Here is a 56,609-nt window from a genome sequence, read left to right as displayed (position 1 = left end):
CGCACACCAACGACCACGACACCGGGTTGCCTGCCTGCCACCACGGTGCATGCCAGGCGCTCACGAGCAGGACGTTCGCCACCAGGGCCCTGGCGCTCAGGGTCGCGATGCTCGGCACGAGGGTCGCCGCCACGACCAGGGCGAGCGCCACGGTGACCAGGTGCAGCGGCACCACGCGTGCGATCCGGCGACGCCAGAACCGCAGCGGACCGGTCCCCGGCGCGTCGGTCCACGCGAGGACGAACCCGGACAGCATGAAGAACAGGGACACGCCCGTGGCGCCGGCTCCGGCCAGTCCGCTCAGCAGGGTCGCCGCCTTCCCGGTGAAGAAGCCGACGGTCGTCAGGTGGAAGGCGAAGACCGTCCCCGCGGCGATCCACCGCAGCCCGGTCAGGGACGGCAGGTGAGAGTCCCGGGGAGCTGGGGAGACGTTCGTCGTCATGGTGGTCCGATCCGCGGCGGGTGCCGCATCGGAGTCCATGAGACCGAGCGCGGTGTTCGGGCAGCGTCCGGCGAATCGCAGACGCTGGCCGTACCCGCGGTGTGGTGGACTGAGCGAACTGACCAGGAGGTGGCTCATGCGGGTGCTCATCGTCGAGGACGAGGTGTTCCTCGCCGAGGCCGTCCAGACCGCGCTGCGGCTCGAGGCCATCGCCGCTGACGTCGCCGGCGACGGCGAACGCGCGCTCGAGCTGGTCTCGATCAACGACTACGACGTGGTGGTGCTCGACCGCGACCTGCCGGTGCTGCACGGTGACGATGTGTGCCGGGCCCTCGTGGCGGACCCCACCTCGCCGCGCATCCTCATGTTGACGGCCGCCGCCGAGCTGTCGGACCGGGTGGCGGGCCTGCAGCTCGGGGCGGACGACTACCTCGGCAAGCCGTTCGAGCTCGAGGAGCTCATCGCCCGGATCCGCGCGCTGAACCGTCGGAGCCGTCCCGCACTGCCGCCCGTGCTGGAGTCCGGCGACGTGCGGCTCGACCCCTTCCGCCGTGAGGCCTACCGTGCGGGTCGCTACCTGCACCTCAGTCGCAAGGAGTTCGCCGTGCTCGAGCTGTTGCTGCGGGCCGAGGGCGGCGTCGTCAGCGCCGAGCAGCTGCTCGAGAAGGGGTGGGACGAGTCCGCCGACCCGTTCACCAACGCCGTCCGCATCACGATCTCGACGCTCCGCAAGAAGCTCGGCGACCCCGCCGTCCTGCACACCGTGCCGGGCGTCGGATACGTCGTCGATCCGGACCGGGCGGGCGTGTGAACCGCCCCCGGCGCCTGTCCATCCGCCTGCGTCTGACACTGACCTACACGCTGCTGATCCTGCTCACCGGCGCCTCCCTGCTGGCCGTGGTGTTCGCGGTGCTCGCCATCGTCCCCGGGTACGCCTTCACCGCCGGGCCCTTCCCGTACGGCAGAACCGGCGGCGACCTGTACACGGTGCACGACCGCGCCGACGTGCTGCGGTTGTTCGTGATCGTTGCCGTCCCGGCACTGCTGGTGGTCGGCGGCATCGGCGGTGTCGTGAGCTGGGTCGTCGCAGGACGGCTGCTCCGACCGCTGCAGGACGTCGTCCGCACCGCGGAGCTGTTGGACGAGACGAACCTCGACGCCCGGATCACCGTGTCGGGCGCGCACGACGAGATCCACGACCTGGGCGCGACGATCAACGCGATGCTCGACCGGCTCGAGGCGTCGATGACGGCGCGCGGCCGGTTCGCCGCGAGCGCCGCGCACGAGCTGCGGACACCGCTGGCGACGATCAAGACGATGGCGCAGGTGGCACTGCGGACCGCGACCGAGCCGGACACGATCCGGACGTTGACCCGGGTCGCGACGACGGCCGACCAGATGACCGCGATCACGAACGCGCTGCTCGATCTGGCCCGTGGCGCTCCGGACACCGAGACCCATCCCGTCTCACTGCGCACCGAGGTCGCGGCAGTGGTGCAGGCAGAGGCGCCGGCGCTCACCGCCGCGGGCGTCGCGGTGCGGGTGGCGCTCGACGAGGGCGTCGTGCTCGGATCGCGTGCCCTGGTCCGGCAACTCGTCGCGAACCTGGTCCGGAACGCGATCGTGCACAACCACCGGGACGGCTGGGTCGTGGTCACGGTGGACGACTCTGACGGCGTGCAGCTGACCGTGGAGAACACCGGCCCGGTCATCCCCGCCGCCGAGGTCCCCCGACTGGTCGAGCCGTTCCACCGGATGCAGCGGACGCGCAGCGCCGGCAGCGGGCACGGGCTCGGGCTCGCGCTCGTGCAGAGCATCGCGACGGCGCACGGGGCGGAGCTCACGGTGGCCGCGCGGGACGGGGGCGGGCTGGTCGTTGCGGTCCGCTTCGCCGCCCACGACCAGGGCGGCGACGCTTCCACGTAGGGCGGACGACGTCGTCCGCCACAGCGATGTGGACGCCGTGGCTGCCGAGCGCCGACCGTCCGTCATCGCGCGCAGCCGCCCACCCGGACCGGGATCGCGATCGCGCGGCTGGCCGATCTGGTGCACGATCCCCGAGGATCTTCGACCGGATCGGCCATCGCTGGCGCAGCACGTGGTCGTGGCCCACGCGGGAGCACGAGCTGGAGACGCCGCGTTCCCCGCTGCCGACAACACGGCGGGGCCGCGGTGGTCCAGCGCGCGCCCGGCGACGCTGCCCGCGGGAACCGAACGCTCCCGCGTAGGGTGCGGAGCATGGTCGACGACGCCACCGCCCTGCCCCATGACGCGGTCCTGCTGGCCGGGGGACGGGCCTCCCGGCTCGGCGGCGTCGACAAGACGGCGCTCGTGACGGGCGGCACCACCCTGTTCGACCACGCGCTCGCCGCGGCCGACGGTGCGACCCACGTCGTGGTGGTCGGCCTGCGCCACGGACGGGCCGCACCCGACCACGTCATCCGTGCCCGTGAGGACCCGCCCTTCGCCGGCCCGGTCGCAGCGCTCGATGCCGGCCTCGGAGCGCTCCCGGGCTCCGCGCCGTTCACCCTCGTCCTGGCCTGCGACCTCGTCCGCCCGCAGCAGGCGGCGGCCGCGCTGCTCGCGGCGCCCGAGCGGCACGCCCCACACGACGGTCTCATCGCCGTCGACCAGGCCGGCCGCCGCCAACCCCTGCTCGCGCTGTACCGCACGGCAGCGCTCCGCGACGCCCTCGACCGGCTCCGTGCGACGTCGGGCACGCTCGAGGACCTGTCCATGCGACGACTGCTGGCAGCGCTCGACCTGGTCGAGGTCGTGCTGCCCTCGGTGCTGTGCGCGGACATCGACAGCGCCGAGGACGCCGACCGGCTGCTTGACTGAACCCATGACCACCAACGACGTCCTGACCGCGTGGACGGCCGAGCTCGCCGAGGCACTCGCGCTGCCCGACGGCTTCGAACTCGACCTCGACGTCGTGCTCGACCTGGCCCGCGACGCCGCACACGGGGTCGCCCGACCCGCTGCACCGCTCACCACGTTCCTGGTCGGCTACGCCGCCGGCCTGCGTGGAGGCGCCCCGGCGGACGTCACCGACGCAGCCCGGACCGCGACCGACAGGGCGCTCGCCCACGGCACGGACGGCGACACCGCGCAGTGACGTCGCACCTGTCGTGGTCGGCGGCACGCGACGAGGCACATCGCCAGGGCAGCCTGCTGACCGGCGCGCCCGTCACGCTCGACCTGGTCGCCAGCCTGGGCCGGACCCTCGCCGCCGACGTGCGGGCACCCGGTGCCGTGCCGGCACACGACGGCGCGGCGATGGACGGCTGGGCCGTCGCGGGCGCCCCACCCTGGAGGCTCGGTGCGGCGATCGTCGCCGGTGCGGCTCCGTCGACCCGGACCCTCGAGCCCGGGCACGCCCGCCCCGTCACCACCGGGGCGCCCGTCCCACCCGGCACGACGAGCGTCGTGCGGTCCGAGGACGCCCACGTCGACGACACCGGCCGGCTCGTGCAGGACACCGTGTCGACCCGACGGCACATCCGACCCGCGGGCGAAGAGGTGACGCTCGGCGACCTGCTGGTGCGAGCAGGCAGCGTGCTGACCCCGCCGCGGGCAGCGCTCGCCGCGGCCTCCGGTGTCGACCGGGTGTCCCTGGCCCCGGCGCCGACCGTGCGGGTCGCGGTGCTCGGCGACGAGATCGTCGGCGCCGGTGTCCCGCAGCCCGGGCAGGTGCGGGACGTGTTCACGCACACGCTGCCCGGGATCCTGCGCTCGTTCGGCGCCGACCCGGTCGGGGCCGTGCGGGTGCCCGACGACCGCGCCGCGACGACGGCTGCGCTCGCCGGCACCGGCGCCCGACTGGTCGTGACGACCGGCGGGACGGCGGGCTCGTCGACCGACCACGTGCGCGGGGCCCTCGATGCGATCGGCGCGCAGCTGCTGCTCGACCGGGTCGAGGTGCGCCCCGGTCGCCCGATGCTGTTGGCGCGCCGCGACGACACCCTGTACCTGTGTCTGCCCGGCAACCCGATGGCCGCCATGGTCGGGGCCGTGCTGCTCGGCGAGCCCCTGGTGGCGGGGCTGCTGGGGCGTCCGCCGGCGCCGACGTCGACGGTGCGCCTGGCGGTCGACGTGCCGAACGACCGGCCGGGCGCGCTGGTGCTGGCGTACGTGCTCGACGACCACCCCGACGGCGACGACCGTGACCACCGCGCCGTCCCGGCGAACCGCCAGACGTCGGCGATGCTGCGGGGACTCGCCGATGCGGACGGGCTCATGGTGGTGCCGACCGGCGGCGCGAGCGCGGGCGACGTGGTCCCGACGCTGCGGCTGCCCTGGTCGTGATGCGCGTCGGCTGAGGGTCGCCCTTGGTCAGCGCCCCCGCGGGTGGTAGACCCGACCCATGAACCGGATCACCGCGCGCAAGCGTGTCACCCGCGTCACCGTCGGGACCTCGAGGGCCGTGCGCGACGACGTCCTGGCGGTCGAGGAGCCACTCGAGATCCGCGTTGGGGGCTCGGCGCTCGCGATCACCATGCGGACACCCGGGCACGACTTCGACCTGGCCGCCGGGTTCCTGGTCAGCGAGGGGGTCATCGCGCAGGGCGACGACTTCGCCGCGGCCCGGTACTGCGCGGGTGCGACGGACGAGGGGCTCAACACCTACAACGTGCTCGACGTCACCCTGGCCGCCGGTGTGCCCGCGCCCGACCCCAGCCTGGAGCGCGCGTTCTACACGACCAGCTCGTGCGGGCTGTGCGGCAAGGCCAGCATCGACGCCGTCCGCACGAAGTCCCAGCACGCCGTCCTGCACGACGACCTGGTGGTGGACCCGGCCCTGCTGGCGACGTTCCCCGACGTGCTGCGCGCCGAGCAGGCCGTGTTCGAGAAGACCGGCGGGCTGCACGCCGCGGCACTGTTCGACGGACGGACGGGTCGCATGCTCGTGCTGCGCGAGGACGTCGGCCGCCACAACGCCGTCGACAAGGTCATCGGGTGGGCGGTCAAGGAGGACCTGCTGCCGCTGACCGGCATGGTGCTCATGGTCTCCGGTCGTGCCAGCTTCGAACTGACACAGAAGGCGTCGATGGCTGGCATCCCCGTCATGGCGGCGGTGTCGGCGCCGTCCTCGCTGGCCGTCGACCTGGCGACCGAGGTGGGTGTGACGATCGTCGGGTTCCTGCGGGGCCAGAGCATGGTCGTCTACAGCCGACCCGACCGCATCACCGAGGCGACCGCCGCGGACGAGACCCACCACGCGACCGAGCCACATCACGCGACCGAGACAGTGAGCGCATCATGACCGAGAAGCCCCCCGTCGCCGACGTGACCGACGCCGACATCACCGTCGGCGAACCGAAGGAGTGGGCGGCCGGCGTCCCCGGTGTGCTGCACTCGATGGGCCCGGCGATCGAGCAGCTCGGCGTCGCCCGCACGCTCAAGCTCATGACCTCGCTGAACCAGAAGGGTGGGTTCGACTGCATGAGCTGCGCCTGGCCCGACCCGGACAAGCGCAAGGTCGCCGAGTTCTGCGAGAACGGCGGCAAGGCGGTCGTGTGGGAGGCCACGCCGGTGCTGGTGCCGCGCACGTTCTGGTCGGAGCACTCGATCACCGACCTGCTCGACAAGACCGAGTACTGGTTGGGCATGCAGGGCCGTCTGACCGAGCCCGTGTGGAAGCCCGCCGGGTCGGACCACTACGAGCCCGTCAGCTGGCAGAAGGCGTTCGAGCTGATCGCGGCGAAGCTCACCGGCCTGGACAGCCCCGACCAGGCGTCGTTCTACACGTCCGGTCGCACCTCGAACGAGGCGGCCTTCGTCTACCAGCTGTTCGTCCGGGCCTTCGGCACCAACAACCTGCCGGACTGCTCGAACATGTGCCACGAGTCGACGAGCCTGGCGATGGCCGAGGTCGTCGGCATCGGCAAGTCGACGATCGCGTACGACGACTTCGAGGAGACCGAGCTCATCATCGTGATGGGCCAGAACCCGGGGACGAACCACCCCCGCATGCTCACCGCGCTCGAGGACGCCAAGCAGAACGGCGCCTCGATCGTCGCGGTGAACCCGCTGCCCGAGGCCGGCCTGCGCCGCTACAAGAACCCGCAGAAGGTCCGCGGGGTCGTCGGCCACGGCACCGAGATCGCCGACCAGTTCCTGCAGATCCGCCTGGGCGGCGACATGGCCCTGCTGCAGGCGATGTCCAAGCGCGTCATCCAGGCCGAGCTCGCCGCACCGGGCACGGTCGTCGACCACGCCTTCATCGCCGAGCACACCAGCGGCTACGACGCGTTCGTCGAGCACGCGCTGCAGGTCGACGACGACGAGGTGGTCCGTGCGACCGGCCTGACCGTCGAAGAGATCGACGAGGTCGCCGACCGCTACATCCGGTCGAACCGGACGATCATCACGTGGGCGATGGGCATCACCCAGCACACCAAGGCCGTCGACACGATCAAGGAGATCATCAACCTGCTGCTGCTGCGCGGGAACATCGGGCGTCCCGGTGCCGGCGCCTCGCCCATCCGCGGCCACAGCAACGTGCAGGGTGACCGCACGATGGGCATCTGGGAGCAGATGCCGGACTCGTTCCTCGACGCCCTCGGCAAGGAGTTCCACTTCGAGCCCCCGCGCGAGCACGGTGTCGACGCGCTCAAGGGCATCCAGGCGATGCAGCGCGGCGAGGTCAAGTTCTGGATGGGCATGGGCGGCAACCTCGTCGCCGCGATCTCGGACACGCAGCTGGCCGAGGCGGCGTTCCGCGGCACCGAGATGACCGTGCAGGTGTCGACGAAGCTCAACCGCTCGCACGCGGTCGTCGGCGACGAGGCGCTGATCCTGCCGACGATGGGCCGTACCGAGATCGACGTGCAGGCGTCCGGGCCGCAGTTCGTCTCGGTCGAGGACACCGTCTGCTCCGTGCACGGCAGCCACGGCCAGGTGCCCCCGGTCGCTCCGGGGCTGCTGTCCGAGGTGGCGATCGTCTGCGAGCTCGCCCGCGCCACGCTCGGCGACCGTGTGGCGATCGACTGGTCCGCGATGCAGGCCGACTACGGGGTCGTCCGCGACCACATCAGCCGTGTCGTGCCCGGGTTCGACGACTACTCCCGCCGCGCCGGCAGCAAGGAGGGCTTCGTCCTGCCGAACGGCCCGCGCGACTCGCGCACGTTCGCGACCGAGACCGGCAAGGCGATGATCACGGTCAACGAGCTCGAGCACGTCGAGCGCCCCGAGGGCACGCTGCTGCTGCAGACGCTGCGCTCGCACGACCAGTACAACACCACGATCTACAGCCTGAACGACCGCTACCGCGGCATCAAGAAGGGCCGGCAGGTCGTGTTCGTCAACCCGCTCGACCTGGCCGAGCTGGGCCTGACCGACGGCCAGCACGTCGACATCACGACCGTCTGGCACGACGACCTGGAGCGCGTGCTGCGCGGCTGGCGCGTGGTGGAGTACCCGAGCGCGCGCGGCTGTGCGGCCGCCTACTTCCCCGAGGCGAACGTGCTCGTCCCGCTCGACAGCGCTGCCAAGGGCAGCAACACCCCGGTGTCCAAGGCGGTGCCGGTCCGGCTGACGCCCACGGCGGCCTGACGGGAGGCCCGTGGCGACGTCGCCACGGGCCTCCCGTCCGTCGTCGGGTCACCTCCCGGTCACTGGTGCAGGAAGTCGGTCCGCTCCGGAACCACGGTCGGCGCGAGCCGGACCCGGACCACCGGTCCGGAGTCGACGCTCTCGATGCCGTCGAGCTGCACCACGAGCCCATCGGGGCGCTGCTCCCACGCGACGTCACCATCGTGCCCCAGGACGGCCACGGACCGGATCGCGCTGCCGAGCAGGCCGGAGGCCGACCCGAGCGCCCGGATCACCGCGGTGCCGTCCGTCGGGTCGTCGAGCAGCGTGGCGTAGACGGCCTGGCCGGTGACGTCGTGGCGCACGGTGAAGCGGACGTCCTGAGCGGTGTACGCGATCGCCTCGGCATCGACGAACGACCCCGCCGGACGTGTCGTCGGGCCCTCGCCGGAGATCGTCCACGGTCGGGTGCCGTAGATCGCCTCGCCGTTGCGCGCGAGCCAGGTGCCGATGCCCTGCAGCACGCGCACCTCGTCCTCGGGCAGGGTGCCGTCGGACTTCGGACCGGTGTTGAGCAGCAGCACGCCGTTCTTCGCGACGACGTCGACCAGCTCGGCGACCAGGTCGCGCGTGGTCTTGTAGTCGTGCCCCTCGACCCAGCTCCAGGCGGTCTTCGAGATCGCGGTGTCGTTCTGCCAGACCATCTCCGGCGTGCTGCCCATCGCGCCGCGCTCGATGTCGTACACGGCGCTGCCCGGGGCGAAGGTCTCCCACTTGTAGTTGATGACGACCTCGCGACCCCACTCGGCCGCACGGTTGTAGTAGTACGCGGCCAGACGTCGGACGTACGGCTGGAACGCGGGCTGCTCGATCCACCAGTCGAACCACAGCACCTGCGGGCGGTACCGGTCGATGAGCTCGACGGTGCGCAGCAGCCAGTCCTCCAGGAAGCGCTCGTTCGGCGCCGTCTCCTCGCGCTGCGCCGGGCCGTAGAAGTCGGCGTACGCCGGGTCCAGCACGTCGGAGGGGAACTTCGTGCCGCCGTTCATGAAGAACCAGTGCTCGGCACGGTGCGACGATGCCCCACGGACCATCCAGGCGTCGTCCGCGGCGCCGAGGAGCTCGCCCAGCACGTCACGCCGCGGGCCGAGCTGCGCCGCGTTCCACCGCGACCGGGCGGTGTCGTACATCGCGAAGCCGTCGTGGTGCTCGGCGACCGGGACGACGAACTGCGCACCGGCCTGGCGGAAGACCCGTACCCACTCGGCCGCGTCGAAGTGCTCCATCGTGAACGACGGGATGAAGTCCTTGTAGCCGAAGGTGTCCTGCGGCCCGTAGGTCGCGACGTGGTGCTCGTACTCGGGGGTGCCGGCGCGGTACATGTCGCGGGAGTACCACTCGTTCCGGAACGCCGGTACCGAGAAGACGCCCCAGTGGATGAAGATCCCGAACTTGGCGTCCTGGTACCAGAGCGGCGTGCGGTACTGCTGCAGGGACTCCCACGTGGCGTCGAAGGGTCCTGCGTCGATCACGGCGTCGACCTCCGCGAGGGCGGCGGTGTTGTCCGACACGTCGACGGGTGCGGGCAGCGAGGTCGGGTCGAGCGGGGTCAGCGGTTCGTGCACGAGGTGCTCCGATCGGTTGCGCGGCGCCGATGCCGCGAGCACAGACATCCTATGTCTGCGCGGTGCTCGCTGTCACCCGGTCGCGCGCGGCAGCCCCGCCGCGGCCAGCGCCGGTGTCCCGACGCCGCGGCCAGCGGCGAGTCTCGGCCGGGCGGACAGGATGCGGCGTGCGACGGGCGCGATCTGTCCGCGGGGCCGAGACTCGGCGGGGCTCGACTGCGCGTGGCCGCGTCAGGTCTCCAGCGCGCGTCGCAGGTCGCCCAGGTGGGGCACGGCGGCGGCCAGGGCGTGCTGGGCCTCGACGGGCAGACTGCCGATCGCCGCGACGAGCACGCGCTCGGCGGCGGCGTCGTAGACCGTCAGGCGCTCGCGGGCCAGTTCGGTCAGTCCGACCTCGGTGCTCCGCCCGTCGCCTGCGGCCAGGCGTCGTTCGACCAGGCCGTCGCGCTGCATCGCGGCGACGAGGTTGCTCACCGTGGAGCGAGCCAGGCCCAGGGTCCGACCGAGTTGTGTCGGGCTGGACCAGCCGTCCTCGTCCAGGCGACGCAGCACCTCGATCTGCGCGTCGGGGATCTCGGGCAGTGCTCCGCTCCTCCGCGCCGTGGTCAGGAGCGCCCGACGGAGCGGCCCGATCTCCGCGCTGAGCAGCCGCGCCGCCAGGGGCAGGTCGGGGTCGGGCGTGCGCGGGGTCATCCGGTCAGCGTACTCACGGGCAGTTGTCGTCGAACTACGCTTGCAACAAACGCAATTCGACGGCAAACTCAGATGCATGGACATCACCACGAGCGTTGCGCACCCCGTCCCGACCCAGGACCTCTCCGGCATCGTCGGACACCGGTTCATCTACACCTACGCCAACGGCTGGCAGTACGAGATGTACGTCAAGAACGCCACCACGATCGACTACCGCATCCACACCGGCATGGTCGGCGGCCGCTGGGTCAAGGACCAGCAGGTCGACCTGGTCGTCCTGACCGAGGGTGTCTACAAGGTGTCGTGGAACGAGCCCACCGGCACCAGCGTCGTCGTGAACGTCGTCCCCGGCGAGCGCGTGCTGCACGGCACGATCTTCTTCCCGCACTGGGTGGAGCAGGACGGCAGCAAGACGGTGCTGTTCCAGAACGACCACCTGGACCGGATGCGGGAGTACCGCGACCAGGGTCCGACGTACCCGATCTACGTCGTGCCGGAGTTCGCGCACATCACGCTGTTCGAGCACGTCGGTCAGGACGACGAGACCGTGATCGACACCGCGCCCGCCGACCTGCCCGCGGGCTTCGCCGACCGGAGCAACTGACCATGGCCGACCTGCTCGAGCCGGGGACCGGCGCTGACACCGGCAGCGTCCCGACCACCGCGATCACCCTCGACCACCGCGGCCGACTGTTGCGTGGCTGGGAGTACGGCGGGGTCCGACCCGGCGCCCCGGCTGTCCTGCTCGTGCACGGGTTCGGCGACACCGACACCGGTGCGCGCCAGCTGTTCGTGCAGACTGCGCGTGTCCTGGCCGAGCGTGGCGTCGGGGTGCGCTCGTACTCCCGGCTCGGGCACGGTGTCAGTGACGGGGACTTCGCCCGGATCACCATCGGGGACGAGGTCGCCCAGGTCACCGCCATGGTCCAGCAGCTCGCCGCCGACGCCGGGGCGCCGGTGCACGTCGTCGCGCACAGCCTGGGTGCGGTCGAGTCGGCGATGGCCGCGGCCGGCGTGCCCGACCTGGTCCGGTCCCTGACACTGTGGTCGCCCGCCGGTGTCGTGATCGACGACATCACCGTGCACGACGCGATCATGGGCCAGCCCATCGCCCCGGTCCGCCAGCGCGGCTGGTTCGACTTCGGCGGCACCGCACTCGGGCCGGCGTTCATCGACGAGGTCCAGGCGGGGCTCGACCCGTACGGTGTCGCTGTGGGCTACCGCGGGCCGGCGATGGTCGTGCACGGCACGGCCGACACGATCGTCCCCGTCGAGTACGGCCAGCGCTACGGCGAACTGCTGCCCGGTGCGACGTTCGTCTCCGTCCAGGGCGCCGACCACGGCTGGTCGTCAGTCCCGCTCCGTCAGGACCTGCTCCGTCGACTCCTGGCGTTCACCGGACTCTGACCGCGATCGACCCCGGCCGCGACGAGTCGCCGCTAGCGTGAGGGCATGACCAGACGACGGCCCACGCGGTGAGCAGCGCGGTCCCGACGATCCTCGACGTCGCCGCAGCCGCCGGCGTCTCGAAGTCCGTCGTGTCACGCGCGCTCGCCGGGGCGTACGGCGTGGCGCCCGCGACCGTCGACCGCGTGAAACAGGCCGCCATCGACCTGGGCTACGTGGCGAACGCGAACGCCCGGGGCATGTCGGCGCACCGGACGCACACGCTCGGCGCGTTCGTCCGCGACGCCTCGACGCCGTTCTACGGGCACCTGCTGACCGCGTTCCAGCTGCGCGCAGCCGAGCGTGGCTACCGGGTCGTCACGGCAACGGGTGCCGGTTCGTTCCCGATCGCCGAGGAACGCCGCGCCCTCGAGACCCTGGTGTCACTGCGCGTCGAGGGCTTGATCGTCTGCAGTGGGGCTCTGCCCGTCGAGGACGTGCTGCCGTTCGCGCGCCGCATCCCGACCGTGGTCGCGGGGCGCCCGGAGCGCGACGAGTCGGTCAGCAGCGTGTACTGCGACGAACGCGGCGGCGGGCGGGCGCTGGCCGACCGGGTCGCGGACCTCGGGCACGAGCGCGTCGCGGTGCTGACGGTGTCGCCGTCCGGCTCGTTGACCCAGTCCGCACGGACCGATGCGATGGTGCGGCGGCTCCGCGCCCGCGGTGTCGACGTGCTGCGCATCCGCTCCGAGGACCACGGCGCCGACCCTCGTTCCCTGGACTCGTTCATTGACCAGCTGCTGCAGGCCGGGGGCGTCACGGCGGTCATGGCGCCGAGCGACCTGTGGGCCGTCGGGGTGCTCGAGGCGATGCGCCGACGGGGGCTCCAGGCGCCGGCCGACCTGTCGGTCACCGGGTACGACGGGATCCTGCCGTACGCCACGGAACTGCTCGGCATCACGTCGTGGCGGCAGCCCCTGGGCGTGATCGGCGCGCTCTCGGTGGACGACGTCGTCGACCAGATCGACGGCCGGACCTCGAGCGCGACCCACACCGCGATCGACGGCGCCCTGGTCGCCGGCCGCACGCTCGCGCGGCGCTGACCAGCGCTCGGCGCGCCGGACAGGAGGCCCGTGGCGGGCTGGCACCGGGCCTCCCGTCCGGCGCGGAGCGCGCCACGTCACCCGCCGTTCACCGGGGCGTCGCCGTCCAGACGGATGCGACCCGCGCGCATCCCGAGCACGATAGGGAACGTTCCCTATCTCACGCGACGGCCCACAGACCGGCCACCGGACGGAGACCATGTCCCACACGCACCCTGCCAAGCGCCCCCTCGACGCGGGCGACCCCTACCGCTACGGCGTCTACCTGCGCCCCGACGCCCGCACGTGCCGGGCGGTCACGGTGGTCACCGACCAGCTCCGCGCCCAGTACGGCCTGGTGTCCGCCGGCGCGTTCCCGCCCCACGCCACCCTGGTCGGCAGCCAGCCCTTCGGCGGCGACATCGCCGACGTCGAGGCCGCCCTGACCACCCTGTTGCGGGACCGGCCGGCGTTCGACGTGCACAACGCCGGCGTCCGCGAGCAGGGCATCGGCTACGTGTACGACGTCGCCGAGCGCCCGGACGGCTCGGTGAACCAGGACTTCGTGCGCCTGGCCGCGGACGTCGATGCCGCGGTGGCCCCGTTCCGCGTGCCGATGCACTCGCCGCTGTCGAACGACTACGACCCGGAGCACTGGCGCGGGCACCTGTCGCTCGCCTCGCACGACCTGTACGGCCGGCCGGACCTGCACGACGAGGTCGGCGCGTTCATCCGCGACCTCGGCGTCGACGTGCCGTCCGGCTTCCGCGGCGACACGGTGGTGCTGTACCGCACGGCCAGCCCGGACTGGAGCGGTCGCTGGTGGCACACCATGACGTGGGAGCACGTCCGCACCTGGACGCTGGCGTGACCGTCACGTTGGCGGACGTCGCCAGCGCGACCGGGATGTCCCGTTCGCTGGTGTCCCTCGCCCTGCGCGGCGACGACGGCGTGTCCGCGCGCCGACGGGCAGATGCGGTGCGTGCAGCTGACGCCCTGGGTCTGCCGGTCGGCGACCTCGCGCGCCGCCGCGCCGACGACGGGCCGCTGGTCATCGGGGTGCTCGTCACCGAGGCCGCGAACCCCTTCCACGCCGAGGTCCTGGCGAGTGCGCACGCGACCGCGGCGACCCTCGGCTTCGACCTGCGCGTCGTGGACGGCTTCCGCGACGACCTCCGGCTGGCCGCCGGACTGGAGGCTCTGCACGCCTGCCACGGGTCGGCCGACGGTGTCCTCGGGGTCGCGGTGGTCAGCAGCCGACTCGACCCGGTACGGCTGGCGGCGGTCGCCGCGGACCTGCCGGTCGCCGTCCTCGGCTCCGGCGCGGTCCGGGCCCGGGGCACCGGCGTGGACACGGTCAGCGCCGACGAGGAGACGGGCATGCGCGGGCTGCTGCTGCACCTGGCGTCGCTCGGGCACGTCCGCACCTGCTTCGTCGCGGAGTCCGGCCACCCGTCCACCACGCGTCGCGCGCTCGTGCACGCCGAGGTCGCCGGACGGCTCGGGGCGCTCGGTGCGGTGCGGACCGACGACGTCGACGCGCTGGTCGTCGACCCCGGACGGATCGCCCGCCACCTGGACCAGGGCGCGACCGCGTTCGTCGCCGCGAACGACTCGACCGCCGCTCGGTTGCTCGGTGCCGCGCACGACGCCGGGCTCGACCTGCCGCGACTGGCCGCCGTGACCGGGTTCGACGGCACGGCCCTGGCGGCGCGACTCGACCTGACGACCGTCGACCAGCCCCGGCGACGGATGGGTGCCCGCGTCGTCGAGCTCGTCGTGGAGCAGTTGCGCGGGCGGCGGGTCGACCGGCACGAGGTCCTGCCGACGGCGCTGCAGCCGCGGGGCTCGAGCGTGCCGCTGCTGGCAGCGGCACGGGCCTGAGCCCGTCGGTCAGCGGCCCTGCCGGTCGAGTGTCGCGACCTGCGCTGCCGTGAGCGCCGTGGGGTAGACCGTGACGTCGTCGAGGTCGCCGGCGAACGCGTCGGTGCTCGGACGGTCCTGCCACGTCGCCAGGTTGTCGTACCCGACGCGCCACCAGCCGGAGTAGGTCGGCGGGGCCACGCCGGTGGTGCTGCCGGTTGCGACACCGTCGACGTAGACGGTCATCGTGCCGGCGCCGAGGGTGGCGACGAGGTGGTGCCACTGGCCGTCGGCGACCGAGCCGTGCGGCGCGAGGACGACCTCGGTGGAGTCGTTGTAGACCCCGAAGGACGCCCGGCCGTTCGAGGCGATGTAGAGCGTCCGGTCGTAGGCGGACGACGTCCCCGACTGGCTGTCACCGAAACTGATGACGTCGCCGCCACCCGTCGTGCGGATCCACGCCTCGAGCGAGAACGTCGTCGGCGCCGTCACCCGGGCGTTGCTGGCGCCGGTGACCTGTCCGGAGACGCCGTCGAGCGTGACGTACGGGCTGTCTGCGCAGGTGCCACCGACGCGGGTCGCCCCGGAGGCCAGGGTGCCCGTCCGACCGTTGCCGGCCGCATCCGCCTCGATCGTGCCGGTCGCGGCGCTGAACTGGTAGCTGAAGGTGGGGCTGTTCGTGACCGTCCGCGCGAGACACGGGAAGGTCGTGGCGGCGCGCAGGGTCGACGTCGGGTCGGCGCTGATGCTGCCGAAGCCCGCGGCCACCGCTGCAGCCGGGCCGACGGTGAGCCCACCGGTGACGAGCAGCACGGCGGCGATCGTTCCGATCCGCACGACGCGACGGTGTCGTCGTTCGGTGCGGCGTCGGCCTCGTCGGGTGTCCGGGTCCGCGGGGGTGCGCCGGACACGCACGGCTGGTGTGGCGGCTGTCCCGTTCGTGACCGGGTGGGCGGGGTTCCGGACGCGTCGGTCGATCGTGGTCACGGCGAGCACGACGGCCGCGCCGACCGCGAGCAGCAGCAGCTTGCTCCACTCGTGGTCGCGGATCCACAGGACCGGCAGGCCGACGAACGGCACTCGGAGCACCGCCACACCGTGCACGGCGGAACGGCGCACCGGGGTGGAGTCGTCGTCCGGGTTCGCGTCGCCCTTGGTGATGAGCGCGCTGTCGGGGCCGGTCGCGACGAACCGGTGCAGGCGCAGTGCTCCGCTCCGGTCCGGGTCCTCGGCGAGCAGGACCTGCCCGACGTGCAGCGCGCTCGCGGCCACCGGGCGCGAGACCACGACGTCACCCGGGGTCAGCCGGGGTTCCATCGAGCCGGTCATCTCCGTGGTGGGCTGCCAGCCGATCGCCGCCGGGACCGCTGCCCAGAGTGCGAGCCCGAGCACCATGACGACCACGCCGCGTGCCATCGTCGCCACGACGACGCGCGCGAGGGCGAGGACGTCGGGCAGTGACGTCCTCGCCCTCGCGGCGGCGGGTGCGGCGATGGTCGTCATCACCTAGCTGTTCTGTGCTTCCCAGGTCAGGCCGAGTGCCGCGGAGCCGGCCTGGGCCGTGTTCGGGGTGGACGAGGCGACGGTGTACGTCACCTGGTACACGCGGGACTCCGGCGTCGCGCCCGTGGGCGTCCACGTGCCGATCCCGGTGGCGTAGTTGCTCGAGCCCGACCCGAAGGCGGCGAGCGTGCCGGAGTACAGCGTGCCGTTCGTGGACAGCGGGGTGAATCCCGAGCACGACCCGAAGCCGCCGCCGGTGCCCTGCAGCACGGTCAGGGTGACGTACGACGACAGGGCGTTCGTCGTGCTCGGTGCTGTGCCGTACAGCTTCACGGCCGACGCGAGCGAGCCGTTCGAGGTCACGGTGATGCAGTTCGTGCCGGTCGATCCGGGTTTGAGGTTCGTGGCCGTGAACAGCGCGGTGTTCGCGTCGTCGTCGGTCAGGCTGACCGTTCCGGTCGACCAGTTGCTGGTCGGGTTGGCGGTGGTCGCCGAGAAGGCGGAGTAGGACGCGGTCGAGACGACCAGCCCAGAGGCGACGAGCGCGACCGGGATGCCGACGCCGGCGATGATCTTCGCGGTGAGGGGGATGGATCGGGGCATGGGGCAGCTCCAGAGCAGGTGTCGACGAAGCGACGAGAGGCTGTGTCCGCAGCGCGCCAGGGATGACACGGGATGCACAGGTGGTTGAGTACCTAAACTACTCGCTCAATCACCTGATGTCCAGGAAACTCGGAAAGAGCACTCAGGTGATCGACTAGTGTCGTCGACATGGACGCGCACACGGATCGCGGTCTGCGCGACGACGACGAGACCTTCGACGAGCTGCTCAGCGCGTTCCGTCAGTTCGAGCTCGCGCACCTGCGTGTCCTGCGCCGCCTGCTGGCGGACGAGGGCCTCAACGAGACCGACATCCGTCTGGTGCTGCTGCTGTCCGGGCCGGACACCGGCGGGCTCACACCGACCCGGGTCGCCCGCGCGCTCGACGTCACCACCGGGGCCGTGACGATCATGCTCAACCGCCTGACGCCCCGGGACATCGTCGTGTCCGTCCCCAACCCGGACGACCGCCGCAGCGTGCTCGTCCGGCTCGGCGTCGCGGGGGAACGGTGTCGTGAGCGGGTCCGGTCGGTCTACTTCTCGGTGTTCGAGGACGCGTTCCCGCACGGTGACTGGGAACGGATCGGCACCCGGTTCGTGCGTCTCGCGGCGGGACTGGACAGCGTGTCCGCCTCCCGCTGACGAGCACGAGCACGAGCACGAGCACGAGCGCGAGCGCGAGCGCGGGGACGCACACGCACACGCACACGCCCGCGCCCGTGTCAGGTGATCATGAACTCCTCGGGGCGCAGCGCCCGGCCGACGACCCGGACGTCGCCGATCGACCCGACGAACACCTGGTCGAGCACGCCGCCGTACCGGTAGCCGCCCAGCAGCCAGGGCTGTCCGGCGGTGCTCAGGCCGCGGTTCCGGGTCGACGGGTTCCGCACGACGGGGCACCCGTCCACGTACATGACCGTGTGCGACCGGTCGTTGACCACCGCGACGTGCCACCAGCGGCCGAGCGGCAGCTCGTGGCCCCAGTTCGTCAGTGATCCGTCCTGGCTGGTCGGGTACACGCACCACTGCAGCTCGCGGTCGCCGGACAGACTCAGGGTGACCGCGGGCTCCTGCGGGTCCCCGTCGTCCGAGCGGGCCTTCCCGACGTCACCGGCGCTCGAGGACTGCGAGAACAGCGCGCTGAACCCGTTGGCGTCCGGGTCGAACGTGGTCGGCAGCAGGAAGAACGCCTCGACGGTGTACCCGTCCGCGAACCGTGCGCGGTTGATCGGCGCGCCGTCGACCGTCAGCAGGTGGTCTCCACCGGGCTTGCCACCCTGCAGCGCCAGGCTGCCGGCGCCCGGCTGGTCCGGGTGGTGCGCGCTCGACCAGCGCAGCGCGCCCGGCACGGCTCCGGGACGCTGCGCGACGACCAGGTCGTTGCCGCGGCCGGTCTGGTCACGGACCCGCGTCGCGGGGGCGACCGTTGCGCCGTCGGTGGTGCCGTCGAAGCGCCAGTACGCCATCGTCCCCGGCACCAGCATCGCGGACGCCGGACGGGAGGCCCGTGGTGCGACCGGCGCGAAGCCCGCGAAGCGCGCGGTGAAGTCCACGGCCACCGTGAACCGGTCGACGTCGCCGCTCAGGGTGCGTTCCTCGTCTGCCAGCGCGTTGTCGTCGCCCAGGCCGCCACCGAGCACGAACGGCGACAGGGTCTCGACGTCGATCACGTTCCGGTCGAGGTCCACGTGGTACAGCCGGATCATCGCGGCGCCGCCGTAGTACCGGTTCTGGTAGTTCGTCAGGTGCAGCTCGACGTCGTGGCCGGCGGCGTTCTTCCGGGTTGTGCGACCCGGCCCCCAGTAGTGGCCGTTCAGCGTCAGGAACACCTGGTCCTGATCGGCGATGAACGTGTCCCACAGCTGCTGGCCGTACACGTCGAACACGGCGCCTCCGGAGGCGTCCGAGTCGACGATCGCGTGGGTCGTCAGGATCACGGGCGCGTGCGGGCGGGCGGCGAGCACGGAGCGGGCCCAGGCGAGACCGCTCGCACTCGTCTTCCAGTCGAGCGCCAGGACGACCCACTCGCGTCCGGCGGCCGTGAAGGCGTGCGCGGTGTTGTAGCCGTCCGGGCTCGAACCGATGAAGCCGGGCGCCCGCCGGAACCGCTTCGGCCCGAAGACGTCGAGGTACGGGGTCGGGCCGCGCTGGTCGTCCGTCGACGACACCACGTCGTGGTTGCCGGCGAGCACGCTGTAGGGCGCTCCCGCACGGTCCAGCACGTCGAACACGGCACCGGCTGCCTGCATCTCGGACGCGGCGCCGTTCTGGGTCAGGTCGCCGAGGTGCACCAGGAACACGGTGTTGTGCCGCGTCTGTTCACGGACGACGTACTCCATCGAGGCGCGCATCGGGGCGGGGTCGACCGCGGCGCCGTCGAACATGTACTGCGTGTCCGGCATCACGGCCACGGTGAACCGCGGCGATGCGGTGTCCGGACGCCAGCGGCCCGGACGCCCCGACGAGGCCGCTGTCTGTGCGGCGGCGGTCGGCGGTGTCCCCGCCGCGGCGGGGGCGGTCAGCGCATCGGCCGCCGCCGCACCGTCTGGCAGGCCGGCCGAGGCGGCGATCCCGGCGGCACCGGCCAGGCCGGTCCCGACCAGGAAACCGCGGCGCGAGAGGGGGTTCCGGGCATCGTCACGAAGAGGGTTCTGCACGGCTCCGCACGCTAGCGACGGTGGGCGAACCGGTGGCGGACGCGCGGTGAACGATCGTCGCCGAGAGTGCGCGGACCCGATCCACCAGGAAGCCGTGCTCGTCGCCGCCACCGCCGGCGACGTAGTCCTCGGCGTCCTGCGGTCGGTCGGTCGGGGCGCCGCCGACGCTGCCGTGGAACCACCCGCCGGCCTGCTGCAGGACGAACGCACCGGCGGCGACGTCCCACGCGTGCGTCGCGAAGCCCATCGTGACGTCGGACCAGCCGGCGGCGACGTGTGCCAGGTTGAGGGCGCCGCTGCCCGTGCTGTGGTGGTGTCGGTAGCGCAGGGTCATCTCGCGCAGCAGGGCGAACGCGGCGTCCTCGCCCAGCAGCTCGAGGTCCTGCTGGACGGGGAAGCTCGTCAGGACCGTGGCATCGGCCTCGGGCAGGGCGGCAGCACGGATCGGCGCGCCGTCCAGCGTGGCGCCGGTGTCGTCGGCGGCGAACAGGTGGTCGGCGACCGGGTCGTACACCACCCCGGCCACGACGACCCCGTCGACCTCGGCCGCGATCGAGACGCACCAGTACGCCAGACCGCGCGCGAAGTTCGCGGTGCCGTCGATCGGGTCGACGATCCACCGCAGTCCGGCGTCCCCCGTGCTGCCGCCCTCTTCGCCCAGCACGACCGACCCGGGGAACGCCGACGTCAGCGACCGGGTGATCGTCTCCTCGGCCGCGCGGTCGTGCACGGTGACGACGTCGTGGGCGTCGCGCTTGGTCGCCACGGTCATGTCGGCGCGGAACGCGGCGAGCAGCTGCGGGGCGACCTGGCGGCAGGCGGTCTCGGCGGCGGCTCGGAGCGCCGCTGGTGCGGGGGCATCGGGGGAGTGACTCATGCCCCCGGTGTAGCGGCACGGCCGACGTGGACGGTGAACCGCCGTGGCCCGTCGGTGGAACCGGCGGTGAACGACCGTGTCGTGCACACGACTCCCTGCTGGGTCGGTGCCCGCGTCCGTTGAACACGGCGTGAACGGACGGCGGCCGGTCGCTGACCGCGCTTGACCGGCTCACCGGACCGCCCGCACAGTGGAGTCCGTTCCCGGATAGGGAACGTTCCCTACTCGGAGGTGGACACCCCATGACGGTCTCCGTCCGGCCCGGCCTGCTCGCCGGTCCCGCCCGCCCCGCACCGACATCGGGTGCCTGGCTGCGGTCCGACCGCCGCGTCGGCACTGTCCTGCTGCTGCCCGCGCTGGTCGTGTTCGGCGTGTTCGTGTTCTACCCACTCGTGCGCGTCATCGTGCTCAGCACGCAGGGCACCGACATCTTCGGCCAGCCCGCCGGGTCGGTCGGTCTGCAGAACTACGTCCGGACCCTCACCGACCCGGACTTCGCCCAGACGATGGGCAACACCGCGCTGTTCTGCACGGGGGTCGTCGCGGGCCGGATCGTGTTCGGGCTGCTCATCGTCGTGCCGCTCACCGCCAAGCTGCGGGGGACCGCGGTGTTCCAGGCGCTGCTCACCTCGCCGATGGTCGTCTCGGTGTCGGCGGGGTCGGTCGCGTTCGCGGCGATGCTCGCGCCGGGCACCGGCCTGGTCAACACGGTCATCCGGCAGTCCGGCGGTCAGGGCGTGCCGTGGCTGACGGACACCCATTGGGCCCTGGCGAGCGTCATCGTCGTCACGGTCTGGGGCTCGCTCGGGTTCACCGTCCTGCTGCTGGTCGGGGCCTTCGGGGCGATCGACCAGGACGTCGTCGAAGCCGCGCACCTGGACGGCGCCGGACCGGTGCGCACGTTCTGGTCGGTGTCGCTGCCGCTCGTGACGCCGACGCTGTTCTTCGTGGTCGTCACGGGCACCGTCGAGGCGCTGACGACCTTCGGCCAGATCCAGATCCTGACCGGGGGCGGCCCGGCGAACTCGTCGCGGACCCTGGTCTACGCGATCTACCAGCAGGCGTTCGGCTCGGCGAGTGCGAACTTCGGGCTCGCCGCCGCGCTCGGGGTCATGCTGTTCCTGCTGGTGCTCGGGCTGTCGCTCGTGCAGTTCGGCGTGCTCGAGAAGCGGGTGAACTACTGATGCGCCCGGTCACCGCCCGCCGCTTCCGCAGCGCGTTCGTGTACGCCTGGCTCGTCGTCGCGGTCGTCGTCGTGTGCTTCCCGCTGTACTACGTGTTCGAGGGCGCACTGACGCCGACCCGCTTCCTGGAGCAGGGCCTCCCCGGACTGCTCCCGATCCACCTGACGCTCGACAACCTGGTCCGTGCCACCCAGGTCGTGCCGCTCGGCCAGCAGTTCCTGAACAGCGTCGTCGTGACGCTCTGCCAGACGGTGCTGCAGGTCACGATCGGCATCATGACCGCGTACGCGCTGGTGTTCTGCCGGATGCGGGGGACCCGCGCACTGTTCCTCGTGCTGCTCGCCAGCATGATGATCCCGGGCGAGACGACCCTCATCGCGAACTACCTGACCGTGTCGTCGTGGCACCTCATCGACACCCTGCTGGTCGTGTTCCTGCCCTTCGTCGCCTCGGCGCTGACGATCTTCCTGTTCCGCCAGGCGTTCCTGAGCTTCCCCGACGAGCTGCGCGAAGCCGCCGTGCTCGACGGTGCCGGGCACTTCCGCTTCATCCGGTCGATGCTGCTGCCGATCACCCGGCCGACCCTGGTGTCCGTGACCCTGGTGTCCGCCACGGCCGCGTGGAACGGGTTCTTCTGGCCGCTGCTGGTGACGAACTCGCCCGAGAACCGCACCGTGCAGGTCGGGATCGCCCAGCTGGCGGACGCCCAGGCCTCGGACGTCGGGGTCGTGCTGGCCGGGGCGGCGATGGTCACGCTCCCCGTGCTGGTCCTGGTCCTGCTCGCCCAGCGGTTGCTGGCCGGTGGCCTGACCGCCGGCGCACTCAAGTGACCCGCCCCGCATCCGTCCCCGCACCACGCATCCCCACCACACCCACTCCCACGACAGGAAGCAGCCCCATGCCGTCTCGCCGTTCCTCCGCCGTCCTCGTGCTCGGCGTCACCGCCGCAGTCGCCGTCGCCCTGACCGGGTGCTCCGCCTCCGGGTCCGCCAGCCCCGCGTCGTCCGGCCCCGTCACGGTGCAGTTCTGGCACGCCATGGCCGGTCCCGCGGCCACCGAGCTTGACTCGCTCGTCAGCGAGTACAACGCCGACAACACCGACCACGCCACCGTGAAGGCGTCGTTCCAGGGCGACTACGCCGCGGTGCAGACGAAGTACACCGCCGCGGTGCAGTCCTCGTCGACGCCCGACCTGCTCATGATGAACGACGTCTCGACCGGCTTCATGATGGACTCCGGGCAGACCGTGGCACCGTCGACGCTGGGCAAGGTCGACACCTCGACGATGGCCCCCGCCGCCAAGCGCTACTACAGCGGCAAGGACGGGCTGGCAGCGATGCCGTTCTCGGTCTCGATGCCGGTGCTGTACATCGACAAGGCGCTCGCCACGAAGGCCGGCCTCGACCCGTCCTCGCCGCCGAAGACCCTGGCCGAGGTCGCGACGTGGGCGAAGCGGATCCACCAGGCCAGCGGCGCCTACGGCTTCAGCATGAACATTGGCGACTCGTGGATGCTCGAGGAGCTGTCGGCCTCCGGTGGCAAGGCGTTCTGCACGCCGGACAACGGCCGCGGGTCGAAGACGGTGACGGGCGTCTCCCTGACCTCGGACACGCAGGTCGACTTCATGACGACGCTGCAGTCGCTCTACCAGCAGGGTGTCGCGCTCAACCCGGGCGCCGACTCCGCCGCGATGAACTCGGCCTTCGCCAGCGGCAAGGTCGGCATGCTCCTGACCTCGTCCGGCGCGTACACGACGGTCGACCCGGACGGCTCGAAGTCCGTCGTCGCCCGGTTCCCGACCACCGCGTCGTCGTCGGACGCCGGGCAGGTCATCGGCGGCAACGCGCTGTGGATCTCCGGCAAGGGCCACTCGTCCGCCCAGCAGAAGGCGTCGTTCGACTTCGCGAAGTGGCTCCAGACGCCCGACGTGCAGGCGAAGTGGGCGAAGGCCACCGGCTACCTGGCGATGGACACCGGGGCAGCGGACACCAGCGTCGGCAAGCAGTCCCTGGCGGACCCGAACGTCGCGACCATGTACCAGCAGCTGACGGCCGACCCGTCGAGCACCGCGGCTGCCGGCTGCGTGACCGGCGCGTTCCCGACCGTGCGCGCCACGGTGATCGGCGCGTTCAACCGCGTGGTCGAGGGCGCGGACGTCCGCGCCACGATGCAGACTGCCGAGCAGCAGGCGAAGTCGCAGATCGCGTCCTACAACCAGGCCGCCGGCAAGTGAGCAGCCGCCCCGCGGCATCCTGAGAACGGGGCGGACGGGAGGCCCGGTGCCAGCTGGCACCGGGCCTCCCGTCATGTCCGCAACCAGTTCTGAACCATCCGGGCCGCTGTCCCGTTGTCCGGGTATGGCACTCACCAAGCGCACCAAGATCGTCATCGGCATCGCCTCGGGCGTCGTCGTCATCGCTGCGGCAGCTGTCGTCGGCCCGGTCATCTACGCGAACACCGTCAACGGGCAGGCCGCAGCCGCGCCCTCGCTCAGCGCCAGCTCGTCGGGCAAGCTCGACGCGGCGGATGCCGACGGCACCTGGACCAGCCAGAGCGGCTCGTACGCCGGCTACCGGGTGCACGAGGTCCTGCAGGGGAATGATGTGAACGTGGTCGGACGCACGAAGGACGTCGAGGGGAAGGTCGCCGTGTCGAGCGGGAAGCTCACGACGGCGACCGTCACCGTGCAGGTCGGCAAGATCTCCACGCCGGAGTCCGCACGTGACGAGTACTTCCGCACCAAGGCACTCGAGACCGACAAGTACCCCACCGCGACGTTCACGCTGACCAAGCCGGTCGACGTGGCACAGGCGCTCGACGGAACGAAGCAGGACGTCACGCTGACCGGCACGATGGACCTGCACGGTGTCGAGAAGCCCGTCACCGCCGATGCGCAGGTCGCGGTCGGCAAGAGCGGCACCGTGCAGGTCGTCGGCTCCGTGCCGATCACCTTCCAGGACTACGGCGTGACCGCACCGTCGCTCGGCTTCGTGACCGTGGACGGGAAGGGCTCCGTCGAGTTCTCCCTCGACCTCGGGAAGTGACCGTGACGAGCCGTTCCGCCGACGAGCTGCTGCAGGCGCTGTACCGCGAGCACGGTGACGCGCTCACGCGGTACGTGCGGCACCTCACGCGGGGCGGCTCGGGCGCCGAGGCGGTCGAGGACGTCGTGCAGGAGACCATGGTCCGTGCATGGCAGCGCCCCAACGTGCTGGAGCGGGCGCCCGACAGTGCCCGCGCCTGGCTGTTCACCGTGGCCCGCAACCTGGTCGTCGACGAGGCCCGCTCGGCGCGCAACCGCCGTGAGACCGGCTCGGAGTGGACGGTCGAGGGCGCCGAGTCCGACCGCACCGACGCCGTGCTCGACCGGATCATCGTCGCCGACGCGCTCGCCTCGTTGACGCCGGACCACCGTCGTGTCGTCGTGGACGCCTACTGGCTCGGTCACACCGTGCCGGAGATCGCCCGACGCCACGACGTCCCGGAGGGCACCGTGAAGTCACGGCTGCACTACGGGTTGCGGGCCATCCGGCTCGCACTGCAAGAACGAGGAGTGACCCGATGAACGGCGACCCGACGCCTGACGACCGGTACGTGGAGTGGGACGCGGCCTACGTGCTCGGTTCGCTCCCGCCGCACGAGCGGCTGGAGTACGAACGACACCTCGAGACGTGCGACCGCTGCACGGCCGCCGTGTCCGAACTGGTCGGCCTGCCCGGTCTGCTCGGCAAGCTGCCGGCGGACCAGGCGGTCGAGATCGCGGAACCGGACGGGAGGCCCGACACGCGGTCCGACAGCACCCTCGCCGCCGTGGCGCACCGCGTCCGGCACCGTCGGCGTCGTCGCCGGGTCTGGGTCGGCGCCACCGCGGGGCTGGCGGTCGTGGTCGCCGTGCTCGGTGGACTGGCCGTCGGCACCGCCGGTGACCGTGTCGGGTCCGTCCGGGCCGGAGCGACCACCACCGCCTCGGCGGTCGCCGACCGGTACGACATGGTCGGCCAGCAGGGGCTCGACGTCGACCTGGCGGTCAGTGGCGAGCAGTGGGGCACCCGGTTCGACTGGGGGTGCTCGTACGGCGGCAAGAGCTGGGCCGCGGACGGGTCGGTGATGTACGACCTGGTCGTGGTGCGCACCGACGGCAGCACGTCGACCGTGGCGTCGTGGACCGCGGCGGGGGCCGATGCCCACGGGCTGTCCGCGTCGACGGAGATCGCCCGGTCGGACATCGCGAGCGTGCAGGTGCGGCTGCGTGGGCAGCAGGTCGTGCTCGCCGGCGTCGACCTGTAGGCGCCCGTCGACCTGTAGGCGCCCGGGCGGCCCGGGTCAGCCGGCAGGCGCCCGGGCGGCCTGGGGCGGTCGGGTCAGCCTGGGGCGGTCAGCCGACCCGGTGCAGGTGCGCGATGATCGCGCGGTGGTCGCTGCCGCCCACGACCCGGACCTCGGTGCTGACGGGGCGCCACTGGGTGGTCGCCAGGACGTGGTCGATGGCGCCGCCCATCCAGGTCGGTGCCGAGGTCGGCCAGGTCGCCGTGCTCGTCGTGCTGGCGGCTGCGTCGCGGCACCCGTCGGGCACAGCGAAGACCGCGTGGTCGACCGTCGCGTTGAAGTCTCCGGCCACGACGGCGTCGCCGTGGCACCCCGACAGCCCCGCGGGGACGTCGTGCCGCCAGCGGCGCATGTCGGCCGACGTCGGGATCGGCGGGTTCGTGTGCACGGCCACGAACCGCGGGCCGTCGCCGTCGACCGGCACGGCAGCGACGGACCCCAGCGTCGTGGCGGCCGCGCGCGCCTGGCGGTAGGCGCCCAGACGTCGGTCGACCAACAGGCTCGTCGCCGTGCTCGCGGTGTCGCCGGTCTGCACCCCGAACCGCTGGAAGTCGAGTCCGGCACGGGCCAGTGCCCGCTGCAGGGCCGCGGCCCGGGTGGCGTCCGTCTCGGGCATCGCGACGACCTGGAGGCCCTCGCTGCGGACGAACCGCACGAACTCGTCGTCGCCGACCAGCCCGTGCTCGGTGTTGAGACCTGCGACGACCAGGTCGGACCGGGCCTGCACGGCGCCGGGGGTGAACGACCGGACGGTGCCCACGCCGACCTGCGCGACGGCACTCAGCACGAGCACGAGTGCGGGGACCACCAGCCAGGCGATGCGGCCGCGGAACAGGCGGACCACGACCGCGAGCAGCAGGACGAACCCGGCGCCGACGAGCAGCCCGATCGCCGTGACGCCCCGCAGGGCCACGAGCTGCGCGGGGCCCACGAGCGTGGACACACCGACGACCGCCGGGGCGAGCAGCACCAGGCTCACCGCGATGACGACGGTGGACAGCGTCCACCGGATGACCGACCCTGTGCGCACGGCCTCAGCCCAGCCCGGCCGCGGCCGCACGGAGTTCGGTCAGCGCTGCCAGTGCGTGCTGCGCGAGGTCGTCGTCGGCGCCGGACGGGGTGCCCGACCACCGCTCGAACCCCTGCTTGAACGCGAGCACGCCCATCTCGGCCGCCAGCCGCGCCGGCACCTCGGCTATGCCGCGGGCGACGAGTGCGTCGGTCATCGCGGCCGCCATGCCGACGGACTTCAGCGCATCCCGTTCCTGCAGCTCGGCGCTCGCCGCGACGGCGACCCGCAGGCGCGGTCCGAGCTCGCGGTTCGTCGGGCCCATCTCGGCCGACGCGCGTTCCAGCCCCGCGGCGACCGCGGCCAGCGGCGTGCTGCCGTCCGGTGCCTCGGTGATGCCGTCCGCCAGCAGCCGGCTCAGGGTCTCCTGCCCGGCGACCAGGAGTTCGCGCTTGTCGGGGAAGTGCCGGAAGAACGTGCTCTTGGTCACCCCGGCACGCTCGGCGATCTGGGTGACGGTCGTCTCGTCGTAGCCCTGGTCCGAGAACAGGTCGACGGCAGCCAGCACCATCCGTTCGCGAGCTCCGGGTTCCCAGCGTGCCATGGGTCGATCATACCGACGGGACAAATGTCCCATCGCAGGTGTACCGTGACGGGACAATAGTCGCATCACTTCGAGGAGCACCCATGCACGTCTTCATCACCGGCGGCACCGGCACCATCGGCACCGCCGTCGTCGCCGAGTTCACCGCTGCCGGGCACACCGTGTCCGCCCTGGCCCGGTCCGACGCCTCGGCCGCCAAGCTCACCGCGATGGGCGCCACGCCCGTTCCCGGCTCGATCGACGACGTCGACCTGCTGCACACCCAGGCTGCCGCAGCCCAGGGCGTCGTCAGCCTGGCGTTCCCGAACGAGTACGACAGCGCCGAGGGGCTCGCCGCGGCCATCGAGCAGGAGTCCCGGGCGATGACGGCCCTGGGGTCCGCACTCGTCGACTCCGACCGGCCGTTCGTCGTCGTGTCGGGGACGCCCTGGGTCCAGGGCCGTGCCGCGCTCGAGACCGATCCGCTGCCGCTCGAGGGGCCGGTCGCCGGCCGTGCCCGTTCGGTGCTGGCCGCGCTCGCCCTGGCCGACCGCGGCGTCCGGGTGTCGGCGATCCGCCTGCCGCGCACCGTGCACGCGGACGGGGCCGGCGGGTTCGCCGGACTCCTGACGCAGGCAGCTCGGCAGAGCGGCGTGGCCGGTCACCCGGGCGACGGTGCGCAGCGCTGGCCCGCCGTCCACGCCCGCGACGCAGCCGTGCTGTTCCGGCTCGCGCTCGAGTCGGCTCCGGCGGGCAGCGTCTGGCACGCGGTCGCCGACCAGGGCGACCGCGTGATCGACCTGGTCGAGGTCATCGGCCGGCGGCTCGGCCTGCCGGTCGAGCGCGTGGCGGACGAGACCTTCGGCCCGTTCGGCCCGATCTTCGCGATGGACCAGCCCGCATCGAGCGAGCACACCCGCCGGGCGCTCGGGTGGGAACCCACCCACCCGAGCCTGCTGGCGGACCTGGAGACGATCGAGCCCTGACCCGGACGGCGTCAGTGCTGGTCGTGTGACCAGCCGGTGCGCAGCTGCTCGGCGGCGCGGTGGAACGCGTCGGCGACGTCGGGTTCCGGATCGAACAGGTTCTGGATCCGGAGCCCGTCGAACAACGCCAGCAGCTGCCGCGCGCCCCGCACCGGGTCGGTCGAAGCCGGCTCGCGTCCTGCGGCGATGTCCGCTTCGAGCGCCTGCCGGATGCCGGCGCGGAAGGCGCGGTACGTCGCCAGGAACGGCTCGGCTGCCGTGTCACCGGCGTCGGCGGCGGTCGCCAGCGCGAAGACGATCAACCGGTCGAGTGCCGGCTCGCTGGACAGGGCGACCACCATGGCGCGGAGCCAGGGGATCGTGCCCTGTTCGGTGGCGACGTGCGCGAGCGGAGCCGACACCGATCCCAACCAGGTGCCGAGCGCCGCGGCGAGCAGGTGGTGCACGGTGGGGAACAGCGCAGCGAGCTGTTCCGGCGGGAGCCCCGCCCGGGTGGCGACGGCACCCAGGGTGCACCGCGCCGGTCCGATCTCCCGCAGCAGCTCGATCGTCGCCGTCACCGCGCGCTCCTGGGCCGGTGCGACGAGCCGTCGCGTCGACAGCTGGACCGGGGGCGTCCGGCGGAACCACTCGAGCAGTGCGTGCGCCCGCGACGTCGCTGCCTCGGGGTCCTGCGCCCTGCGCGGGTCGAACAGGTCCACGAAGCCGGGGGTCGCCAGGAGCCGCGGGTCGTCGGTGCGGAGTGCGAGCGACCACGACGCGAACGTGCTCGCCGCGATCGGGTCGTCGCACAGGACCTGCACGTCGAGGTTCGCGGGATCGGCTGCCACCTCGGCGAACTGCGCGCGCACGACGTCCTCGGGTCCCTCGAGCACACCCATCACGTTGTCGTCGTGCATCGCCAGGATGCCGGTCACACCGAGGTCGGCGTTCCGGGCCGCGGCCGTCGGCAGCATCCCGACCAGGTCGTCGACGGAGAACCGGCCGGTCCGGGCGCAGGTGAAGACGAGCGATCGCAGGGTCATCGGTGCTCCTCTGCGGCGTCCCGACGGATCGCGAGCAGCGTCAGGTCGTCGTCGACCCGCCCGCCGACGGCGCCGACGAAGTCACCGAGGCCGTCGTCGAGGGTCGGCACCCGGGTGAGCTCGGTCGCCAGCTCGGTCAGGGTGTCGAAGGTCGCGCCCGGCAGCTCGAGGATGCCGTCCGATGCGATGAGCAGCACGTCACCGGGACCGATGTCGACCCGACGGGGCATGCGCGGGAACCCGCGGGGTTGCAGGCCGACGGGCAGGTCCGCTGACCGGATGTGCTCGGCGTCACCTGCCGCGTGTCCGATCGCGGCGAAGCCGTGTCCTGCGTCGATGAAGTCCACGGCGCCGTCGGTGAACCGCAGCCGTCCGTGGAACAGGGTCGCGAAGGCCGAGGCGCGTTCGAGGCGATCGCGGACCGCGGTCTCCGCCGCGTCGACCGCGACCGCGGGGACCTCGTGCCGCTGGGTCGCCAGCGCACCCGCGATGTGGGTCGCGAGCAGGGCGGCAGGCGTCCCCTTGCCCATGACGTCGCCGACCGTCGCCGTCGCGGTGCGCCCGTCATCGGCGACGCACCACTCGGCGAAGTCACCGGACAGTCCCGCGGCGGCGCGCCAGGCGTGCGCGGCAGACCACCCCTGGACCGCACCGGTCAGCGGCAGCAGCGCCGACTGCACGACCTGCAGGCGAACGGCGAGGTCGAGGTCGAGGCCGTCGGCCTCGTCGTCGAACACCTCGTGTGCAAAGGCCACACCGCACCGTACCCCGGAGACGCCGATCCGGCCGTCACCCCGTTCGGGTGACGGGGTGTCGGTGACCGACGGCGGACGGGAGGCCCGTGGCGGGCCCGCCACGCGCCTCCCGTCCGTCTGGGGTCACCAGCCGAGCGTGCCCGGCTCGCCCTTGAACGGCCCGACCACCTTCGCGGTGATCCACCCGCCGTAGAAGTCGCCGGCCTGGGACTGCACCCGTTCGCCGGCGACCTCGCACGAGTCCATCCGGCTCGGGTAGACCGCCACCCGGCCGACCAGCTCGCCGTACCCGGGCTCCGGCGTGGGGTAGTACCAGGCGGCGCGCGGTACCGTGACGCCCCCGCCGTGCACGTCGTCGTACTTCGCCCGGCCCTTGAACTCGCACATGCTCGTGCCGCTGGTCGGGGTGAGCGCACCGTCGACGAAGTCCTCGACGGGCAGGTAGTAGACCGGCGGGTGACTCGTCTCGAGCACGCGCACGGCGTTCGTCGTGTCCGCGATCACCTGGCCGCCCAGGCGCACGACGATGCGCTCGTCGGTCGGCTCGAGCCGCGGTGGACGCGGGTAGTCCCACACCGACTCCTGCCCGGGGCCGGGGGTGATCGGGGCGGGGTGTCCGGGCCAGCGAGGAGTCATGACTCCGGTCTACGCGGCGAAGCCGAGCAGCACCTCGTTGAACGCGTCGGGCTGGTCCAGGTTCGTCGCGTGGCCTGCGTCCTCGAGCACCACGACCCGACCGTTCGGGTTCGTCCCGACGGCGGCCTGGGCGTGCGAGCACGGCCACAGCTGGCTGCCCCGGCCGGCGACCATCGTGAACGGCACGTCGAGTCGTGCCACGACGTCGCGCCAGTCCTGCAGGCCGTGGTCGCGGAGCAACCGGACGGTCTCGGGCGCATTCGGGGTGCGTACCGCCGGGAACCCGCCGATCCGCTCGATCAGTCGCAGGACGCCGGGGTTCTCCGGGTCGACGCGCAGCCCGCGGCCGGTGTCCGGGATCCCGTCGTCGAAGAAGGTGCCGCTGTTCTCCGGGGTCATGCCGGTGAAGCCGTGCTGCCAGGTGTCGTCGTTGACGAGCTTGGGCGTCTGGTCGATCGTCAGGACCCTGCCCACGCGCGTGGTGCCGAACAGGTCGACCATGGCCCAGATCGTCGAGGCGCCCATCGACTGCCCGACCAGCAGCACGTCGCGCAGGTCGAGGTGGACGAGCAGTTCGTGCAGGTCCGCGCCGTGGCGGGCGACGCGCTGGCCCCAGAGCACGTCGTCGCTGTCGCCGTGGCTGCGACGGTCGAAGGCGACGACGCGGTGCCCGGCGGCGAGCAGGGCGTCCTGCTGCAGGGCCCAGCCCGTCGCCGGCATGGCGTAGCCGGCGACCAGGACGACGGTGCGGCGGGCAGTGGTGCTCGTCTCGGGTGTGGTGCTCGTCTCCGGTGTGGTGTCGGTGTAGGCCAGGCGGGCGCCGTCCGTCGACGTGAACGACGGCATCAGAACGCCTTGCCGGGGTTCAGCGTGCCGGCCGGGTCCAGGGCGTCCTTGACCGACCGGTGCATCGCGACGACCCGTTCGCCGAGTTCCTCGCGCAGCCCGGGCAGCTTGAGCAACCCGACGCCGTGCTCGCCGGTCACGGTGCCGCCGAGCGCCAGGCAGTCGGCGACGATCCGGTCGAAGGCGGCCTTCGCGCGGCCCTTCGCGGCGGTGTCGCCCTCGGGCGCGATGATCAGCGGGTGCAGGTTGCCGTCACCGGCGTGGGCGATGTTCGCGATGGTGACGTCGTTCGCGGCCGCGGTCGCCTGGATGCGGCGGAGCATCTCGGGGACGGCGCTGCGCGACACGCAGATGTCCTCGGTGAGCACCGGACCCAGCCGCTCGAGCGCCGGGTACGCCAGACGTCGGGCCTGGAACAGCCGGTCGATCTCGTCCGGGTCGGTCGCCCGCTCGACGTCGGTGCCACCGGCGTCGGCGAAGACCCCGGCGACGTGGTCGGCGATGTCGTCCCCGGCAGCGCCGCGTTCATCGATGCGCGCGAGCAGCAGGGTGTCGACCTCGGACGGCAGGCCCAGGTGCATCCAGTCGTCGACCGCGCGCAGGCAGGTGCGGTCGACGATCTCCAGCGCCGCGGGGATGATCCCGGCGCGCGAGATCGCGGCGACGGCGTCCCCGGCCGCGCTGAGCGACGGGAAGTACCCGATCACGGCGCGCTCGTCGCGTCCGGCCAGGGGGAGCAGCTTCACGGTGACGCTCGTCACGATGCCGAGCGTGCCCTCGGAACCGACCATCAGCGCGGTCAGGTCGTACCCGGCGACGCCCTTTGCCGTCCGCCGACCGAGCTGCACGACGGAGCCGTCGGCGAGCACCACGGTCAGACCGAGCACGTAGTCCCGCGTCACGCCGTACTTGACGCAGCAGATCCCGCCGGCGTTGGTGGCGACGTTGCCGCCGATCGTCGAGATCGCCGAGCTGGCCGGGTCCGGCGGGTACCACAGGCCGTCCTGGGCGACCCGGGCGCGCAGGGCGTCGTTGATCACGCCCGGCTGGGTGACGGCGTACCGCTCGTCCGTGTTCACCTCGAGCACGGCGTCCATCAGCTCCATCGACACGACGACCGAGTGCTCGACCGCGTTCGCGCCGCCCGACAGTCCCGTGCCGGCACCGCGTGGGACGACCCGGACCCCGTTGGCTGCGGCCCAGCGGACCGTGGCGACGACGTCCTCGGTGCTGCGGACGAGCACGACGGCCAGGGGGCGGTGGTACTCGGCCCACTCGGCGTCGTCGTGGCTGTAGCGGTCGAGGGACTCCGGATCGCGCAGGACCCGGTCGGCGGGGATCGACTGCTCGAGAGCGGTGGTGTCGATGGGGTTCGTCAGGGTCATGTGCTGGTCCTTCCGGCGCGCTTCGGTGCGGCTGGCACGACGGTACGCCCTGCCGGTCAGGGCCGGGTCATGTGCTCCACGCTCCGCATCGCCGTCGCCAGGATCGTCAGCACCGGGTTCACCCCGCCGTTCGTCACGTGCACGGACCCGTCCGTCACCCGCAGGTTGTCGTGTCCCCACACCCGGCCGTACTCGTCGACGACCGAGTGCGCCGGGTCGCTTCCCATCCGGAGCGTCCCCGCCTGGTGCTGCCCACCGGAGGGGCCCTCCGGGGTGCCGCCGACCTCGGCGACGCGGACCGCTCCGGCGGCGCGCAGCCATGCGGCACTGCGGGCGCTCGTCGCGTCACGGGCACGCAGGTCCTCCGGGTGCACGCTGCCGCTGAGCCGGGCGACCGGGATGCCGTACCGGTCGAGCACCCCGTCGTCCACGCGGACGCGTGAGTCCGCCGACGTCATCTCCTGGATCGGACCCATCAACCGCATCGTGCGCCGGACCAGGTGCCGCATGCCCGCTTTCGACTCGGCGCCAGCACGCGGGAGCAGTCCTGCGGCGACCAGGTAGCGGTAGGTGTTGGACGGCGTCGCGACGAACTCGTTCGCGATCATCCCGCCGCCGACGATGCCCGCGGTGCCGTGCCGGTGGTCGGTCGTCGCGATCGAGGGGCCCGGACCGACCAGGTCCTCGACCATGTCGTCGAAGATCCCCGTCGCCCCGCCGTACACGTGTCCCTGCAGGTGGCGTCCGACCAGGTCCGCCCGGTTCCCGATGCCCGTCGGCTCGCGGTCGCTCCGGCTGTTCAGCAGCAGCCGCGCCGACTCGATCGCCCCCGCGGCGACGACCACCTCGGCGGCGTCGACGTCGTGCTGGAAGTCACGCCCGTCCGTGGTCCCGACGAGCGTGACCCCGACCACGCGGCCGGTGGCATCGGTGCGGAGCCGGGCGGCGCGGGTGCGCAGGACGATCCGGGCCCGTCCGGTCGCGAAGGCGCGCGTGAGCATGGTGTTCTGCGAGCCGTTCTTGGCGTCGACCGGGCACGCGAACCCGACGCACTGGTTGCACCCGGCGCAGGCGCGACGGCCGAGCCACGGCGTGCTGTTGACCAGGAGCGGTACGTGCACGGTGCCGAACCCGAGCGATGTCGCCGCTGCCGCCAGCCGGTCCCGCGACGGGCCAGCGGGCAGGGGGGGCATCGGCAGCGCACGCGAGCGTGGGCCGGCCCAGCGCCCGTCGTCGGCACCGCCGCTGACGCCGACCTCCCACTCGGCCCGGGCGTAGTACGGCTCAAGGTCGTCGTAGCTGATCGGCCAGTCCCGCAGGGCGCTGCCGTCCGGTACCCCGTACGTCGACGCCATCCGCAGGTCGAGCGGCGCGAATCGCCACGCCTGCGCGCCGTACACGCGGGTACCGCCGCCGGCGGTCCAGGCGTTCGCGTTCCAGCCGGGGTCCGCGGGGCGGATCGTCAGCCGGGTCCGGCCGTCGTCACGCACCCGGACGTCGCGGTCGTCGGTGGGACCCGAACGCGGCGCGAGCCCCCAGTCGGAGCGCGGGTTCCGCAGGTGGTCGTGGTCGAGCTCGGCGGTCTCCGGCCAGCCCCCGGCCTCGACGACCAGGACGTGTCGACCCGCTTCGGCGAGGCCACACGCAGCGACGCCGCCTCCGGCTCCGGAACCGATGACGACCGCGTCGTACCGGTCCCGGAGTGCGGACGGGTGCACCGTCACGGGGCGGTCGGTGTCGACCGGCACCGCCGTCGGCCAACCGCCGAGCGGCTCCGGCTGCCAGTCGACCATGCGCCAGGACACTCGGTCCGCGTTGCCGCCGTTGCCCGGGTCGGCGTAGTACCCGCCCACCACGAGTTCGGCGAACCAGTCCCAGTGGGTGCTGCCGGTGCCGTGCGCGGCGACGTCCTCGAAGCGCGCCAGCCAGTCGGGGCGATCCGCCAGCACCGAGTCCAGGAACCCCAGCGCGCCGGCCTGGCTGGCGGACGGGTGGTCGTCTTCCGGCACGACGACGTCGACCAACGCGGTCAGCCGGTCGTTCAGGTCCTGGCGCACATCGACTCCTTCGGCGTGTCCGAGTTCGTGTCCGAGTTCGGGTCGGCGGTCGTCAGTCCAGGCAGAATTCGTTGCCCTCGATGTCCTGCATCACCAGACACGACTCCTCGTCGCCGTCGGCCAGCAGCATGCGCACCCGGGTTGCGCCGAGGGCTTCGACTCGTGAGCCCTCGGTCTCGAGCGCCTGCAGCCGCTCGTCACCGACCAGGCCGGTGGCGACCCGCACGTCCAGGTGCAGCCGGTTCTTGACGACCTTGCCCTCGGGGACCTGCTGGAACCAGATGCGCGGGCCCACGCCCGTCGGGTCGACGCACGCCGTGCCGTCACCCTGCAGTGCGTAGCCCAGGACATCGGCCCAGAAGCGCGCGAGCCTGGCGGGATCGGCGCAGTCGAAGGTGACCTGGAACTCGCGCACGGTCGTCATGCGGCAACCGTACGCCTCCGGCGGTTGCTGTTCCAGGCAGCTTCGCGTAGTTTTTGAACGTGTTCGAAAATGATGAGAAGCCGCTGCCGAAGCGGGAGCGCACGCGGGCGACCATCCGCGCCGTGGCGATCCGCTCCCTGCGCGAGCAGGGCTACGACGCCACGACCATGCGTGGCATCGCGGAGCAGGCCGGCCTGTCGGTGGGCAACGCCTACTACCACTTCCCGACCAAGGACCACCTGGTGCAGGAGCTCTACGTCGACGTGCAGCACGAGCACCGGGCGGCGGCACTCCCGCTGCTCGACACGACCGACGACCTGACCGCCCGGATCGGCATCGTGGTCCGCACCGGGCTTGCGAACCTGCGCGAGTACCACGCCATCGCGCCGCAGTTCCTCACCGCGGCGATGGCCCCCGGGTCGCCGGTCAACCCGCTGTCATCCGAGTCGTCCGAGGCACGTGACCTGGTGCTCGACCTGTTCCGCCAGGCCGTCACCGGATCACGCCAGAAGCTGCCCGTGGACCTGGCCGAGGACCTGCCGATGGCGCTCTGGATGGGCTACCTGCTGTTCGCACTGTTCTGGACGTACGACACGTCAGAGGGCCAGCGCCGCACCGAGCGACTCGTCGACGCGATGCTCGGGGTGCTGCGGTTCGCGCTGCCGATGCTGCGCATCCGCCCGTTCCGCAGTGCGGTCACCGAGATCGTGGGCATCGTCGCGGGGCGCGGCGCATGAGTGGCGCCGTCACGCCGGACCTGTTCGTCGAGGCGTGCACCCTGCAGCGGCGAGCCTGGGTGTGGATGGTCGCGGTCACCCTGCCGATCGTCGCGTTCGGCTTCATGCTGACGCCGTGGCGCCTGCTGTCCCGGGGCGACGAGGACCCCGTGATCCGCAGTGTCAGCGACCTGGCGCACGCGATCCCGGCGGCGATCACGTGGACGATCGGCATCGACCTGCTCACCGTGCCGTTCAGTCTCGTCGCAGCCCTCGTCGCGCTGCCGTTCACCGGTGGACTCGCGCTGGCGCTCCGGCGCGTCCGGTCGCGAGCGCTGCACGTCGTCGCGACCTCGGCCCTCGCCGGGACCCTCGCGGCAGTGATGGTGATGCCGCTGCTGTCACCGTCGGCGCTGTCGACGACCATCGTCCTCGGCGCGGGGGCGGCCGCCGCAGTCGCGCGACACCGTGAGCTGCGGCGGGCCGACCGCACGGCGGTGGCCGCATGAACACGGACCTGCCCGCGCCGACGTGGACCTGGCGGGCGAGCATCCTGCTGGAGCTCCGTGCGCTGGGCTGGATGCTCGGCGCGACCCTGCCGGTCGCGACGACCGTGTGCATGCTCGTCGCTGCGACCGTGCCGGCGGTGCTGCCCGAGGGGTGGGAGTCGACCGGGTTCCGTGACGTCGGCTACGGCCTCGTCGTCCTGACGATGATGGAGGTCTACGGTGCGATCCCGACAGTCGTCGGCGCCGTGGTCGCGCTGCCGTTCACGATGCTGCTCGGCCTGCTGATGCGCCCGGTCCGGCGACCCGGCCTCCACGTCCTGGCGACGTGCTTGCTGGCGGGGACACTCGCGGCGGTTCCACTCGCGCTCGGCCCCTTCGCCTGGGTGCTCTTCACGCCGGTCTCGCTCGCGGCCGGCGCAGCGGGCGCGCTGGCCCGGCACGGCGCGCTGCGTCGCGCTGCGCGCACGGTGCGTGCCACGAGTGACTGGGAATGGCCCGCGCCCTGAGCCGGTGATGGTGCGGACGGGAGGCCCGTGGCGGCGCCGCCACGCGCCTCCAGTCCGCACGGTGCTGCGTTGGCGCCGGTGCGAGCTTGTCCGCCCGGTGGGAGCCTGTTCCCGCGCACGGTCCCGACAACCCGGCACCGGGCCGCAACCTCGCACGGACCCGGCAGCGGACCGCCCCGGACGAGCGACGAACCGCCTGAGCAGTTCATACGAGGGCGCGCGACCGGGTACCGTACCAGGATGACCTCCGAAACGAACAGCACCACCGACCCCATCGATGAGGGGCCCGTGGTGACGTTCGCCGACCTGGGGCTCAGCGAGCCCGTGCTCAAGGCTGTCAAGGAGATCGGGTACGAGACCCCGTCCGCGATCCAGGCTGCCACCATCCCGACCCTGCTCGCGGGCCGCGACGTCGTGGGCCTGGCCCAGACCGGTACCGGCAAGACCGCGGCCTTCGCGCTGCCCGTCCTGTCCCGCATGGAAGCCGGCAGCAAGCTGCCCCAGGCCCTCGTGCTCTCGCCCACCCGCGAGCTCGCGCTGCAGGTGTGCGAGGCGTTCGAGCAGTACGCGTCGCACATGCGCGGCGTGCACGTGCTCCCCGTGTACGGCGGCCAGGCCTACGGCGTGCAGCTGTCCGCGCTCCGTCGTGGCGTCGACGTCGTCGTGGGCACGCCCGGCCGCATCATGGACCACATCGCCAAGGGCACGCTCGACCTGTCCGAGCTGAAGTACCTGGTGCTCGACGAAGCCGACGAGATGCTCAAGATGGGCTTCGCCGAGGACGTCGAGACGATCCTCGCCGAGACCCCGGACACCAAGCAGGTCGCCCTGTTCTCGGCGACGATGCCCGCGCAGATCCGCCGCATCTCGAAGCAGTACCTCAACGACCCGGCCGAGATCACCGTCAAGGCGAAGACGACCACGTCCGCCAACACGACGCAGCGCTACCTGATCGTGTCGTACGCGCAGAAGGTCGACGCGCTGACCCGCATCCTCGAAGTCGAGGACTTCGAGGGCCTGATCATCTTCGTCCGCACCAAGAGCGAGACCGAGACCCTGGCCGAGAAGCTCCGCGCCCGTGGCTACGCGGCCGCGGCCATCAGCGGTGACGTCGCCCAGGCGCAGCGCGAGCGCACGGTCAACCAGCTGAAGTCCGGCAAGCTCGACATCCTGGTCGCCACCGACGTCGCTGCCCGCGGGCTGGACGTCGACCGCATCACCCACGTGGTCAACTTCGACATCCCCGTCGACACCGAGTCCTACGTCCACCGGATCGGCCGCACGGGTCGTGCCGGCCGCAGCGGTGCCGCGATCAGCTTCGTCACCCCGCGTGAGCGCCGCCTGCTCATCGCGATCGAGAAGGCCACGCGCCAGCCCCTCACCGAGATGACGCTGCCCTCGGTCGAGGACGTCAACGTCACCCGCCTGACCCGGTTCGACGACGCCATCACGGCGGCGCTCGAGTCCCGCGACCGCATCGACGCCTTCCGCGACATCATCGCCCACTACGTCGAGCACCACGACGTGCCCGAGCAGGACGTCGCCGCGGCGCTCGCCGTGGTCGCGCAGGGTGACACCCCGCTGCTGCTCGACCCCGCCGAGGACGCACTGCGCCGACAGGTGGAGCGCGACCAGCGTCGCGACGAGCGCAAGACCCGCGAGGACGACGGGGGCGACCGCCGCCGCCGGTCCGTCCCGATGACGCCGTACCGCATCGAGGTCGGCCGCCGCCACCGCGTCGAGCCGCGCCAGATCGTCGGTGCCCTGGCGAACGAGGGCGGCCTGCGTCGCGACGACTTCGGTGCGATCCGCATCCAGCCGGACTTCTCGATCGTCGAGCTGCCCTCGGACATGCCCGGCGACGTGCTCGGCAAGCTCTCCGACACCCGCATCAGCGGTCGTCTGATCGAGATCAAGCCCGACCGTCGTGGTGGCGGCGCCGGTGGCGGCTACCGCCGCGGCCCGCGCGAGGACCGCGACGAGCGTCCGGAGCGTCGGCCGCGCTACTGACGCGACCCCCTGACGGACAGGAGGCCCGGTGCCCGCTGGCACCGGGCCTCCCGGCCGTCTCGGCCCGCGCCTACGCGCGGGCGGGCTCGGCGACGCCGACCAGGGTCCGGCGGCAGACTTCGTCCCACGGCGTGGGCTGGATGCCGAAGTGCTCGCGCGCTGCGCTGTCGTCGACCACGTACGGTGCTGTCCACTGGTAGGCCATCTCGGCGATCTCCCGCATCATCGGCGACACCACCCCGATCGCACGCAGGGCCGGTCCGGGCAGTCGGTGCACGGTCACGGCGGGCTTGCCGGCGGCAGCGAGCACGTCCGTCAGCGCCCGGGTCTGCGAGACCGGCGGGTTCGACGGCACCATCCACGTGCGCCCGAAGGCTGCGGTGTCCGAAGCGGCGGCGACCAGCGTGCGTGCCACGTCGAGCACGTCCGTGAAGGTGTGCGGCAGGTCGGTGCGGCCGATCATCCAGACGCCCTTGCCGGCCAGTGCGCCGGGCAGCACCCGGGTGACGTGCCCGTTCATGCCGATGCCGGTGCCGACGTAGTCCGACGCGCGGACCTCGACGGTGCGCAGGCGTCCGGCGCGGTGGGCGTCGAGTGCGTCCTGCCACATCCGTGCGCGCAGGACCCCCTTGTGGTCGGTGGCCGCATCGGGCAGCCCCTCGTGCATGGGTCCGGTCGTCGGGCCGTACGGGTACAGGTTGCCGGTGATCGCGTAGACCGCGCCCGTGCGTTCCGCCGTCGTCAGCAACGACGTCGCCAGCGGAGGCCAGGTCCGCTCCCACTGCGTGTAGTCGCCCGGGTTCGCGCAGTTGTAGAGCACCGACGCGCCCTCGGTGACCCGGCTCAAGGCGTCGGCGTCCGAGGCGTCGAGCGCGCGGTGGGTGACCCCGGCCAGACCGGTGTCGCGGCCCGAGCGGGTGACGACGGTGACCTGTTCACCGCGTTCGGCGAGCAGTGCTGCGACGTGACGGCCGACGGGGCCGGCGCCGACGACGACGTGGTGCTGCGACATGGGGTTCCTCCCGGTACGAAGTGAGAGCACTGCTCTCGGTTCGATGAGCATGGCACCGTTGCCCGGCAAATGCAAGAGCACTGCTCTCGTTTGTGATCGGTGATCTCGCGTGGCAGTCTGGAAGGATGACCGACCGGACACCGACCGCACGCGACCTGGCTCGCGAGACCGTCCGCACGCGGATCATCGACGCTGCCCGCGCGCGCCTGACGGACGAGGGGCCGGCCCAGCTGAGCCTGCGCGCCGTCGCCCGCGACGTCGGCATGGTGTCGTCGGCGCTCTACCGCTACTTCCCGAGCCGCGACGACCTGCTGACCGCACTGCTGGTGCAGGACTACGACGAGCTCGGTGCCGCGGTCGAGGCCGCCGACGCCGCGCACGACCGATCCGACGTCGGCGGGCGGTGGATGGCCGCGTGCCGGGCGATCCGCACGTGGTCGCTCGCGCACCCCGGGGACTTCGCGCTGCTGTACGGCTCGCCGGTGCCCGGGTACGCTGCGCCCCAGGAGACGATCGTGCCCGCCACCCGCGTGGTCCTGGTGCTGGTCCGGACCGTCATCGACGCGATGGACGGCGGGGACACACCGCCGTCGTCGATCGTCCCGCCGCCTGCGCCGGTCGGCTCCGTGGTGGACGGCGCTGTCGCGTACATCCGGTCGCGGGGGATCAGCGAGGACACTCCGGCCGAGGCGGTGATGCGGACCCTGATGGCGTGGACCGCGGTGTACGGCACGGTGTCCTTCGAGTTGTTCGGCCACTACGTCGGGTCGGTGGGCGACCACGAGCGGTACTTCGACCTGGTGGCCGAGCGGTTGGCGGCGGACATCGGGTTCGCGGCCGCGGCCGCGCCCGCGGGAGCGCGTCCGGCATCCGCGTCGGCGTGACCGTTGCGTCCCCAGATCGGGGCGGCGCACTGACAAGCACCCGGTCCCTGAGGTAGACAGGTCGTGGTGCCGAGCCCGACCCGACGGACGGAGCACCGAGACCGCCGCCGGATCAGGAGACACCTTGCAGCGCACCACGACGTCGGACGTCGGCTCGGGAGCCGCACGATGACCGCGCTCGACCTCAGTCGCCAGGACCGCAGGCGGCTCGCCACGGGCACCGCGCGTCGACGGATCATCGCCGTCCGCACGGTGGCGCTGCTGGCATCGCTCGCCGGGCTGAACTACGTCGTGTGGCGGTGGGCTGCATCCGTGAACTGGCACTCGTGGTGGATCGCCGTGCCGCTCATCCTGGCCGAGACCTACAGCGTGATCGACTCGCTGCTGTTCGCGTTCGGTGCGTGGCGGCTGCGCGAGCGGGGTGAACCACCGACCACCCCGGCGACCGAGGTCACCGTCGACGTCTTCATCACCACGTACAACGAGCCGATCGACCTGGTGATGCGCACCGCCACCGCAGCGAAGGCGATCCGCTACCCGCACAGCACGTGGATCCTCGACGACGGCAACCGCCCGGAGATGCGTCAGGCGGCCGAGCAGCTGGGGCTCGGTGTGATCACCCGCGGGCAGGACTGGGTCGATCGCCCCCGGCACGCCAAGGCCGGCAACCTCAACAACGCCCTGATGGCGACGCAGGGCGAGTTCCTGCTCATCCTCGACGCCGACCAGGTCCCCGACCCGGCGATCCTCGACCGCACGCTCGGCTACTTCAAGGACCCCCGGATGGCGCTCGTGCAGACGCCGCAGTGGTTCGAGAACGTCCCCGACGCCGACCTGCTCGGCAGCCAGGCGCCCCTGTTCTACGGCCCGATCCAGCAGTCGAAGGACGGCTGGAACGCGGCGTTCTTCTGCGGCTCCAACGCGATCCTGCGGCGCGAGGCCCTGATGCAGCTCGGCATCTCCCGCTACGTGCGCGAAGTCGAGGCCTCGGTCGAACGCACCCTGCGCACCTCGCGCAAGCTCCTGTCCCGCGCACGTGAGCTCGAGACCGACCAGCGCGTGATCGAGGCCCTCGACGACGCCCAGGGCGTGGTGGACCGCGCGCGCGACCAGATGAGCCGTGACGAGCCGCTCGGCGACGTCACCTACGAGTTCCAGCGCGGGATCGACGCGATCGCGTTCCGGTTCGCCGCCGCCGACCTCGAATCCGTGCGCAGCGACCTGCAGGAGCTCGCGGCCCTGTCCACCGACGCCGACACCTTCGCCGGACTCGACGACGCCGCGCTCGACGTGCTCGGGCAGCGGGGTGCATCACCGGTCGCCGCGATCGAGGCCATCGCTGTGCTCGCCCGCGCGGTCGACGTCAACCGCGGCGACGAAGCACAGGCGGTCATGCCCCTGGCGACGATCTCGGTGACCGAGGACATGGCCACCGCGATGCGTCTGCACGGGCTGGGGTGGAAGTCGGCGTACCACGACGAGATCCTGGCGAAGGGCCTGGCCCCCGAGGACCTGCCGACGATGCTGGTGCAGCGGCTCCGCTGGGCGCAGGGCACCATGCAGGTGTTCTTCCGCGAGAACCCGCTGGTGCAGAAGGGGCTGTCGTTCGGGCAGCGGCTCATGTACTTCTCGACCATGTGGAGCTACCTGTCCGGCTTCGCGGCGATCGTCTACATCGCGGCCCCGGTGCTGTGCCTGTCGTTCGGGGTCGTGCCGGTGCAGGCCTACAGCGTCGACTTCTTCGCTCGGCTGATCCCGTTCCTGGTGCTCAACCAGCTGCTGTTCTGGGTGGTGGCCGCGGGCCGTCCGACCTGGCGCGGGCAGCAGTACTCGCTGGCGCTGTTCCCGGTGTGGATCGAGAGCGTGACCAGCGCGTTCCAGAACGTCTTCCGCGGCAAGCCCCTGGGGTTCCGGGTCACCCCGAAGGTGCGCGACGACGCCCAGGCGAAGCCGCGCTGGGACCTCGTCCGACCGCAGCTGTTCGCGATGGGGGCGCTCGTCGGCGCGCTGGTGCTGATCGGGATCCGCTACCTGAGCGGGCAGGCGGCCGGCATCGCACCGCTGGTCAACACCGCCTGGGTGGTGTTCGACCTGTTCATCTTCAGCATCGTGATCCGGGCCGTCCTGTACCGCGGCCCCGGCACCGTCCAGTCCGAGCACGAGTCGACCACCTCCGGAGGACCCCTGTGACCGCGTTCGACGTCCCCGCCGTCCCCGAGAGCCTGGACACCGTGCAGGACCGCTTCGGCGCCTGGTGGGACGGGCTCGGCATCGACGACGCCGCGCACCGCTTCGCACTCGAGACGGCGGTGGCCGAGATCGCCGCGAACATCGTCGAGCACACCGCCCGCGCCGATCGCCAGGCCGGCCGGCGGTACACCGTCGAGCTCCAGGCCACCGACCGAGCGCTCACCGCCGTGCTCCGCGACAACGGGCTGCCGGTCGACATCGACCTGAGCGCCGTCACCATGGCCGACGTCGATGCGGAGAGCGGCCGCGGACTCGCCCTGGCGATCGCTGCGCTCGACCGGCTCGAGCACCGGCACGAGGGCGGTCACAACGTGTGGACCCTGGTGTGCACCCGGTGAGGCGCACAGCCATCAGAATCCTCACCATGCTGGTCGTCGCGGGCACGCTCGCCCTCGGCGGAGCGCTGCCCGCCCAGGCCACGACCGCCGCGACTTCCGGGACATCCACGACATCCACGGCGAGGACGATCACAGCGGCCGCCATCGCCCCGGCGTCCGACAAGGCGTGGTTCGGCCCTGATCTCGACTGGGGCTCCGACGCACCCGACGGGTACGCGGGCCGGCTCGGAGCGGTCCCGTCCAGCTACGCCGTCGAGATCGACTACCCGATCGACACCGCCGCGCAGAAGCAGCTGCTCCGCGCGACCCGGGCCGCCGCCGCGCAGGGTGCGACCCTCGTGGTCAGCCTCGAGCCCGACGTCGCCCTGCGCTCCCTGACCGCAGCCGATGCACGGCATGCCGACGACCTGCTCGAACAGGTACACCAGCAGTACCGCACCCAGGTGCTCGTGCGGTTCGCACCGCAGATGAACGGCACGTGGGTGCGCTGGGGGCAGCAGCCCACGCAGTACGTCAAGGCCTTCCGGACCCTGGCGTCCGCGGTCCACCGGGGGTCCTCCGAGGCCCTGATGGTCTGGTCCCCGTCGTACGGCGCGGGCTACCCGTTCGGCCAGTCCGCGGGACGGTTGCAGGACCTGTCCGCCACCGACACCGCCAAGCTCGACACGAACGGCGACGGCCAGCTCACCGCGGCCGACGACCCCTACCAGCCGTACTGGCCCGGCGACTCCTCGGTCGACTGGGTCGGCATGTCGATGTACTACTTCGGCAAGGGCAAGGCGACCGAGGCCGCTGGACGCGACGTCCCGCTCACGACGAACGACGTCCCCGAGTCGGGCGAGGTCGCTGCCCGCTTCGCCGAGACGTGGGGGTACCAGCAGCCGCAGCAGGGCGACTTCTACACGCGCTTCGCCGCGGGGCACGACCGGCCGATGCTGCTCGACACGGGTGCGCTGTACGACCACTCGCTCAAGGGCGCCGCCGAACTCGACGTCAAGCAGGGGTGGTGGCGGCAGGTCTTCAGCGCGATCGAGTCACGGCCGCTCGTCCGCGGGGTCACCTTCCTCGAGACGAACCGTCGCGAGCCCGAGGCCGGCAACCGGGTCGCCGACTGGCGCGACACCGCGGTGCCGGGGATCGCGGGCTCGTTCCGCACCGACCTGCAGGGCACCGACCGGTTCGTGTTCGGTCCGGTCACCGAACGCGTGACACCGCAGGACGGCGCCGCGGCGACGAACCAGCAGCTCGACACCGGCGGCGACCAGATGGCGTGGATCGTCTGGTGCGCCGCCGGGCTGGCGGCCGTGTTCCTGCTGAGCGGACTGTTCGGCCGGTTGCTGCCGAGCTGGCGGTACCCGGACGACGGCAAGGCCGGGCGTGACCTGCGCCTCGACCTGTTCCGCGGGTTCATCATCCTGGCGGTGGTGATCACCCACATCGAGATCGGTGGCCCCTACTCGTACCTGACGTTGCACGCCGTCGGGGCGATCACGGGCGCGGAGATGTTCGTGTTCCTGTCCGGCATGGTGCTCGGCATGACCTACCCGCTGGCGATCGCGAAGTTCGGCGAGTGGGTCGCCGCCGTCGGGGCGTTGAAACGTGCGCGCAAGCAGTACGTCGTCACGCTCGTGGTGATCGCGGTGGTCTTCGCGCTGAGCTTCATCCCGTTCCTGAACACCGACGCGATCACGACGTTCACCGACCGGGGCACCGGCACCGGGGGTGTGGGTGCCGAGGGGCGCGTGTACGACCTGTACCCGAACGCGATGCAGCTGCTGGCCTACCCGCCGCCGTGGTTCGCGATCCGGCAGTTCCTGCTGCTCGAGATGGGCCCGTGGCCGTTCAACATCATGGGCCTGTTCGTGGTGCTGAGTCTGTTCATCCCGCTGCTGCTCTGGGTGATCCGGCGCGGCTTCTGGTGGGCGGTGCTGATCGTCAGCTGGGCGCTCTACGTGTTCCAGGCCCTCAACCCGGACTTCGCACCCCTGAACTCGCAGTTCAACGCCGTCTTCCCGCTGCTGACCTGGCAGGTGGTGTTCACGCACGGACTGGTGCTCGGGTACTACCGCCGCCAGGTCGTCGGGGCGCTGACCAGTCGGCTCGGCAAGGTCCTGATCGGGATCGCGATCGGCGGGTACGCGGTGTTCCTGGTCTACGTCTGGGCGGCGAACCACGCGGGATTCACCCCGACGCCGTTCCCCACGTCGATGTACGACGACCTGTACAACACGGCCTACCAGCGCGTCGACCTGCAGTGGGGGCGCCTGGTCGACATCGCGTTCTTCGCGATCGTGTCGTACGCCATCCTGACGGTGTTCTGGAAGCCGATCGCCGCCGCCATCGGCTGGCTGTGGATCCCGATCGGGCAGGCCAGTCTCTACGTGTTCGTCTGGCAGGTGTTCTTCGCGCTGGCCATCGCGTCCATCCCGGGAGTCCCCTGGGGCGACTTCTGGATCGGCTTCGTCGTGCACTCGGCCCTCATCCTGCTGGCGTGGTACATGGTCCGGAAGAAGTTCCTGTTCAGCGTCATCCCGCGCTGACCGCGCACGGTGCGAGGTTGGCCGCCGGTGCCGGGTTGACGGCGTGGTGCGCGCCTGTTGTCTCGCACCACGCTGCTGACGCCGCACCACGGGCACAGGGCAAAGCGACTGCGCACGGTGCGAGGTTGGCCGCCGGTGCCGGGTTGACGGCGCGGTGCGCGCCTGTTGTCTCGCACCACGCGGCTGACGCCGCACCACGGGCACAGAGCGAGAGCGGACGCGCTGACGCACCACGCGACGGACGGGAGGCCCGGTGCCAGCTGGCACCGGGCCTCCCGTCCGTCAGGTGGTCGCGATCAGGACGCCATGCGGCCCATCTCCGTCACCACGTCGCCCAGCACCGTGGCGAGCTCGTCGCCGTCGGCGACGGACGTGCGGTGCGCGACCTCGATGAGTGCCGCCATCACCAGGGTGACGGCGGTGCGCGCGGTCTGCGTGTCGGTGCGTTCGGCGGCGACCTCGATCACGGCGCTGCGGGTCGCCGCCATCCAGTCGAGCATGGTCGGCATCACCTCGGGGTGCCGCTGCACGAGCTGCCGGGCGCGGTCACGGTCCTGGGGGAGTGCGACCGTGTGCGCGACGAGGTCGCACAGGTCCGGTACGAGCGGCCCGTCCGAGGACAGGAAGCGCTGCCGGACCGGCCCGGGCACGGAGTTCGGCGGGAACCCGAGCGCCGCGTCGGCCTTCGACGGGAAGTAGTTGAAGAAGGTCCGCGGCGAGACGTCCGCCTCGGCGCAGATCTGCTCCACGGTGACCCCGCCCAGTCCCTGCTCCCCGACCAGCCGGGCTGCCGCGTCGTGGATCGCGTGGCGGGTCTGCTGCTTCTTCCGCTCGCGGAGCGTGCAGGAACCGTCCGCTTCGGTGGGTGTCTCGACGGAGGTCACCGGGTCACCGCCGGACGGTCGGCGTGGAGCCGGTCATCGGGCCGGTGAAGGACCCCGCCTCGGCGGCGGCGAGCCCCGCGTCGACCTCGAGCTGTGCCTCGGCGGACAGGTCCGCGCGCTCCTGCAGTGCCGACCGTGCGCGCAGCGGCGGCACCTTGAAGAACCAGCTCAGCACGAACGCCAGCAGGATGACGCCGAGTCCGACCCAGTAGATCGTGACGGACGAGGCGTTGAAGCCGGCCATGAACGGGCGGGTCAGGCGGGCGTCGGCGCCGGTCAGGAACGAGGTGTCGTTCGTGCTCGACACGCTGGAGCCGCTGTCCGTCGACTGCTGCTCGAGCGTGTCGATGATCGACGGCACGGCCTGGTCGACGTAGTACTGCCGGTCGGAGGCGTTCGACCAGTCGACGACGAGTGCGCCGTCCTGCACCGTGGCGTGGGCCTTCGATGCGACCGTCTGCAGGGCGGTGGCCTCGGCGGCCGGGGTGGCGGCGGCGACCTGCTGGTCGATGACCGTCTGCGCTGCCGCTGCAGGGACCGTTCCGGCGGCGACCTGCGCCTGCACGGCGGCGGTGACCTGCTGCGTGACGGCCTCGTCCGCGGCCTGCTTGGCATCGGTGGTGGCGTCGTCCAGGCCGTCGGCCACCTGCTGCTGGACCGGGCCGGTGATCGGCTGCCAGATCTTCTCGATGACGCCCTGGTTGCGCTGGGCGCTGGCGACCGTCGGGTTGAGCGCGGCGTCGAGCCCGTCGGACAGGGTGCCCTTGTCCGCCGTGGCGCTGAGGATGTTCGCCGGCATGACGGAGAACAGGATCGACAGCAGGACGGCGGTGCCGAGCGTGCCACCGATCTGGCGGAAGAACGTGGCGGACGACGTCGCGACGCCCATGTCCCGCGCTTCGACCGAACCCTGGGATGCCAGGGTCAGCGACTGCATGACCGAGCCGAGCCCCAGGCCGATCAGGAACATGCCGATCATCAGGAACCACAGCGGCTTGTCGATCGACATGAACGTCAGGACGACGTAGCCGGCCGACACCAGTGCGGTGCCGATGACGGGGAAGATCCGGTAGCGACCGACGCGGGCGACGATCTGCCCGGAGGTGATCGACGCGATCATCAGGCCACCCACGAGCGGCAGCGTGGCGAAGCCGGACTGGGTCGGGCTCAGGCCGACGACGATCTGCAGGTACAGCGGGATGGTCAGCATGGCCCCGAACATCGCGAAGCCGACCAGGAAGCCGATGACGGTCGCCATCGAGAACGTGCCCGAGCGGAAGAGCTTGAGCGGGATGATCGCCGCGTCGCCCGTCTTCGACTCGACGATCAGCAGCGTGACCAGGCCGACGACACCGATGACGTAGCAGGCGATGGCGGCCGGGGAGCCCCAGCCCCAGGTGCGTCCCTGCTCGGCGACGAGCAGCAGCGGCACGAGCGTGACGATGACGGCGGTCGCGCCCCACCAGTCGACCTTGGGCTTGTCGGTCTTGTCGTGCACCTTCGGCAGGTGCAGGAACACGATCACCATGACGAGCGCGGCGATGCCGATCGGGACGTTGATCAGCAAGACCCAGCGCCACCCGGTGACGAACAGGATCTCGCTCGTGCCGGCGAGCAGGCCACCGATCAGCGGACCGATGACGCTCGAGATGCCGAACACGGCCAGGAAGTAGCCCTGGTACTTCGCGCGCTCACGAGGAGCCAGGATGTCGCCCATGATGGCCAGGGGCAGCGACATCAGCGCGCCGGCGCCGATGCCCTGCACCGCGCGGAACCCGGCGAGCATGAGCATCGACGTGGACATCGACGACAGCACAGCGCCCAGGATGAACACGACGATGCCGAAGATGTAGAGGGGACGGCGGCCGAAGACGTCGGAGAGCTTGCCGTAGATCGGGGTCGCGATCGTCGACGTGATCAGGTACGCCGTCGTGACCCAGGCCTGCTGGTCCAGCCCGTGCAGGTCGTCACCGATCGTGCGGATCGCGGTGCCGAAGACGGTCTGCCCGAGCGAGGACAGGAACATCCCCGCCATCAGGCCGTAGATGACGAGCAGGATCTGGCGGTGCGTCATGAGCGGCTGCTGGCCGGGTCCGGCGGTGCCGGGGGCCGAGGCGTCGTGACGCCCGCGCTGCACCTGGACGGGTGCGGTGGCGGTTGACATGCGTTCCTTCGTGGTTCGAGCGGTTCTGGAGGCTGCTCGGGAGACCGGACGTGTCGAGGCGCAGACCCGTGGGGTGGGCGGCGACACCGGTACTCGACCTTGCAGTGACTGCAAAGTTACACCATGTGCTTCCAGCAAGCAACTAAATGGTCACCGTAGGCTTGCGGTGTGACCGAGGACCGCGCCGACTCCGAGCGAGCACTCCGACAGCAGCTCGACCGGCTCTGGGTCCGGCAGGCCCTGCGGTCGGTGCTGATCGAGGACCGCGGCGGACTCGACCCGACCGCGCGGGTGATCCTGCGGGCCGTCGAGCGACTCGGTCCCGTTCGGGCCACGACGGTCGCCGAGCTGACCGGGCTGTCCCGGCCGGTCGTCAGCCGTCGTGTGGCGTCACTCGTGAGCGCTGGGCACCTCGGTACGACGCCCGACCCCGAGGACGGCCGTGCCAGCCTGCTCGAGCTCGCTCCCGTGGGGCGCCGCCTGCTCGACCAGCTCGACGTGCACGGGGACGAGACCTTCGACGACATCGTGGGGGAGTTCGCCGACGACGACCTGCGTGCGCTGGCCGTGCTGCTCGGCCGGTTGAACGACCGCGCCGACGACGTGTTGCGGGCGGCGGTGCGCCGCCGCTGACGCCGGCGCCGGCGCCGGCGAGCACGGTGCGAGGTTGCGGTTCGGTGCCGGGTTGATCGGACCGTGCGCGGAATCAGGCTCGCACCGGGCGGACGAGATCGCACCGGCCGCCAAGTCAGCACGGTGCCGACATCGGCACCGTGCGTAGATGCGCGCGCCGTGACGGACGGGAGGCTCGGTGGCAGCGGGCACCGAGCCTCCCGTCCGCCCCGCGGTTGGGGGGCGAGCCGGCGGGCGCGCCCGACGTGGACAGTGCGGTCCGGCCCGAACCCCAGGCGGCCAGACGCTCGCGGGCGGCGTCGTCCCGCTCGTCCTGCAGTGCGGTGGCGTGCGCCTGCTCGAGCACCTCGTCGATCACGATGCGCTGCCCGGTGCGGGTCGAGGCGATCGCGGCCTCGACCATCGCCAGGCTCATGACGTTGCCGTGCACCTCGCCGTCGGGCGTCGTGCCGGAGCCGAGCGCGCGGACGAACGAGGCCAGTGCGCCCGCGATCTCGGTGCCGACGCTCGGGGCGGACCCGGGGGAGCCGGGTGTGCCGTCGAGGTCGCTCGTCGGGTCGTGGTCGCCGTCCCACAGTGCTGCGCCGTCCGCACCCGATGCGCGCCAGTCGCCGTTCCACGACGTCTCGGCACCCGGGGCGCACCACGAGCCGTCGTAGACGTAGCGGATGTCGTCCTCGAACGTGAACACCGCAGCGGCCGCCGCGTCGCCGCGGTACCAGGACCACGACGGGTTGTACGACTCGCAGTAGACCGACACCGGGTCGCGTTCGAGCAGGTACCGGGCGGAGTCGAACGGGTGGATCGCCATGTCGAGCAGCAGGACGTCGTCCATCTCCTCGCGGAAGCCGCCGAAGTGCGGGGCCTTGGCGAACCGGGTGCTCAGCGTGCCGATGGTGCCCAGGCCGCGCAGGTGCTGCCGGAACGCGACCAGGTGGTCGTTGTACCGACGGGACTGCGACACCATGAACAGCTGCCCGGTGGCCTCGGCTGCCGCGGCGAGCGACAGGGCCTCGGCGACGGTCTGCGCCGCGGGCTTCTCGCCGAGGACGGGCAGGCCGGCGTGCAGGGCCTCCATCGTGATCGGGTGGTGGGCGACCGGCACGGTGATGTCGAGCACCGCCTGGGCACCCGTCTCGGCAGCCAGTTCGGTCAGGCTCCGTCCGACGGGGATCGACGCGTCGCCGGCCAGTTCGGCACCGGCGCGGGCGACGTCGAGGTCCAGGTCGACGATGCCGACCAGTTCAACGTCCGGGTCGGCGGCGACGGTGCTGAGCCAGGCGCGGCCCATCCCGCCCGCGCCGACCTGGACCACCCGGAGCGTCATGCCTGCGCCCCCTCGGGGGCCGGGGCCGCCTGCTGCTCGTGCTCGTGCTCGTGCTCGTGCTCGTGCTCGTCGACCGACTCGACCGGGGCGTCGTCGAACGGGCCGCGGTAGTGCTGGCCGTCGAAGTACTCGCCCAGGTCGTACCGGCGGAGCGTGGGGATCTCGCGCTCGCGCTCGGGGCGGGCCCACTCGGTGGCGTTCGCGATCACGCGGCGGACGTCCTTGTGGTGGTACACGGGGAAGTCCTGGTCACCGGGGGAGAAGTAGAAGATCTTCCCCAGGCCGCGGCGGTAGGTCATGCCGCTCCGGAACACCTCGCCACCGGTGAAGCCCGAGATGAAGACGAGCTCGTCGGGGGTCGGGACGTCGAAGTACTCGCCGTACATCTCCTGCTCGGGGATGACGATCGGGTTCGGGACGCCGCGGGTGATCGGGTGCTGCGGGTTGACGGTCCAGACGAGTTCCTGGTCGTGTTCGCTGCGCCAGCGGAGGGTGCACGTCGTGCCCATCAGCTTGCCGAAGATCTTCGACCAGTGTCCCGAGTGCAGCACGATCAGTCCCATGCCGGACAGCACGTGCTTGTGCACCCGGTCGACCACGGCGTCGTCGACGTCGGCGTGTGCCGCGTGGCCCCACCAGGTCAGGACGTCGGTGTTCGCCAGGACCTCGTCGGTCAGGCCGTGCTCGGGCTCCTGCATCGTCGCGGTGCGGACGACGGCCTCGGGCAGGTTCTCGCGGATGCCGTCCGCGATCGCGCCGTGCATGCCCTCGGGGTAGCGCTCGGCGACGTGCTGCTCGACCTGCTCGTGGACGTTCTCGCCCCACACGGTGATGCGCAGCGGGGTGGAGGTGGTGTCGCTCATGTCGTTCGGCTTTCTTCCCCCGCAGGGGTGTTCGGTGATGGGAGGTGCTGCTCGGCCGAACCGGTCACGTGACCGCGTCGCGTCACGTCGCCGTGCCGCGTCACTTGACCGCACCGCCGAGGGCGCCGGCTGCGATGTACTTCTGCGCGAAGATCAGCAGGACGGCGGCGGGCAGCGATGCCAGGACCGAGGTCGCCATGACGGGCCCCCAGTCGGTGACGTTCGAGCCGATGTAGTTGTAGATGCCGAGGGTGATCGGACGGACCGCGGTCGTCGACGTCAGGGTCAGCGCGATGAGGAAGTCGCCCCAGGCACCCAGGAAGGTGAACAGCGCCGCGGTGACGATCGCGTTGCGGCTGATCGGCACGACGATCGACACGAACGCGCGGAAGTCGCTGGCGCCGTCGACCAGGGCCGCTTCGACCAGGCTCGGCGGGATCGACTCCATGAACGCGCGCATCAGCAGGATCGCGAAGGGCACCTGCACGGCACTGTCGGCCAGGATCAGGCCGATGTAGCTGTTGAGCAGCCCCACGTTGTTGAACAGCGTGTACAGCGCGTTCGCGATGACGATCGCGGGGATCATCTGCGTGATGAGGAGCACCAGCATGAAGATCCCGGTGCCGCGCATCTTGAACCGTGCCAGCCCGTAGGCCGCCGGGGTCGCGATGACCAGCGTCAGCACCACGGTGCCGAGACCGATGATCATGCTGGTGACGAAGTTCTGCCCCTGCTGGGCGAACGCCGCCTGGTACCCGGCGAAGGTGGGGCTCCACGGGAACCACGTCGCGGTGGCCGCACCCGAGGTGGCCTGCAGGCTCGTGTTCACCATCCAGTAGACGGGGAACACCATGATCGCCAGGAACAGGCAGCCGAGGATCGTGAACGGGATGCCCTTGACGGTGCCGCGCGGTCGCGGTGCCTTGGCCGTCCGCTTCGTGGTGAGCGCACGGGTGGCGGTGACGGTCTGGTTCGCGATGCCGACGCTCATTCGTCGACCGCCTTCCGTGAGATGGCCAGGTAGATCATGGCGAAGACGAACGAGACGACGATGAGCACGTTGCTGACCGCGGCTCCGATGCCGAACTGGAAGTTGATGAACGACTGGTGGTAGGCGTTCGTGGCGAGGGTCTGCGTCGAGTTCGCCGGGCCGCCGCCGGTCAGGCCGAGGATGATGTCCACGACCTTCAGCGTGTAGACGACCCCCAGCACGATCACGACGCTGACCACGCTCCGGATGCTCGGCCAGGTGATGTGCCAGAAGGCCTTCCACCCGGTGGCACCGTCGAGGGACGCGGCTTCGTAGAGCTCGGGCGGCACGGACTGCAGCCCGCTGTACAGGATCGTCGTGTTGAACGGGATGCCGAGCCAGACGTTGACGCCGATGACGGCGATGAGCGCCAGGCTCGGGCTGACCAGCCACGGCACCGGGGCGATGCCGACGACGCCGAGCAGCTGGTTCAGGGCGCCGCTGTCCTGGTCGAGCAGCCACTTCCACACCGCGCTCGAGGCGATGAGGGGGAGCAGCCACGGCAGCAGGAGCAGGCCGCGCAGGAAGCCCGACAGCGGGAAGTGCCGCCGGAAGAACAGCGCCAGCGCGAGCCCGATGACGAACTGCAGGATGATCGAGCCGGCGGTGAACAGGGCGGTGTTCACGACGCTGGTGGTGAAGACCGCGCTCTGGAACACCTGGATGTAGTTGCCGAGGCCGACCCAGGGCGCTTCGCCCGTGAAGAAGGTCGCGGTCGTGTAGTCCTGGAAGGACATGATGATGTTCTTGACCACGGGGTAGCCGAAGAACACGAGCACGAAGATCGCCGCCGGCACCACGAAGAGCCATCGGGTCACGCCGGATCGGAACCGGGCACGTTGCTGTCCGGGTCGGGGTGTCACCACGGGCAGCGTCGTCCGTGGTCGTGTCTGTGTCGAGGCGCTCACGCCGGGGGTCCTTTCCTCCACGCGGGAGGGAGCCGGCCGGACGGCCGGCTCCCCGAGTGCTACTGCTCTTGCGACTGCGCCTGCTTCAGGGCGTCCGCGGGGTCGGCCTTGCCGGTCAGCGCGAGCTGCACGGCGGTGTAGATCTTCGTCGCGGCCTTGGGCCAGTCGGGTCCGAGCTCACCGGTGCGAGCGCGGGCCGTCTTCACCGTGGTCACGAACGAGGCGACCTGCGGGTGGTCGGTCGCCCATGCGGCGCCGGCCTCGATGTTCGTCGGGACGTTGCCGGTGACGCCGGCGATGACCTTCTGCATCTTGACGGTGTTCAGGCAGCCGACGAACTTGCCGGCGAGCGCCATCGTGTCCTTGTTGCCGGTCTGCGGGACGGTGAACGCCTCGCCGCCGAGCGGGGCGACGGTCTCGGACCCGGTGCGGGTCGGGATCGGCACGGAGTCGAACTGCAGGCTCTTCTTGGCGTTGAGCAGCGGCAGCTGCCACGGGCCGTTGATCATCATCGCGGCCTTGCCGGCCAGGAACTGGTTGTTCACGTCGGCCTGGGCCCAGTTGATCGAGCTCTTCGACATCGAGCCGTCGTCCTGCAGGCTCTTCACGAACTCGAGTGCCTGCGTGGCCTTCGTGGTGTCGATGTTCTTCTCGTTGCCGCCGTTCGACCAGAACATCGGCAGGAACTGCCAGGTGCCCTCGTAGGTGTTGATGTTGCTCATCGCGAAGCCGTAGGTCGAGCCGCTGGTCAGCTTCTTCGCCGCCGCCTGCAGCTCGTCCCACGTCTTGGGCGGGGTGATGCCGGCGTCGCTGAGCATCTTCTTGTTGTAGTAGAGCGCGATCGAGTTGGTGGCGGGCTGCAGGCCGTAGAGCTTGCCCTTGTAGGTGTTCGCCGCCTTGACGCCGGGGACGTCGCCGGACGCGTCGAGCTTGTAGTCGCCGAGGTCGGACAGCGCACCGGACGATGCGATCTGCTGCACGTCGGGGTTGTCGAGCATGAGCACGTCGGGCAGGGTCTTCGACGATGCCTGCTGCAGCACCTTCGCGATGAGACCGGCACCGGCGACGTGGTTGATGGTCAGCTTCGCGCCGACGGTCGTGGCGCACTGCTTGTAGATCGGGTTGTAGTTAGCCGCGTAGTAGTCCTCGATCGTGAGGTTCTTCGAGCCGGAGCCCGACGATGCGGTGCCCGAACCGGAGCAGCCGGTCAGGACCAGCGGGATCGTGGCGACGACGGCGACGGCGCCGACGATCGCACGCATCCGGCGCGACGGGGAAGTGAACTTGTGCTTCATTGCAGAGCTCTTCTCTTGGGCGGGTCTTGGGGCAGACACGCGCCGACGAGGCCGTTCGACATCGTCGTCGCTGTGCTCTTGAGGCGAGAAGCTAACAGAGAAGCGCTTTACTTGTAAAGCGCTTTTCTGTATCGGTTCGTGGCTATGCTGACCACATGGCCACGATGCAACAGGTCGCGGACCGTGCCGGTGTCTCGATCGCCACGGTGTCCTTCGTGGTGAACGGCACCAAGTACGTCACCCCGAAGACCACGGCGCGGGTCACCGCCGCGATGCGCGAGCTGAAGTTCCGCAACAACGTCGTCGCGCGGGCACTGGCCAGTCGACGCACACGCATCATCGCGCTGCTGTTCCCGACCACCGGCAACCGCTTCAGCCCGACCACCTCCGAGTTCTTCATGGCCGCGGCCGAGCGGGCGTCCGAGCGCGGCTACCACCTGGTGCTCTGGCCGGTCGACCCCGCCGGCGACGACCTGGACGACCTGGTGTCCGGCGGCCTGGTCGACGGCGTGATCCTGATGGAGGTGCGCATGGACGACCCCCGCGTCGCCGTGCTCACCGAGCTCCAGGTGCCCTTCACCCTGATCGGCCGGACCCGTGACAGCAGTGCGCTGCCGTACGTCGACATCGACTTCGAGACCACGATCGAGGACAGCCTCGACCACCTCGCCGCGCTCGGGCACCGTCGGTTCGGGCTCGTGCTCGAGGACCTGGACGGCACGCCGATGGCCGGCTACGCACCGCACCAGCGCGTCCAGGACACGTTCGTCCGGTCGGTCGCCGACCGCGGGTGCACCGGATCGATCGTCTTCGCGGACGGTGGCAGCGACGGCGGTCGTGCCGCGGCGCGCCGACTGCTCGAAGTCGATTCCGACGTCACCGCGGTGCTCGTCATGAAGGACGACTCGTCGGCGGGGCTGCTCGTCGGCCTGTACGCGGCCGGGCGCCGGGTCCCCGAGGACGTCTCGGTGCTGAGCATCGCGTCGTCGAGCGCGAACGGCGACCAGCACTACCCGCGACTGTCGACGATGGTCGCCCCGGGTCGCGAACTCGGCGTCCGTGCCGCCGACGCCCTGATCGACCAGTTGGACGGCACCTCGGTCGAGCTGCCGCACTTCCTGCTGCCCTGCGAGTTGCGCGTCGCCGAGTCGACGGCCGTCGCTTCGTCCTGACCCACGGACGGACAGGAGGCTCGGTGCCAGCTGGCACCGCGCCTCCTGTCGGTCGCGTCAGTTCGACCGTGAGGTCTTCGTGAACAGG

At 71.6% G+C, this 56,609-nt stretch carries 54 protein-coding genes (1 of these 54 running past the window's edge); 30 read left to right on the top strand and 24 right to left on the bottom strand.

The genetic code is table 11. The features are described from left to right. Positions 1–580, bottom strand: the 5' portion of a protein-coding gene (locus MT346_RS16675; RefSeq protein ID WP_243564214.1) for an acyltransferase. The gene continues 701 nt to the left of window position 1, outside the view; the window shows 580 of its 1,281 coding nt (coding positions 1–580); its start codon is at positions 578–580; the stop codon falls past the left edge of the window. Between MT346_RS16675 and MT346_RS16670 the strand changes: the two genes are divergently transcribed. The 7 genes from MT346_RS16670 to MT346_RS16640 all read left to right on the top strand — a co-directional run bounded on the left by MT346_RS16670 (position 579) and on the right by MT346_RS16640 (position 7,999). Beyond that, a complete protein-coding gene (locus MT346_RS16670) occupies positions 579–1,253 on the top strand; it encodes a response regulator transcription factor (RefSeq protein ID WP_243564213.1) in 675 nt (224 codons plus the stop codon). The two genes, MT346_RS16675 and MT346_RS16670, sit on opposite strands and share 2 nt — an antisense overlap. Then, positions 1,250–2,368: a HAMP domain-containing sensor histidine kinase gene (locus tag MT346_RS16665; RefSeq protein ID WP_243564212.1), complete on the top strand. Its 1,119-nt coding sequence runs from the start codon at positions 1,250–1,252 to the stop codon at positions 2,366–2,368. The genes MT346_RS16670 and MT346_RS16665 overlap by 4 nt, the downstream gene beginning before the upstream one ends. 312 nt (positions 2,369–2,680) lie before the next feature. Then, positions 2,681–3,283, top strand: coding sequence for a molybdenum cofactor guanylyltransferase (locus tag MT346_RS16660; protein WP_243564211.1), 603 nt, complete (start codon positions 2,681–2,683; stop codon positions 3,281–3,283). Positions 3,284–3,287: 4 nt separating this feature from the next. Continuing rightward, positions 3,288–3,560: a DUF6457 domain-containing protein gene (locus tag MT346_RS16655; protein ID WP_243564210.1), complete on the top strand. Its 273-nt coding sequence runs from the start codon at positions 3,288–3,290 to the stop codon at positions 3,558–3,560. Then, positions 3,557–4,750 carry a molybdopterin molybdotransferase MoeA gene (locus MT346_RS16650; protein WP_243564209.1) on the top strand — a complete coding sequence of 398 codons (1,194 nt, stop codon included), beginning with the start codon at positions 3,557–3,559 and terminating at the stop codon, positions 4,748–4,750. Before MT346_RS16655 ends, MT346_RS16650 begins: the two co-directional genes overlap by 4 nt. A gap of 58 nt (positions 4,751–4,808) precedes the next feature. Further along, the gene (gene fdhD / locus MT346_RS16645; protein WP_243564208.1) at positions 4,809–5,708 is read left to right on the top strand and encodes a formate dehydrogenase accessory sulfurtransferase FdhD; all 900 of its coding nucleotides are present in this window, start codon (positions 4,809–4,811) and stop codon (positions 5,706–5,708) included. Continuing rightward, positions 5,705–7,999, top strand: a complete 2,295-nt coding sequence (locus MT346_RS16640; RefSeq protein ID WP_243564207.1) for an FdhF/YdeP family oxidoreductase — start codon at positions 5,705–5,707, stop codon at positions 7,997–7,999. Before fdhD ends, MT346_RS16640 begins: the two co-directional genes overlap by 4 nt. Positions 8,000–8,058: 59 nt before the next feature. Here MT346_RS16640 and MT346_RS16635 read toward each other — a convergent pair whose 3' ends face one another. Both MT346_RS16635 and MT346_RS16630 read right to left on the bottom strand, forming a co-directional pair. After that, positions 8,059–9,603 carry an alpha-L-fucosidase gene (locus tag MT346_RS16635; RefSeq protein WP_243564206.1) on the bottom strand — a complete coding sequence of 515 codons (1,545 nt, stop codon included), beginning with the start codon at positions 9,601–9,603 and terminating at the stop codon, positions 8,059–8,061. 231 nt (positions 9,604–9,834) lie between these two features. Next, entirely contained in the window at positions 9,835–10,296 is a 462-nt protein-coding gene (locus tag MT346_RS16630; RefSeq protein ID WP_243564205.1) for a MarR family winged helix-turn-helix transcriptional regulator, read from the bottom strand. A gap of 76 nt (positions 10,297–10,372) precedes the next feature. Here MT346_RS16630 and MT346_RS16625 point away from each other — a divergent pair, with 76 nt between their 5' ends. The 5 genes from MT346_RS16625 to MT346_RS16605 all read left to right on the top strand — a co-directional run bounded on the left by MT346_RS16625 (position 10,373) and on the right by MT346_RS16605 (position 14,648). Next, a complete protein-coding gene (locus MT346_RS16625) occupies positions 10,373–10,900 on the top strand; it encodes a phenolic acid decarboxylase (protein WP_279397183.1) in 528 nt (175 codons plus the stop codon). Positions 10,901–10,902: 2 nt separating this feature from the next. Next, complete coding sequence (locus MT346_RS16620) at positions 10,903–11,703, top strand: alpha/beta hydrolase (protein WP_243564204.1); 801 nt, start codon at positions 10,903–10,905, stop codon at positions 11,701–11,703. A 68-nt stretch (positions 11,704–11,771) separates the two neighbouring features. Continuing rightward, positions 11,772–12,785, top strand: coding sequence for a LacI family DNA-binding transcriptional regulator (locus MT346_RS16615; protein ID WP_243564203.1), 1,014 nt, complete (start codon positions 11,772–11,774; stop codon positions 12,783–12,785). A gap of 199 nt (positions 12,786–12,984) precedes the next feature. Continuing rightward, positions 12,985–13,635 carry a 2'-5' RNA ligase family protein gene (locus MT346_RS16610; protein WP_243564202.1) on the top strand — a complete coding sequence of 217 codons (651 nt, stop codon included), beginning with the start codon at positions 12,985–12,987 and terminating at the stop codon, positions 13,633–13,635. Beyond that, on the top strand, positions 13,632–14,648 hold the full coding sequence (locus tag MT346_RS16605) for a LacI family DNA-binding transcriptional regulator (protein WP_243564201.1): 1,017 nt from the start codon (positions 13,632–13,634) through the stop codon (positions 14,646–14,648). Before MT346_RS16610 ends, MT346_RS16605 begins: the two co-directional genes overlap by 4 nt. 9 nt (positions 14,649–14,657) lie before the next feature. On the opposite strand, the gene MT346_RS16600 is transcribed toward MT346_RS16605, so the two are convergent. Together MT346_RS16600 and MT346_RS16595 are read right to left on the bottom strand one after the other, a co-directional pair. After that, positions 14,658–16,130 (bottom strand): LamG-like jellyroll fold domain-containing protein, encoded by a 1,473-nt coding sequence (locus tag MT346_RS16600; protein WP_243564200.1) that lies wholly within the window; start codon positions 16,128–16,130, stop codon positions 14,658–14,660. Positions 16,131–16,133: 3 nt separating this feature from the next. Beyond that, entirely contained in the window at positions 16,134–16,733 is a 600-nt protein-coding gene (locus MT346_RS16595; protein ID WP_243564199.1) for a CalY family protein, read from the bottom strand. A gap of 168 nt (positions 16,734–16,901) precedes the next feature. Here MT346_RS16595 and MT346_RS16590 point away from each other — a divergent pair, with 168 nt between their 5' ends. Further along, entirely contained in the window at positions 16,902–17,372 is a 471-nt protein-coding gene (locus MT346_RS16590) for a MarR family winged helix-turn-helix transcriptional regulator (RefSeq protein ID WP_243564198.1), read from the top strand. Positions 17,373–17,452: 80 nt separating this feature from the next. Here the strand turns inward: MT346_RS16590 and MT346_RS16585 are convergent, their stop codons facing one another. Next, positions 17,453–19,387 carry a LamG-like jellyroll fold domain-containing protein gene (locus MT346_RS16585; protein ID WP_243564197.1) on the bottom strand — a complete coding sequence of 645 codons (1,935 nt, stop codon included), beginning with the start codon at positions 19,385–19,387 and terminating at the stop codon, positions 17,453–17,455. Further along, a complete protein-coding gene (locus MT346_RS16580; protein ID WP_243564196.1) occupies positions 19,368–20,264 on the bottom strand; it encodes an inositol monophosphatase in 897 nt (298 codons plus the stop codon). Before MT346_RS16580 ends, MT346_RS16585 begins: the two co-directional genes overlap by 20 nt. A 242-nt stretch (positions 20,265–20,506) precedes the next feature. Between MT346_RS16580 and MT346_RS16575 the strand changes: the two genes are divergently transcribed. From MT346_RS16575 to MT346_RS16550, 6 genes are all read left to right on the top strand, one after another. Then, positions 20,507–21,448, top strand: coding sequence for a carbohydrate ABC transporter permease (locus tag MT346_RS16575; RefSeq protein ID WP_243564195.1), 942 nt, complete (start codon positions 20,507–20,509; stop codon positions 21,446–21,448). Beyond that, positions 21,448–22,278: a carbohydrate ABC transporter permease gene (locus MT346_RS16570; protein WP_243564194.1), complete on the top strand. Its 831-nt coding sequence runs from the start codon at positions 21,448–21,450 to the stop codon at positions 22,276–22,278. Before MT346_RS16575 ends, MT346_RS16570 begins: the two co-directional genes overlap by 1 nt. Before the next feature lie 68 nt (positions 22,279–22,346). Continuing rightward, positions 22,347–23,681, top strand: coding sequence for an extracellular solute-binding protein (locus MT346_RS16565; RefSeq protein ID WP_243564193.1), 1,335 nt, complete (start codon positions 22,347–22,349; stop codon positions 23,679–23,681). Positions 23,682–23,805: 124 nt separating this feature from the next. Beyond that, on the top strand, positions 23,806–24,492 hold the full coding sequence (locus MT346_RS16560) for a YceI family protein (RefSeq protein ID WP_243564192.1): 687 nt from the start codon (positions 23,806–23,808) through the stop codon (positions 24,490–24,492). Then, the gene (locus MT346_RS16555; protein ID WP_243564191.1) at positions 24,489–25,013 is read left to right on the top strand and encodes a sigma-70 family RNA polymerase sigma factor; all 525 of its coding nucleotides are present in this window, start codon (positions 24,489–24,491) and stop codon (positions 25,011–25,013) included. Before MT346_RS16560 ends, MT346_RS16555 begins: the two co-directional genes overlap by 4 nt. Beyond that, positions 25,010–25,735: a zf-HC2 domain-containing protein gene (locus MT346_RS16550; RefSeq protein ID WP_243564190.1), complete on the top strand. Its 726-nt coding sequence runs from the start codon at positions 25,010–25,012 to the stop codon at positions 25,733–25,735. Before MT346_RS16555 ends, MT346_RS16550 begins: the two co-directional genes overlap by 4 nt. 88 nt (positions 25,736–25,823) lie before the next feature. Here the strand turns inward: MT346_RS16550 and MT346_RS18510 are convergent, their stop codons facing one another. Together MT346_RS18510 and MT346_RS16540 are read right to left on the bottom strand one after the other, a co-directional pair. Beyond that, positions 25,824–26,804: an endonuclease/exonuclease/phosphatase family protein gene (locus tag MT346_RS18510; RefSeq protein WP_243564189.1), complete on the bottom strand. Its 981-nt coding sequence runs from the start codon at positions 26,802–26,804 to the stop codon at positions 25,824–25,826. Positions 26,805–26,808: 4 nt separating this feature from the next. Beyond that, the gene (locus MT346_RS16540; protein WP_243564188.1) at positions 26,809–27,387 is read right to left on the bottom strand and encodes a TetR/AcrR family transcriptional regulator; all 579 of its coding nucleotides are present in this window, start codon (positions 27,385–27,387) and stop codon (positions 26,809–26,811) included. Positions 27,388–27,470: 83 nt separating this feature from the next. On the opposite strand from MT346_RS16540, the gene MT346_RS16535 reads away from it, so the two are divergent. Then, entirely contained in the window at positions 27,471–28,352 is an 882-nt protein-coding gene (locus MT346_RS16535) for an NAD-dependent epimerase/dehydratase family protein (protein ID WP_243564187.1), read from the top strand. 11 nt (positions 28,353–28,363) lie between these two features. Here MT346_RS16535 and MT346_RS16530 read toward each other — a convergent pair whose 3' ends face one another. The 7 genes from MT346_RS16530 to MT346_RS16500 all read right to left on the bottom strand — a co-directional run bounded on the left by MT346_RS16530 (position 28,364) and on the right by MT346_RS16500 (position 35,480). Continuing rightward, positions 28,364–29,377, bottom strand: coding sequence for a BLUF domain-containing protein (locus MT346_RS16530; protein ID WP_243564186.1), 1,014 nt, complete (start codon positions 29,375–29,377; stop codon positions 28,364–28,366). Beyond that, positions 29,374–30,132, bottom strand: a complete 759-nt coding sequence (locus MT346_RS16525) for a PP2C family protein-serine/threonine phosphatase (protein ID WP_243564185.1) — start codon at positions 30,130–30,132, stop codon at positions 29,374–29,376. The genes MT346_RS16530 and MT346_RS16525 overlap by 4 nt, the downstream gene beginning before the upstream one ends. 123 nt (positions 30,133–30,255) lie before the next feature. Beyond that, positions 30,256–30,768, bottom strand: a complete 513-nt coding sequence (locus MT346_RS16520) for a DUF427 domain-containing protein (RefSeq protein ID WP_243564184.1) — start codon at positions 30,766–30,768, stop codon at positions 30,256–30,258. A 9-nt stretch (positions 30,769–30,777) separates the two neighbouring features. After that, positions 30,778–31,614 carry an alpha/beta fold hydrolase gene (locus tag MT346_RS16515; RefSeq protein ID WP_243564183.1) on the bottom strand — a complete coding sequence of 279 codons (837 nt, stop codon included), beginning with the start codon at positions 31,612–31,614 and terminating at the stop codon, positions 30,778–30,780. Continuing rightward, on the bottom strand, positions 31,614–32,999 hold the full coding sequence (locus MT346_RS16510; protein WP_243564182.1) for an FAD-binding oxidoreductase: 1,386 nt from the start codon (positions 32,997–32,999) through the stop codon (positions 31,614–31,616). The genes MT346_RS16515 and MT346_RS16510 overlap by 1 nt, the downstream gene beginning before the upstream one ends. Before the next feature lie 56 nt (positions 33,000–33,055). Then, positions 33,056–35,056: a GMC oxidoreductase gene (locus tag MT346_RS16505; protein WP_243564181.1), complete on the bottom strand. Its 2,001-nt coding sequence runs from the start codon at positions 35,054–35,056 to the stop codon at positions 33,056–33,058. A gap of 52 nt (positions 35,057–35,108) precedes the next feature. Continuing rightward, entirely contained in the window at positions 35,109–35,480 is a 372-nt protein-coding gene (locus MT346_RS16500; RefSeq protein ID WP_243564180.1) for a VOC family protein, read from the bottom strand. 59 nt (positions 35,481–35,539) lie between these two features. On the opposite strand from MT346_RS16500, the gene MT346_RS16495 reads away from it, so the two are divergent. The 4 genes from MT346_RS16495 to MT346_RS16480 all read left to right on the top strand — a co-directional run bounded on the left by MT346_RS16495 (position 35,540) and on the right by MT346_RS16480 (position 39,221). Then, positions 35,540–36,217, top strand: a complete 678-nt coding sequence (locus tag MT346_RS16495; protein WP_243564179.1) for a TetR/AcrR family transcriptional regulator — start codon at positions 35,540–35,542, stop codon at positions 36,215–36,217. Continuing rightward, positions 36,214–36,705: a hypothetical protein gene (locus MT346_RS16490; protein WP_243564178.1), complete on the top strand. Its 492-nt coding sequence runs from the start codon at positions 36,214–36,216 to the stop codon at positions 36,703–36,705. Before MT346_RS16495 ends, MT346_RS16490 begins: the two co-directional genes overlap by 4 nt. Beyond that, positions 36,702–37,211 (top strand): hypothetical protein, encoded by a 510-nt coding sequence (locus MT346_RS16485; RefSeq protein WP_243564177.1) that lies wholly within the window; start codon positions 36,702–36,704, stop codon positions 37,209–37,211. Before MT346_RS16490 ends, MT346_RS16485 begins: the two co-directional genes overlap by 4 nt. A 240-nt stretch (positions 37,212–37,451) precedes the next feature. Further along, positions 37,452–39,221 carry a DEAD/DEAH box helicase gene (locus MT346_RS16480; protein ID WP_243564176.1) on the top strand — a complete coding sequence of 590 codons (1,770 nt, stop codon included), beginning with the start codon at positions 37,452–37,454 and terminating at the stop codon, positions 39,219–39,221. A gap of 70 nt (positions 39,222–39,291) precedes the next feature. Here MT346_RS16480 and MT346_RS16475 read toward each other — a convergent pair whose 3' ends face one another. Next, positions 39,292–40,233, bottom strand: a complete 942-nt coding sequence (locus MT346_RS16475; RefSeq protein ID WP_243564175.1) for an NAD-dependent epimerase/dehydratase family protein — start codon at positions 40,231–40,233, stop codon at positions 39,292–39,294. A gap of 125 nt (positions 40,234–40,358) precedes the next feature. Between MT346_RS16475 and MT346_RS16470 the strand changes: the two genes are divergently transcribed. The 4 genes from MT346_RS16470 (at position 40,359) to opgC (ending at position 46,245) form a co-directional block, all read left to right on the top strand. Then, complete coding sequence (locus tag MT346_RS16470; RefSeq protein ID WP_243564174.1) at positions 40,359–41,117, top strand: TetR/AcrR family transcriptional regulator; 759 nt, start codon at positions 40,359–40,361, stop codon at positions 41,115–41,117. Positions 41,118–41,285: 168 nt separating this feature from the next. After that, positions 41,286–43,307, top strand: coding sequence for a glycosyltransferase (locus tag MT346_RS16465; protein WP_243564173.1), 2,022 nt, complete (start codon positions 41,286–41,288; stop codon positions 43,305–43,307). Further along, a complete protein-coding gene (locus tag MT346_RS16460; RefSeq protein WP_243564172.1) occupies positions 43,304–43,705 on the top strand; it encodes an ATP-binding protein in 402 nt (133 codons plus the stop codon). Before MT346_RS16465 ends, MT346_RS16460 begins: the two co-directional genes overlap by 4 nt. Positions 43,706–43,731: 26 nt before the next feature. After that, positions 43,732–46,245, top strand: a complete 2,514-nt coding sequence (gene opgC, locus MT346_RS16455; RefSeq protein WP_243564171.1) for an OpgC domain-containing protein — start codon at positions 43,732–43,734, stop codon at positions 46,243–46,245. Positions 46,246–46,541: 296 nt separating this feature from the next. Here the strand turns inward: opgC and MT346_RS16450 are convergent, their stop codons facing one another. Next, positions 46,542–47,129, bottom strand: coding sequence for a TetR/AcrR family transcriptional regulator (locus tag MT346_RS16450; RefSeq protein ID WP_243564170.1), 588 nt, complete (start codon positions 47,127–47,129; stop codon positions 46,542–46,544). A 4-nt stretch (positions 47,130–47,133) separates the two neighbouring features. Continuing rightward, entirely contained in the window at positions 47,134–49,293 is a 2,160-nt protein-coding gene (locus MT346_RS16445; protein WP_243564169.1) for an MDR family MFS transporter, read from the bottom strand. Positions 49,294–49,461: 168 nt separating this feature from the next. Between MT346_RS16445 and MT346_RS16440 the strand changes: the two genes are divergently transcribed. After that, positions 49,462–49,926 carry a MarR family winged helix-turn-helix transcriptional regulator gene (locus MT346_RS16440; RefSeq protein WP_243564168.1) on the top strand — a complete coding sequence of 155 codons (465 nt, stop codon included), beginning with the start codon at positions 49,462–49,464 and terminating at the stop codon, positions 49,924–49,926. Between the two features lie 115 nt (positions 49,927–50,041). Here the strand turns inward: MT346_RS16440 and MT346_RS16435 are convergent, their stop codons facing one another. From MT346_RS16435 to MT346_RS16415, 5 genes are all read right to left on the bottom strand, one after another. Next, positions 50,042–51,253, bottom strand: a complete 1,212-nt coding sequence (locus MT346_RS16435; protein ID WP_243564167.1) for a Gfo/Idh/MocA family protein — start codon at positions 51,251–51,253, stop codon at positions 50,042–50,044. After that, entirely contained in the window at positions 51,250–52,116 is an 867-nt protein-coding gene (locus MT346_RS16430) for a ThuA domain-containing protein (protein ID WP_243564166.1), read from the bottom strand. Before MT346_RS16430 ends, MT346_RS16435 begins: the two co-directional genes overlap by 4 nt. A 100-nt stretch (positions 52,117–52,216) precedes the next feature. After that, a complete protein-coding gene (locus MT346_RS16425; RefSeq protein ID WP_243564165.1) occupies positions 52,217–53,107 on the bottom strand; it encodes a carbohydrate ABC transporter permease in 891 nt (296 codons plus the stop codon). After that, positions 53,104–53,964: a carbohydrate ABC transporter permease gene (locus tag MT346_RS16420; protein ID WP_374202537.1), complete on the bottom strand. Its 861-nt coding sequence runs from the start codon at positions 53,962–53,964 to the stop codon at positions 53,104–53,106. Before MT346_RS16420 ends, MT346_RS16425 begins: the two co-directional genes overlap by 4 nt. Before the next feature lie 149 nt (positions 53,965–54,113). After that, the gene (locus tag MT346_RS16415; RefSeq protein WP_243564164.1) at positions 54,114–55,349 is read right to left on the bottom strand and encodes a sugar ABC transporter substrate-binding protein; all 1,236 of its coding nucleotides are present in this window, start codon (positions 55,347–55,349) and stop codon (positions 54,114–54,116) included. Between the two features lie 155 nt (positions 55,350–55,504). Here MT346_RS16415 and MT346_RS16410 point away from each other — a divergent pair, with 155 nt between their 5' ends. After that, positions 55,505–56,521, top strand: coding sequence for a LacI family DNA-binding transcriptional regulator (locus MT346_RS16410; RefSeq protein WP_243564163.1), 1,017 nt, complete (start codon positions 55,505–55,507; stop codon positions 56,519–56,521). Positions 56,522–56,609 lie beyond the last annotated feature (88 nt).

It is taken from the genome of Curtobacterium sp. VKM Ac-2922, assembly GCF_022815645.1.
Lineage (GTDB): Bacteria > Actinomycetota > Actinomycetes > Actinomycetales > Microbacteriaceae > Curtobacterium.
The sequence above is the reverse complement of the archived record's forward strand: the minus strand, read 5'-3'. Positions and strand labels throughout refer to the sequence as shown.

Excerpts from the sequence above, each read along its gene's own strand:
- MT346_RS16445 (WP_243564169.1), bottom strand. The coding sequence starts at position 49,293 with ATGTCAACCGCCACCGCACCCGTCCAGGTGCAGCGCGGGCGTCACGAC.
- MT346_RS16490 (WP_243564178.1), top strand. The coding sequence starts at position 36,214 with ATGAGTGGCGCCGTCACGCCGGACCTGTTCGTCGAGGCGTGCACCCTG.
- opgC (WP_243564171.1), top strand. The coding sequence starts at position 43,732 with ATGCTGGTCGTCGCGGGCACGCTCGCCCTCGGCGGAGCGCTGCCCGCC.
- MT346_RS16640 (WP_243564207.1), top strand. The coding sequence starts at position 5,705 with ATGACCGAGAAGCCCCCCGTCGCCGACGTGACCGACGCCGACATCACC.
- MT346_RS16580 (WP_243564196.1), bottom strand. The coding sequence starts at position 20,264 with ATGAGTCACTCCCCCGATGCCCCCGCACCAGCGGCGCTCCGAGCCGCC.
- MT346_RS16610 (WP_243564202.1), top strand. The coding sequence starts at position 12,985 with ATGTCCCACACGCACCCTGCCAAGCGCCCCCTCGACGCGGGCGACCCC.
- MT346_RS16500 (WP_243564180.1), bottom strand. The coding sequence starts at position 35,480 with ATGACGACCGTGCGCGAGTTCCAGGTCACCTTCGACTGCGCCGATCCC.
- MT346_RS16535 (WP_243564187.1), top strand. The coding sequence starts at position 27,471 with ATGCACGTCTTCATCACCGGCGGCACCGGCACCATCGGCACCGCCGTC.
- MT346_RS16600 (WP_243564200.1), bottom strand. The coding sequence starts at position 16,130 with ATGACGACCATCGCCGCACCCGCCGCCGCGAGGGCGAGGACGTCACTG.
- MT346_RS16670 (WP_243564213.1), top strand. The coding sequence starts at position 579 with ATGCGGGTGCTCATCGTCGAGGACGAGGTGTTCCTCGCCGAGGCCGTC.
- MT346_RS16565 (WP_243564193.1), top strand. The coding sequence starts at position 22,347 with ATGCCGTCTCGCCGTTCCTCCGCCGTCCTCGTGCTCGGCGTCACCGCC.
- MT346_RS16415 (WP_243564164.1), bottom strand. The coding sequence starts at position 55,349 with ATGAAGCACAAGTTCACTTCCCCGTCGCGCCGGATGCGTGCGATCGTC.
- MT346_RS16475 (WP_243564175.1), bottom strand. The coding sequence starts at position 40,233 with ATGTCGCAGCACCACGTCGTCGTCGGCGCCGGCCCCGTCGGCCGTCAC.
- fdhD (WP_243564208.1), top strand. The coding sequence starts at position 4,809 with ATGAACCGGATCACCGCGCGCAAGCGTGTCACCCGCGTCACCGTCGGG.
- MT346_RS16620 (WP_243564204.1), top strand. The coding sequence starts at position 10,903 with ATGGCCGACCTGCTCGAGCCGGGGACCGGCGCTGACACCGGCAGCGTC.
- MT346_RS16590 (WP_243564198.1), top strand. The coding sequence starts at position 16,902 with ATGGACGCGCACACGGATCGCGGTCTGCGCGACGACGACGAGACCTTC.
- MT346_RS16630 (WP_243564205.1), bottom strand. The coding sequence starts at position 10,296 with ATGACCCCGCGCACGCCCGACCCCGACCTGCCCCTGGCGGCGCGGCTG.
- MT346_RS16520 (WP_243564184.1), bottom strand. The coding sequence starts at position 30,768 with ATGACTCCTCGCTGGCCCGGACACCCCGCCCCGATCACCCCCGGCCCC.
- MT346_RS16435 (WP_243564167.1), bottom strand. The coding sequence starts at position 51,253 with ATGACGCTCCGGGTGGTCCAGGTCGGCGCGGGCGGGATGGGCCGCGCC.
- MT346_RS16560 (WP_243564192.1), top strand. The coding sequence starts at position 23,806 with ATGGCACTCACCAAGCGCACCAAGATCGTCATCGGCATCGCCTCGGGC.
- MT346_RS16485 (WP_243564177.1), top strand. The coding sequence starts at position 36,702 with ATGAACACGGACCTGCCCGCGCCGACGTGGACCTGGCGGGCGAGCATC.
- MT346_RS16530 (WP_243564186.1), bottom strand. The coding sequence starts at position 29,377 with ATGACCCTGCGATCGCTCGTCTTCACCTGCGCCCGGACCGGCCGGTTC.
- MT346_RS16595 (WP_243564199.1), bottom strand. The coding sequence starts at position 16,733 with ATGCCCCGATCCATCCCCCTCACCGCGAAGATCATCGCCGGCGTCGGC.
- MT346_RS16540 (WP_243564188.1), bottom strand. The coding sequence starts at position 27,387 with ATGGCACGCTGGGAACCCGGAGCTCGCGAACGGATGGTGCTGGCTGCC.
- MT346_RS16550 (WP_243564190.1), top strand. The coding sequence starts at position 25,010 with ATGAACGGCGACCCGACGCCTGACGACCGGTACGTGGAGTGGGACGCG.
- MT346_RS16660 (WP_243564211.1), top strand. The coding sequence starts at position 2,681 with ATGGTCGACGACGCCACCGCCCTGCCCCATGACGCGGTCCTGCTGGCC.
- MT346_RS16570 (WP_243564194.1), top strand. The coding sequence starts at position 21,448 with ATGCGCCCGGTCACCGCCCGCCGCTTCCGCAGCGCGTTCGTGTACGCC.
- MT346_RS16510 (WP_243564182.1), bottom strand. The coding sequence starts at position 32,999 with ATGACCCTGACGAACCCCATCGACACCACCGCTCTCGAGCAGTCGATC.
- MT346_RS16575 (WP_243564195.1), top strand. The coding sequence starts at position 20,507 with ATGACGGTCTCCGTCCGGCCCGGCCTGCTCGCCGGTCCCGCCCGCCCC.
- MT346_RS16410 (WP_243564163.1), top strand. The coding sequence starts at position 55,505 with ATGGCCACGATGCAACAGGTCGCGGACCGTGCCGGTGTCTCGATCGCC.
- MT346_RS16655 (WP_243564210.1), top strand. The coding sequence starts at position 3,288 with ATGACCACCAACGACGTCCTGACCGCGTGGACGGCCGAGCTCGCCGAG.
- MT346_RS16465 (WP_243564173.1), top strand. The coding sequence starts at position 41,286 with ATGACCGCGCTCGACCTCAGTCGCCAGGACCGCAGGCGGCTCGCCACG.
- MT346_RS16625 (WP_279397183.1), top strand. The coding sequence starts at position 10,373 with ATGGACATCACCACGAGCGTTGCGCACCCCGTCCCGACCCAGGACCTC.
- MT346_RS16515 (WP_243564183.1), bottom strand. The coding sequence starts at position 31,614 with ATGCCGTCGTTCACGTCGACGGACGGCGCCCGCCTGGCCTACACCGAC.
- MT346_RS16425 (WP_243564165.1), bottom strand. The coding sequence starts at position 53,107 with ATGAGCGTCGGCATCGCGAACCAGACCGTCACCGCCACCCGTGCGCTC.
- MT346_RS16430 (WP_243564166.1), bottom strand. The coding sequence starts at position 52,116 with ATGAGCGACACCACCTCCACCCCGCTGCGCATCACCGTGTGGGGCGAG.
- MT346_RS16480 (WP_243564176.1), top strand. The coding sequence starts at position 37,452 with ATGACCTCCGAAACGAACAGCACCACCGACCCCATCGATGAGGGGCCC.
- MT346_RS16470 (WP_243564174.1), top strand. The coding sequence starts at position 40,359 with ATGACCGACCGGACACCGACCGCACGCGACCTGGCTCGCGAGACCGTC.